We start from the raw sequence: 53,983 nt of genomic DNA, 5'->3' as shown, positions 1-53,983 counted from the left end.
AGCTGAAAGTCGAGGCTAGGTGTTATTTGCCACCGCGCTTGAAGAATTCACCTACAGAGGCCGGAGGCCTGATTTTTCCAGCGAAGATCACCAGTGCGGCAATGGATGCGACGTAAGGCAGCACCACGAACAGCTGATAGGGCACATCCGGATGACCAAATTGCAAACGCAGTTGCAGTGCATCGGCCAGGCCGAACAACAGACAGGCAGCTAGTGCGCCCACTGGATTCCATTTACCTAGAATCAATGCGGCCAAGGCAATGAAGCCTTTGCCCGCGCTCATGTGCTCGGTGAACATGAACACTTGTGACAGCACCAGATAGCAGCCGCCCAGTCCGGCGATCACGCAAGAGCCGACAATGCTTAAGAAACGAATCCGGAACACGTTCAGCCCGGCACTATCGGCAGCTCTTGGATACTCACCGGTGGCGCGCAGGTTCAGGCCCCATGAAGTGCGGAACAGAAGCCACCAGGCAAATGGCACCATGGCGTATAGCAGATAGACCAGAAGATTCTGCTTGAACAGAATATCGCCGACCACCGGGATCGACGCCAGCCCCGGAACAGGCAATGTCGTGAAGCCCGGCAACAATGCCGAAGCACCTTGTTCGCTGAACGCCATGCGTGCAAAGAATGAGGTAATGCCAATGACTAGCATATTAATGGCGATACCCGCGACCATTTGATTGATTGCCAGGCGCACGGTCATGGTTGCCAGAAGCAGTCCGATCAAACCCGCCGCAAGTACTCCACCCAGCAAACCTCCCCACACGCTGTGCATGAAAAAAGCAGCGACAGCCGCACCAAACGCGCCGCCCAAGATGCTGCCTTCCAGTGCCAGATTGAACACCCCGGCACGTTCACACCAGATGCCACCCAATGCCGCGAAAATCAACGGGACGGCGAGGCGCAGCCCGGTGGCAAGAATATCCAGATAACTAGCGTCCATCGGTCAAACCCTCCGCTGTGTTTTTCTGGCTCGGGATGCTGGCCGCTTTCGCCAACGGGTTGTTACGCTTTTGCAGGTTCAGTTTCCAGATCAACCCGGCGGCGACAAAGATCACGATCAGCCCGCGCAATGCTTCAATCGCTGTCACATCCAGGCCGATGGCGCGTTGCATGTACTGCGCACCAGTGCTCAGGCCTGCAAGGAAAAACGCCGAAAATGTCGCCAGCAAAGGATTCAGGCTGGTCATGAAGGCAACCACGATGCCGTCGTAGCCATAGCCGGGGCTGAACAGGTGATACAACCGGTATTTGACCCCGAGTACTTCTATCGCTCCCGCCAAGCCAGCGATGGCTCCATCTGCGATCATGCTGCCGATCAGGTTGCGGTTCACGGACATGCCAGCGTAGCGCGCGGCTTGCGGGCTTTTGCCTACCGCCGTCATGGAAAAGCCGATCGTGGTGTATTTGAAGACGACAAAGGTCAGCAGGCTTAACAGCGCTGCGAACAGCACGCCAATGTGGGTGTCGGTGTCCGACAGCAAAAGGGGCAGCCATAAGTCTTCGCTGATTTCTGCTGAGTAAGGGTAGGGCGCGCCTTCCTGCATCATTGGACCGCCTGCGAAATAGCTGACGATATTGATCGCAACGTAGTTCATCAGCAGCGTCACGATGACTTCATTGATGCCGCGTTTTGCCCTTAGATACCCCGGAATCGCACCCCACAGGCCACCGCCCAGCATGCCTGCCAGCAGGCACAGCAGGCACAGCAGCACATGCAGCATCGCAGGCATCTGTGGCAGATACAGCGCGACGGCTGCCGCTGCCAGGCCACCGATATAGATCTGCCCCTCGGCACCGACAATGAGCAGCCCGCAACGCATGGGAATGATCACCGCAAGCCCGGCGAGCAGCATCGGGCACATTTTGACCAGGGTATTGGCCAGGCCGTGATAGTCGAAAAAGGCTCCCTTAAACAACGCTTGATAAGCCGCCATGGGATTTTTGCCGGCCGCTAGGATGAGCAGCGAACCCAGGGCGAAGGCTGCAAGCACCGCCCAGACCATTCGCAGGCGATGCAGCCAGCGCCAGACTTCATTCATGACAAAACCTCTTGTGAAGCCGTGCTGGTCATCAGTGAACCAATCAGGTCCGCCGTGGCGTCGGCGCGATTCAGTACACCAGTCAGATGACCAGCGCACATCACGCCAATACGATCAGAAATCGCCATGACTTCTTCCAGCTCCGTCGATATGTAAAGCACCGCTTTGCCCGCTTGCCGTTGCTCGCGCACGACCCCTTGCACTGCTTCGATAGCTCCAACATCCAAGCCTTTGCATGGCTGCATGACGATCAGCAGGTCAGGGTCGCATTCGACTTCCCGGGCAAAAATCAGTTTTTGCTGGTTGCCTCCGGAGAGGAATCGCACTTGCTGGTCAACCTAATGCATGCGCACGTCGTATCGGGAGCACCAGTCTTGGGTAATCTCCCGCGCACGTTTTGATTTGAGCAGGGCGAAACGCGAAAACGGTGAGCGTCGGTGATCGCGCAGCATGGCGTTTTCCCACAGCGTGAAATCCAGGACCAGCCCGGTACTGTGGCGATCTTCGGGAACATAGCCGACCCTGAACCGTTTCCGGCGGCTGGCGACATCGTGGCCAAGCATCGACTGGCCGCGCATGCAGACTTCCCCGGACTGCGCATGGCGCATTCCGGCGATCGTATCCGCGAGCTCCGCCTGGCCGTTGCCGTCAACGCCGACGATACCCAGCACTTCCCCCGCTCGGATCTCGAAGCTGACAGCATTCAACGCCTGAATGCCGCGATCATTATTGGCTGACAAAGCCCGGACCTTGAGCACAACCGGACCCTGTACAACCTTGGGAAGCTCGACGGGCTGGGCCAGTTCGCGGCCGACCATCAGCCGGGAAATTTCCTGTGGCGTGCTCTCACTAACCTGCGCGTGTCCGACGACATTGCCCCGGCGCAGTACCGTCACCCGATCATAAACCCGAAACACCTCATCGAGCTTGTGCGTGATGAACAGCATGGTTTTGCCCATTGAGCGCAAGTTCTCCAGAATTTGCAGAAATGCGTCGATCTCGGTAGGGGCCAGAACGCTGGTGGGTTCATCCAGAATGAGCACTTCCACGTCCCGATACAGCGCCTTGAGGATTTCCACCCGCTGATGCATGCCTATCGGCAGTTGCCAGATCAGGCGGTCAGGAGCTACATCCAGGCCGACCTGAGCGCTGAGTTCGATCAGCTTGCGACGGTGATCAGCGAGTTTCAGGCGCAGGCGGCCCGGCAAGCCAAGGATGACATTCTCCAAAACGCTCAGATTATCCACGAGCATGAAATGCTGGTGGATCATGCCAATACCTTCAGACAGGGCCTGACGGGGCGAGTCGATTGACAGCTCCCGACCATCAAGGCGAATCACGCCCGTGTCCGGTTGGTAAAAGCCGTAGAGGATGTTCATCAGTGTGGTTTTACCCGCACCATTTTCACCTAACAGCGCATGGATACTGCCTTTGCTTACTCCCAGAGTGACGTCCTCCAGGGCCGTGAAGTCCCCGAATCGCTTGCCGATTCCCTCCAGTTGTAAATAGCTCATCAGGTTTTTACCGCCACCGCTGCGACTGCTGGCTGGCATTGCGCTGCTTGATGGTCTCGATCAATGCCGCGGCATCGGTCTTGGTCTGCTCAGATACTGCTTTGCCATAGCTACCGAGGCGGAAGGCCTTGGGCGTTTCAAAGCCGTAAACATAAGACTTACCGCCTAGTGACGAACTTTGCGCCTGAGTGAGCACCGTCAGCAGCGCCCCGCGCATATCCAGCACGGCTGATTGCAGCAGGTTATCCGGCCAGTCACTCAAAGCGTCGTAGTAAATGCCGAACCTCTGTTTGTTTTCCTGACGGACTGCTTGCAGGCTGCCAAGTACAGCGTTATCCATGGTCGGGAACACCACATCGGCTTTCTGCCCAATCAGATTCAAGGCCGCTTCTTTGCCTTTGGCCAGGTCATCCCAGTCGTTGGTCCATGCACTCAGGACCTGGCCCTGTGGTCGGGCGGCCTTGAAGCCTTCGACGAAACCGTCGTTGAGGTCGGAGTACGCTTTGATTTTTTGCGCACCGACAAAACCACCCACTCCGCTCAGTGACGTTTTGCCGCCGATATAGCCAATGACATAACCCATGTCCTTCATATCGAACGCCAGCGTCGAGACATTGCCGCCGCTTTTGGTGCCGTTTACAACCAGGAACTGGGTCTTGCTGTTGCGTTTGGCAACCCGGTCCACTGAATCCTGAAACTCGCCCCCATAACCAATCACCACGTCATAGCCGCGTCGGGCATAGTCTGCCAAGGCTTGAGTCTGGTCTGGTTGCGGGACCTTTTCGCTGTAGGCCACTTCGATCTTCAGTGCGTCGCGTGCCTGAATTACACCCTCATAACCGGACTGGTTGAAGGAACGGTCAGTGATGTTGCCGGCTAGCACAATGGCAACTTTCAACGGATCCGCAGCAACTGTCCCCGCGTAGACACACGAGAAGCAGATGGTAGTTATCGCTGCAATGCGAGCGAGCAAGGTGAAGGGAGTCGTGACTCTGGATTGGGTCATACGTTCCCCTGATTATAGTGGCTTACATTAAATTCAAGTTACTTTAATAACGTGAAAGCAATGTTCATGCCTAATTCGCAGACGCGATCTATTGCCATGTAGCACCACAAATCAAAGGTCTTTCGCCAACCTAAGTTGCGCTGGTTTGATGCGTTGGGACGGAGGTTGCACTAATAGAGGACGGGGCAGGATAAATATTCAAGGTGCTTGATTAATATTGCCAGTTATGACGTTGAAGGCACGTCGAGGGCGTTGTGGTCGGATGATTTCCATCTATGCTGACATCGCCTAGAGCACCGCAAATGCAACACCTGTATGAGCTAACGGCGTTGCGAGGCGGCGTGCTGACAATACTTTGCCAACAAGGCTGCGCTCCTGGTTTTCACAGCAGAAGATGCATTTCAGATCAGAGCGGTGCATGTTGTTGGATGTTGGGCGCCGCTGTCAGCGGCGGTGTCGACGAGGCGGACGTTGCCGTGTACCGACAGCAGTTTATTAGAACGTTGCGGGCGTGTTGATCCAAAGTATACGGACGACACTCTTGGTCGAATTGCGATAGCCATGGGGTACGTTGCTGGGGAAGTGAAAGGAATCGCCAGCATTCAGCGTGTAGGTGATCTCGCCGAGAGTCAGGTCGAGGCTGCCCTCGATCACATAACCCATCTCTTCACCCGCATGCTCGATCATGTCGCTGACCATGCCAGGAGAAACGATATGGATATCGCCTTGCAGCAGCCCGCCTTTTTGCAGATGAGTGATGCGTTCCAGATCGATATAGCCTTTCGCGGTGCCTTGTGCGAAACGACTCACTTGTCGACCGCCGGCGCGCAGCACGGGCTCTTCAGACTCCCAGTCTTCAGACGTCAGCTCCGACACGTTGCTGCCGAGCGCGAGTGCCAGGCGGTGCAGCATGGCCAGTGAAGGCGATGCTGCGTCGTTTTCCAGCTTGGAGATCAGGCTTTCGGAGCACTTGGCAGCCTGGGCAACTTGCTTGAGAGTCAGGCCTGCCACCTTGCGCGCATGGCGAAGACGAACGCTCAAGCTCGGCAGGCCATCGGAATGCTGGGATTTGGCTACTGGCGTTTTGCTGGGTGTGGACATGCATCCCTCGAAAAGTTTGTACGAAGTGAGCGACAGGCATCCTAGGGTTACGGAGGCCTGTCGTCTACTGGGATATTGACGATTAGCCGTGAACCGAGAAGGTAACTTCCACCGGGTTAAGGTCATTGATAGGCACGATGTCCTGAGGGCAGGCGGACATCACCACGATAACGTCCATGTCTGCACGGATTTCAACGTAGTCCCCTGCTTTGGATACCGGCGGCAACCATTCAACAGTGTAATCAGGCTTGACCGGAATATTCATCCACAGATTGAAAGGCTGCGGAACTTCATGGGAGCGCAGACCGATAGCCTGCAAGGCCAGACGCATGTTATCCGCGCAGCTGTCGTGATAACCCTCTACTCCCAGGTTGGTGTAGCGGTGCAGATCACACGCAGCCATCAAGGTGTCGTGAATGCCCGGTGAGGTGTCGGTCAGCAGGGTGCCGATCGTGCGGCGACGGTTACTGAACAGCGTGTCGCCAGCTTTGGGAATGATGCTGTTGCAATGCGCGCGAGCATGTTCCATCGACAGGAATTCGCTCATGTCTTCGCTGTTGAACAACCAGGTGTCACATACCTGGGTGCCGTGAGTGTTGACGATTTTGATGACCTGGCCAGCTTTCAGGCGGACGGCGCGGCCACAACGGGCAGGCACTGTGTAGCTTTCGCCCAGGACTGGAGTGCCATCGGCCGAGATCGGTTCTTTCAACGTGGCGTTGATGCCCAGCGAGGAGCCGTTGTCGGGCTGGCAGCAGGCTGGATAGTCATGGCTATGTGTGATGTTGGTCATATGAGTTCCTATGGGTTCAGGGTTGTTCTGCAAGTGCAACCAAGCTCCAGGCCAATGCCTGGGCGCCTGCTTTCAATTGCGCGGGATCTGTGAATTCCTTCGGGTTGTGGCTTATGCCGTCCCGGCTGGGTACAAAAAGCATTGCTGTAGGACAGTGCCCGGCCAAATACATGGCGTCGTGGAAAGCGCCAGAACGTATCGATTGCCAGGCCAGTCCTGTGGCGTCGCAGGCGTTCTCCAACACATTGATGACCTGATGATCGAACGCGGTCGGGCTGTGGCTGAACAGGCTGGTCAGTTCGGCGTCGGCAGGCAGGCAGGCACTCAGGGCGTTATCGAAGGAGTCGAGAACCGCTGGATCGGCGTGGCGGAAGTCGATGCTGAAGGTTGCTTCGCCGGCAATCGTATTGATTGCATTGGGCGAGACGCTCCAGCGGCCGAATGTCAGGCGCTTGTCGTCACCGGCGAGTTGTTCGGCCAGTGCGTCAATGCGGCCCAGGGATTCCATGGCGAGCAACAACGCATCGCGCCGCATGTGAGTCGGCGTGGTTCCTGCATGTGCCGAAGCACCTTTGCAGCGCACTTGATACCAGCGCACGCCCTGAATACCGGAAACCACTCCTAGCGGGACATTGGCTTGCTCCAATACCGGGCCTTGCTCAATGTGCAACTCGACAAAGGCGTGTGTGGCGATTTTTTCGCGCAGTGGCAGGTCGGCAAAGCGCAGGGCGTGAGCGTCCAGTGCCTCTCCGACCGAGATACCCGCAACGTCAAGGTTGTTTCGATAGGTCTGCAGCCGTGCCGGGTCCACGTAGGCGCTGGAGCCCATCGCTCCCGGACTGAAGCGGCTGCCTTCTTCGTTGGTCCAGACCACCACTTCGATTGGGCGGCGGGTGCTGACGTTGAGTTCTGCCAACGCATACAGGCATTCAAGCCCGGCCATTACCCCGTAACAGCCGTCAAGCTTGCCGCCTGTGGGTTGGGTGTCGACGTGGCTGCCGGTCATCACTGGCGGTAAGTCCTCACGGCCTTCGCGGCGGATGAACAGGTTGGCACCGGCGTCGGTCCACACTTTGCAGTCAAGTTTTCGGGCTTCGTCAATCAGCCAGGCGCGGGCCTGGAGGTCTTCTTCGGACAACGCCTGCCGGTTCATTCCGCCATCGATGCCGGGCCCGAAGGTTGCCAGGGTCTCCAACAAACGCTGCAATCGTTCCGATGAAACGGCTTGCATCACTTGATCGGCAATCATGGGGTCACCTGCACGCGTGGAGTGAGGCTGCGGTCAAACCAGGGGCTGAGAAACTGCTGTAAGCGTTCCGTCTTTGGTGCCTGGAACAGTGCCTGCGGAGTACCGGTTTCAATTATTTTTCCTGCTTCCATAAACACCACCTGACTGGAAATCTGTGCGGCGAAACTCATTTCATGGGTCACCATCACCATGGTCATGCCATCGTTCGCAAGGCTGCGAATGACTTGCAGCACTTCCTCGACGAGTTCCGGGTCCAGCGCCGAGGTCGGTTCGTCGAGTAGCATCAGCCGCGGTTTTACTGCCAGGGCCCGGGCAATGCCGACGCGTTGCTGTTGTCCGCCGGAGAGGCGAGCCGGGTACGCATCCGCCTTGGCGCTCAAGCCGACCCGTGCCAATGCCTGATCAGCCAGGCTGCGGGCCTGCTCCTTGGCGATTTTCTTGCCGAGTACCAGGGGCGCCATGACGTTCTCGCGCACGGTCATGTGGGGCCACAAATTGAATTGCTGGAACACCATGGACAGTGGGTTGCGCACCTCATCGATCTTGGCTTTGCTGTCGCGGTCGGTTTCACGCCTGCCCGAGCCGCTGTAGCCCAGCAGTTGACCATCGATCCAGATCTCACCTTCGTCATAGCGTTCAAGGAAGTTCATGCAGCGCAGGGCGGTGGTTTTTCCGGAGCCTGAAGGTCCGATCAGCGATACGATTTCTCCGGCCTGCACGCGCAGGTCAAACCCACTGAGCACGCGGTTCGAGCCATAGGATTTACCAACACCACGCAAGTTAAGAAGCGGTAGGGTAGTCATCTGTTCAGCCTCGTAGATGGCGTGTCATGCGCCGCCCCAGTGCGCTGGCGACAGCGGCGACCGTTGAGGTCAGCAGCCAGTAGCTCAACACCAGCAGGGCGTACGGCAATACGTAGGAAAAGGTGGTGGATACGATGCGTCCGGCTGTCATGGTCAGTTCTGGCACAGTAATAATCGAAGTGACGGCGCTTTCCTTGATGGTCAGGATCACCTGATTGCCCAGTAGCGGGAGGGCGAATGCCAGCGCTTGCGGCGCTTGTATGTGCCAGAACACACGGCTGCGTGAAATACCATGCACCCGCGCCGCTTCCACTTGACCGTTGGGCACGCTTGCCCAGGCAGAACGGAACAGTTCGGCAAAGTAAGCAGCACTGTATATGGCCAGCGACAGGATGCTTGCCTCAACGGCTTCCAGCCGCAGACCGATGACGGGCAGCCCGAAATAAATAATCGCGAGTTGGGCGAGAAAAGGTGTCCCGCGGATCAGCCACACGTAAACGCGATAGATCGCTAGAAATCCTGGGACCGCCATGCGCAAGGCGTTGAGCCCAAATCCCAGCAGTAAGCCCATCGCAGCGGCAGTAAGGCTAATACCTAGCGTGACCAGCAGTGCATTGGCAAAATCTGGCAGATAACTCAATAATTCTTGCATCACTTGAGCTCCTTCCAGCGACGTTCCAGCAGGCTGCCGAGCACGCTCAACAGGCTTGTCAGCGCGAGATAAAACAAGCCCGCCACCAGATACACCTCAAGCGGGCGGTAAGTCTGTGAAACCAGTTGCTGGCTGACGCGCATCAAATCAGTGATGGAGATGACCGAAACCACCGCTGAAACCTTGATCACATCGATCAACTCGGAGATCAGCGCGGGTGAGGTGAGGCGCAACACCTGTGGCAGTTGGATATGAAACAGCGTTTTGTATTTGCCGATGGCAAACACGGCCGCCGCTTCCATCTGTCCCTTGGGGATTGCGGCGAAACCGCTGCTCAATATCTGCGACTGATAAGCCGCCGTATTCAGTGCAAGTGCCGTAGCAGCAGCCACCATTGGTGGCACATCCAGACCCAGGGCCGATGGGAGATAAAACAGAAGCAGCAGCTGCGCCAGCATTGGCGTACCGCGAAAGAAACTGACATACACCCTGGTGAATGCTCTGCCGGCACGGCTGCGACCATTGGCAATTAGATGAATTACTACGCCGAGAATGAAACCCAGCAGCATGCCGATGGCGCACAACCACAATGTGGTTATTGCACCGTCGATCAAGGCAGGCCAATAGAGCGCGAGACGGCTGCTGAAATCATTCATCATCAGCGGCTCAGATGCTCGGTACTGGCATGGCATCGGCAGGCAAGTCCATGGTGAAACCGAACCACTTATCCTGCAGCGTCTTTAAGGTGCCATCTTTCGCTGCGCGGGCAATGCCCTCGCTAAATAGCTTCACCAGGCTTGCGCTGTCAGCATCCTTGCGACCGACCCAGCCGAAATACGTCACTGGACCCGCCATCTCCGGCAGCGTTGTGAAAAGCCCCGGACGGGCTTTCATCAACGGGCCTAAGTTGGAAAGCGACTGTGCCACGCCATCGAGACGACCATTGGCCAAATCCGCATAAGCCTCATCGAAGCTCACATACTCTTTGATCTGCTTGAGGCCCGGTTGGCCCTGAGCTTTGAGCTTGGTATCCAGTGCTTGTAGCACTGCCAACTGCCCGGAACCTACTTGAGAGCCAATCACCCGGCCGTTCAAGTCAGTCAACGCCTTGATATTGGTGTCGTCGGCGCGCTTGAGCAGTGCAACGGTGGACTCGGCAATAGGGGCGGTAAAAGCGAATTGCTCGAAACGCGCCTTATTGACTGTCACCGATGTCACAACGAAGTCGAATTTGCGGGTATCCAGGCCAGGCAAAATCCCTTGAAACGGTAGATCGAGCTGGCGCACCTTGACGCCGGGCAAGTCAGCATCCAGTACGTAATGCATCAGGTCTGCGCCATAGCCGACAATCTTGCCATTCTCGACCGATTCGAACGGCGCAAAACGCGCCTCGGTGGCAACGACTATCTCGTTTTTCTGCTTGATGCGCTGCAGCAAATCGTCTGCGTGCGCTAGAGAAATACTGCACAGCGTGACGAGCGACAGCGACAGCGCCTTTAGAGTGAAACGCGTCATTGGTATTCCCCTTGAAGTACTTAAATTTATATTCAAGTAGCTTGAATAATATTACAAAAGCATGATTCGTGCCAGGAGTTAGCTCGAGGGAATTGGGGCGTAGGACAGGATAGAAAGACGGGGAAGTGCGCTAATTGCGTGCGATAGCCGGTGGTGCGCATTGATGTGGTGCGTGGTGTGTGAATGGTATCTGTAGTGCTTGGATGTGCCGGCGCTGCTCGGTTGCTTGTTCGTGGGGCGGGGGGGGAGAAACGCAGTGCTTACATATGCCCTAACGAGTAACTATTCAGAGCTCGAAAGCAGTCGGTCACGAATGGCAGCTTTGGTCAGCTTGACCGCCTTGGCACGCTTTGCAGGGGTGGCGAGAGCCGGAAGTTTGAACTCTGAGACGGCAGGCTACGATTGCGAGGCATTCGATTGAAACCGAACGCATGATCATTGACCTACAATAATTAGCACGGAACGGCCGCAATTGGCCGATTTCTGGCTTTAGTCAACTGCTTTACGTAGAGCCGCTGCAACGGTAATGGGCAATGCTACATCTGGCTGGGATCAGTTGACCACTACATAGCGACTGGGTTCCGGCTCCGAGGTTTTGACGTTACCAAGACGTATCAGGTGCTCGCGAACGTCAAGCTGGTCCAAAGTAATCTAGTCGGGCCATTCAGAGAGTCGCTGAGCATCGTAATTCCCAACTTGAAATAATGAGTACATAATTAAGTCCATCAGCAGTATGCTGAGCTACAGAAAGCTGAAGCTTTCAATGATTTAGAGGATGAGTTATGATCCCGTCCGCTGCGCCATATCTGCATCAAGGCCCACTGAACGCCTTGAAGCACAAGGAAAGCCACTGGCTCACCTTGATCCGATAGCAAAGACCCTGGTCGAAAGACCGGGGTTTTTTGTGTCTGGGGTTTGAAAAAAAGCCTCATCTTCTTCGCTACCAACAGCGCTCATTATCGGCAAACGGCCGGCAGAACATTTCGATTCTGTCGGCCGTTTTGCGTTCTTGTGTCAAAAAATTTCAATGTGGTTATTTGCCGCAGGCGCAGAAACCTTTAAAGTTAACCCTTCGGTCAACTTTGCACTGTCATCATGGCCTTTTGATTCGTCGAGAAAGGTTTCTGCAAGTCTCCAGATTTGGTGTACTTAACCATAAGGGCGGATTTATAACCGCTCAGAGGATGATCCATGTCCAACCGTGAAATAACCCGGCGCTCGTTCCTCCAGGGCGGGCTGGTGGCGGGTGTGAGTGTCACGCTCACGCCGCTCAGCACCCAGGCGCTGGCTGCCTTGATGGAAAACAGCGTGACCGTGCCGTCTGAAAAGTGGCTTGGCCATAACGGCAAGGCGCGCCAGCGTAACGATGCCTTGTCGAAAGTCTGCGGCAGCAAGGTGTTTGCCCGCGACATCCGTTCCAAGGACATGCCTGGCTGGCCCCAGCAGCAAGGTCACGCCATGTTGCTCAAAACCATCAAGGCCGACCACATCTACGCGGGCTACGACCTGTCGTGGCTTGGCGCCGAGTTGCAGCCGGACCGCATTGTCACCGCTGCCGACCTGGACAAGGACGGTATCGTCTTCCCGGAAGAACATGCGCCGGACCCGTTGCTACCCGAGGGCAAAGTGCCGATGTTCATCGGTCACCCGGTGGCGATCCTGATCTGGAACGACTTCGAGCGTTTCCGTCAGGCCAAGAACAAACTCAAGTTCAATGACAAGGCGATTCGTTACGGCGCCAAAGTGCCGTATTACGAAGGTGACCCCTACGGTAGCTTCCGCTACGTGCGCGTGGGTGGCCCGACCTCGGCCGATGAAGACGAATTCGCCAGCCTCAAGGATTCGATCCTGTTCCCGATGCTGAAAAACCGTCGCCCAGTGTGGAATTCCCAGCCGAACCTGCACGGCAACCTGACCGAGCGCGGGCTGTTCTACGCCGAGCGCATGAAGAGCCAGATCAACACGCCACCGGACAACTGGCTAGTGTTTGACGAGCGCTACAAAACCCCATCGATCGAACCGGCCGCCATGGAGCCGGACAACGGCAACGGTTGGTACGATCCAGCGACCAAAACCCTGCACTTTGTGGTGGCCACCCAGTGCCCATTGGAAGTTGCGACCGAGACCGCCAAGATGATCTCGCCGTCGCGCTTCGGCCTGGCTCATCTGAACATGCACCCGGGTTACACCGTTGGTTACGGTTCCAAAGACCACAACATTTTCGTCTACTACGCCGCCCTCGCTGCGTTGTATGGCGCTGGTGTGCCGGTGCGCCTGGCCAACGACCGTTACGAGCAATTCCAGAGCGGCATCAAGCGTCACCCATTCGATATCCGCTATCAGTTGGCGGTCGACAAGAACGACCACAGCTTCAAAATCTTCCTCGCCGACATGAGCGTCGACGGCGGTGGCCGGATCAACTACAGCCCATCGGTGGCTGCGGTCGGCGCCACGGCGGCGCAGTCGATCTACTACATGCCGCAGAACGACCTGCAAGTCACCGCGTACCATTCCCGTGGCGTTGAAGCCGGTTCGATGCGGGGCTACGGCACCCTGCAAAGCATGGCGGCGACCGAAATGATGGTCGACGAAATCGCCGGTCGTCTCGGTGTGGATGCCATTGAGCTGCGGCGCAAGAACGCACTGCGTTCGGGCATGAAGAACACCCAGGGCGCGATCCCTGCCGGTGCGTTGCGGCTGCACGAAATTCTCGACAAGGCCGCTGTGCACGACGTGTGGAAAAACCGCGACGCGATCAAGCAACAGCGCGAAGCCGCAGACCCGGATAACTGGTATGGCGTCGGTTTTGCCATCTGCCAGAAAGACTTCGGCACCGGTTCCGAAGCGCCGATGGCCAGTGTTGAATTCAGCGCTGACGGCCGCATCAGCCTGCGCCACATCGGGATCGAAATCGGCACCGGCATGTCCACTTCGCAGTCGCTGGTGGTTGCCGACTTCCTCGGCAGCCCGGCTCATGAAGTAAAAACCGGCGAAACAGAGTGGCAGGAAATGCAGCTGGTCACCGGCGGCAACCCTTACACCATGAGCCAGGCCGAGCAGGACAACCTGCTGCGTAACCCGCGTTGGGTGGGCAAGCTCGCTTCGGCGTCGTCCGCGACCAACTCGGCGTACTACTTCAGCCACGCCACCCGCGAAGCGGCGCGTGTGCTGTTCAACCACGGCCTGTGGCCAGCGGCGCTAGAGATCTGGCGCCAGGGCCCGTTCGGCGGCCAGGCCAACCCCTATGTGGTACGCCGCGAAGACGCACATTGGGTGGACGGCAAGCTCACCGCCAACGGCATGCAGCCATTGAGCTTTGAAGAACTGGCCAGGCGCGCTCATGAGCGCGGCCTGGTCACCGCTGCCACGGTCCACGGGTTCAACCGCTGGAGCTGGGCCGAGGCTGAGTACAGCATCGACGGCGTGCGCGAGCGCCTGCCGCTCGACGGTCTGGCGGTGAAATACGGCGATGGCGCACCGAAAGCCAAGCACGCGCTGATGAGCACTGCCGGTTTCCACCTGCTCGATCGCCAGAACGTCAGCTATCCCGCCACCCAGTTGAATAACGCTGCGGTGACGTACTACAGCCCCGTCGCCACGTTGGTCGAGTTGAAGGTCAACAAGGGTTCAGCGCAGGTCGAAGTGCTCAATCACCATTCGTGGGTCGAGTGCGGGCGTGTGCTGGTTGAAGAGTTGGTCAAGGGCCAGCTCGAAGGTGGAGTGGCCATGGGCATCGGTCACGCCTTGATGGAGGAAATGCCGTTGTACGAAGGCGGGCCGGGGGAGGGCGACTGGAACTTCAACCGCTACCGTCTGCCGATGGCGCGTCACGTTGCCGTGTGGAAACAGACCTCGGAGATTCTGCCGGCGCTGTCGCCAAGCGACCCGTCCAAAGGTATCGCTGAAGTGGTGATGATCCCGATTGTCGGGGCCATCGGTAATGCGGTGGCACACGCCATCGGTAAACGTGTTCGCGACCTGCCAATCACGGCTGCACGCATCAAGGAGGCCCTCAATGGCTAACCGCCCGCTTCAACTGACCCTCAATGGTCAACCCGTCGGCCCGGTGGACATCCCTGATGACCTGCCGATGATCGACTACCTGCACGAATACAAAAACCTCACGGGCTCGCGGCTGGGCTGCGGCCAAGGCATTTGCCACGCCTGTGTGGTGATCGTCGACAACCCGGACGGCACCAGCGAAGAAGTGCGCACCTGCATCACCGGCGCGCATTACTTCGAAGGCAAGCAAGTGCGCACTATCGAAGGCCACGCCAAGCGCGATGAGTCGGGCCAGGTCACTGAGCTCAACCCGATCCAGCAGCGCTTCGTGGATGAGTTCGCCTTTCAGTGCAGCTATTGCGCGCCGGGCTTCGTCAACGCGGCGACCGTGTTGGTGGAGAAACTGCAACGCCAGCCGACCGTGTACAGCAAGCTGGAACAAATCATCGAGGACAGCCTCGGTCATCACGTCTGCCGTTGTACCGGGTACGTGCGCTATTACAACGCCACCCGCAACGTGCTGACCGATCTCGGCCTGGTCAAGGAGGGTTAAGCATGAAGCTTTTTCTGACCCGCCTGGCCTTGGCGGTCGGCCTGGCCGCGCCGGTATTGTTTGCCCACGCTGATGATCAAGCCAAGCGCGGCGAATACCTCGCCCGCGCCGCTGACTGCATGGCCTGCCACACTGCACCGGGCGGCGCGCCGTTTGCCGGCGGCCTGCCGATTGTCTCGCCGTTTGGCACCATCTATGGCACCAATATCACACCAAGCAAAGAACACGGCATTGGCTTGTACAGCGATGACGAGTTCTTCGCCGCGCTGACCGAAGGCAAGCGTCGCGACGGTGCGTACTTGTACCCGGCGATGCCCTACACCTCCTACCACCTGATGCCACGCGAAGACTCGGACGCCATTTATGCGTACCTCAAAACCATCGAGCCGATCGAGCGCGCAGCGCCGGTGACGAGCCTGAGCTTTCCCTTCAACGTGCGCCTGGGCCTGATGGGCTGGAACGTGCTGTACGGCAAAGCGCTGAAACTTGAACCGGCCGAAGGCAAGAGCGAAGCCTGGAAGCGCGGCCAGTACATGGTCGAAGTGCTCGGCCACTGCGGCGAATGCCACACGCCACGTGGCCTGCCCGGTGCGATGGAGCTGGACAAGCGCCTGACCGGCGGTATCCTCAATGGCTATCTGGCGCCCAGCCTGCTCGCCACCGACCTGGCCGCACGCGGCTGGAATGAGCAGGACCTGGCCACCTTCCTCAAGCACGGCATGAGCGCCCAAGGGACGATGTTCAACGAGATGTTCCCGGTGTTCCACAACAGCACCCAGGGCCTGAGCGATACGGACCTGGCCGCGATGGCGACCTTCCTGCTCGGTGATAAACCGCCCGCAGCCAAGGCGCTGGTCGAAGTGCCGGTGGAACACCTTGGCCCGAGCGCTCAGCGCGGCCGCCAGGAATACCTGAACGTCTGTGCCGGTTGCCATGCCGCCGATGGTGAAGGCAAGCCGCACATCGCGGTGGCGATGCGCGGCAACACCACGCTGCGTCTGGAAGACCCGCGCAACCTGGTGCGGGTGATCGAGGACGGGATTGGCGAGCAGAAGTTCTCCGGGTTCGAGCACATGCAACCGATGCCGGGCTTCGCGGGAAAACTCAGCCCGGAACAACTCACCGATCTGATCAATTACCTGCGCCAAGGCTGGGGCGGGCAATCGGCGGAGCTGGCGGTGAGCGATGTGCAGAAGCTGCAGGCTGAGGCGCCGTCCATCGAGCACAAGGCGCACTGACATGCAGCATCTGGATCTGCAGGTGATACGACGGGCGCTGGCGTGGTCGGTGGCGGGGCAGCGCATTTGGCTCTGTACGGTGCTGGCCACCTACGGCTCGGCGCCGCGGGCGCCGGGTTCGCTGCTGGCGGTGAACGCCGCTGGGCAGTGGATTGGGTCGTTGTCGGGTGGTTGCGTCGAGGAAGACTTTCTCGAACGCGTCGCCGAAGGTGCGTTTTTCGCTGCGGTCAACGTGGTGCGCTACGGCGCAGGGGACGATCCGCGCTCGCGGGTCAGCCTGCCCTGCGGCGGCATTCTCGATGTATTGGTTGAGAAGTTCGAGCCTGACTGCGAGGTGCAGGCGCACCTACGTGAAGTGGAGTCGGCGCTGCTCGGGCAGCGCCGCTTGATTCGCCAAGTCGACCTGGCCAGCGGGGCGCGCAGCCTGGTCGCTGATTGTGAGCAGGGCGTGCGCATCGAGCGTGACAGTGAGCGGGTGCGCATCCGCGTCGGTGCGGCTCAGCGTTTATTGCTGGCTGGGTACTCCAGCGTGGCGCAGGCGTGTGCCGAGTTTGCAGTCGGCCTTGGGTTTGAAGTGATTCTCTGCGACCCACGTGATGAAGTGCTCGAAGGCGTGGTGCTCAATGGCGTGGAGATTCGTCGCCAGTTGCCGTCGGTGTTTATTGCCGACGGCGGCTGTCACCGTGATACGGCGGTGGTTGCGCTGACGCATGACCCGCGTATCGACGATCTGGCGATGATGGAAGCGGTGCGTACCGACGCGTTCTACATTGGCGTGATGGGGTCGTTGCAGACCTCGCAGAAGCGCTTTGAGCGACTGCGCCGCATCGGTGGGTTGGGGGAGCCTGAACTGGCGCGGATACACGCGCCTATCGGGCTTAACCTGGGCAGCAGGACGCCGTCGGAAATTGCGTTGGCGGTATTGGCGGATATCGTACGGATTCGTAGCGGGATTGCTCGCGACCAGCTCTGAGCGCATCTTTGCTTGAAGGCTTGATGTAAATGTGGCGAGGGAGCTTGCTCCCGCTGGAGTGCGTAGCGCTCCCAGGCTTTTGGGGCCGCTTCGCAGCCCAGCGGGAGCAAGCTCCCTCGCCACAGTCTGCCTGTGTTTACATCCCGAATTTATCCCGCAACCCGTAGTACCAAGCCCCCAGCGCCGCAAACGGCGTGCGCAACATTTGCCCACCCGGGAACGGGTAATGCGGCAAGCCCGCAAACGCATCAAAACGCTCAGCCTGACCTCGCAAGGCCTCCGCCAGTACTTTGCCTGCCAAGTGCGTGTACGTCACGCCATGACCGCTACAGCCCTGGGAGTAATAGATGTTGTCACCCAGGCGGCCGACCTGCGGCAAACGCGACAGGGTGAGGAGGAAATTGCCGGTCCAGGCGTAGTCGATCTTCACGTTCTTCAGTTGCGGAAAGGCCTTGAGCATTTTCGGTCGGATGATCGCTTCGATATTCGCCGGGTCCCGCGCGCCATAGACCACGCCGCCGCCGAAGATCAGGCGCTTGTCGCTGGTGAGGCGGTAGTAGTCGAGCAGGTAGTTGCAGTCCTCGACACAGTAATCCTGTGGCAATAAAGTCTTGGCTACTTCATCGCCCAGTGGCGCCGTGGTGATCACTTGGGTGCCGCACGGCATCGACTTGGCCGCTAGCTCCGGCACCAGATTGCCCAGGTAAGCGTTCCCCGCGACGATAATGAATTTGGCCCTGACCCTGCCTTCGGCGGTGTGTACCACCGGATTGGCACCGCGCTCAATGCGCACCGCTGCCGATTGCTCATAGATCGTGCCGCCCAGGGATTCCACAGCCGCGGCTTCACCGAGCGCCAGGTTGAGCGGGTGGATATGGCCACCGCTCATGTCCAGCAAACCCCCCACATAGTTGTCACAGGCCACCACCTCGCGGATGCGGCGCTCGTCCAGCAACTCCAGTTGCGTATGGCCGTAGCGCTCCCACAGGCGCTTTTGCGACTCCAGGTGGCCCATGTGCTTGCTGTTGAGGGCGGCGAACACGCCACCGTCCTTCAAATCGCACTGGATCTGATACTTGGCCACGCGCTCACGGATGATCCTGCCGCCTTCAAAGGCCATCTGCCCCAACAACTGCGCCTGGTGAGGCCCGACGCTGCGCTCGATCACGTCGATATCGCGGCTGTAGCTGTTGACGATCTGCCCACCGTTGCGACCCGAAGCACCAAAACCCACCTTGGCGGCTTCCAGCACCGTGACGCGAAAGCCGTTCTCCAGCAAAAACAGCGCACTGGAAAGCCCGGTATAGCCGGCCCCGATCACGCACACATCGGTCTCGACTTCACCTTGCAACACAGGACGGGGCGGAACTGCATTCGCGGAAGCGGCGTAATACGACTGGGGGTAGGGGGTGTTCGCCATCCTGGAACCTCTGTTTTATATTTTTTACGAGTGCGCCGATCCTACCTGAGTTGAAAATCGCCTGCCAGCCACCCGAAAATCGCGGGTGTACCCGGCGCAAATAAAAAATTCGCATATTCATAGGGTTAGCTGCAAAAAAGATGTTGACACCCCTTCGGAATTCCGTAGAATGCCGCCTCACAGCAGGCACGTAGCTCAGTTGGTTAGAGCACCACCTTGACATGGTGGGGGTCGTTGGTTCGAGTCCAATCGCGCCTACCAAACAAAATCCGCTCTGCTGGGCGGTCTAGAAGGGCCCACCGAAAGGTGGGCCCTTTTTTGTTGCTTGAAATTTGGGCAAAGGAAAGCCAAGACGCCGAGCGGCGTCCTTTCAGGGCTTGAATGTTCGATCAGGCGAACAGCGTCGCCACCGCCAGCAGGCAAATTACCTGGGCGAACAGCTGGCAGCGTATTTCGCCAAGCGTGGTCGCCATACTACTCATTTGTCCGGCATACATAGCGGGAACCCTCATTGTCGGCACGACGCCGTGGATGAACTCCAAGTACACACAGCTGCATCGTGGAGTATAGGCGCTGATCAGGAATTTTCCCTGCCGACGCCATAGCGAGTTCATCCTCGCGATATTTCCAAAAAAACTGCGCTGAATCTCTGCATGGCACCGTACCGCCCGAAGCCATCCCCCCACAAAAATTATTGGTTTGCAGCAACAATTTTTCTTGTTGGACACCCCCGGCCCCAGGCAGCAAAGTTGCGCCACTGACGCTCGACCTTCCAGGTCAACAATAAAAAACCGAGCCGACTGCACGCCACTTTCACGCTGTGAGCCCTTTGCCCACATCCTGCTGTAATGGCGCCGCAGCGCGCACTAAAGGACCTCCCCGCCATGCAAACTGTTGTGAACTTATGGCCGTTGATCGGCGTACTTGTCATCGTGGTCGGCTTTGTATTGCGCTTCAATCCGCTGTTGGTGGTCACCGCGGCCGCCATCGCCACCGGGCTTGCCGCCCAGTTCCCGCTGGAAAAAATTCTTGCCACCATGGGTGATGGCTTCCTTCAGACCCGTGCCTTGCAACTGATTCTGTTATTACCGCTGGCGGTGATTGGCCTGCTGGAACGCCATGGCCTGCGCCTGCATGCGCAGAACTGGATTGCACGCTTCGAACGCGCCACGGTCGGGCGCTTGCTGATCATTTATCTGTTTGTGCGTGAGTCCACGGCTGCCATGGGGTTGACGAGCCTGGGTGGGCATCCGCAGATGGTGCGGCCGCTGCTGGCGCCGATGGCCGAGGGCGCCGCAGAAAAACGTTATGGCAAGCTGCCTGACAAGCTGCGCCACAAGGTACTGGCCATGTGCGCTGCCACCGACAACGTCGGGTTGTTCTTTGGTGAGGACATCTTCGTGGCCTTTGGTGCGATTGCGTTGATGCACACCTTCCTGCTTGGCTCGGGGATTGATGTGGAGCCGCTGCACATTGCGGTGTGGGGCATCCCGACGGCGATCTGTGCCTTCATCATTCACGCGATCCGGTTGCATCGTTTCGACCGGCGCTTGACCCACGAAATGAGCTCGGCCACCGCTCCGGTGGAGGCGGCTCAATGATTATTTCCATTCAATACCTGTACTGGCTGGCGGGCGTGCTGTTGCTGATCACCGCCGGCATGATCCTGCTCGACCGTTCCCACCCCAAGCGCTGGTCCAGTGCGCTGTTCTGGTTGTTGTTCGCCGTACCGTTCCTTATAGGCGAGCGCCTGCCTTCGGTGGTCATCGGAGTGGGTGTGGTGGTGATGGCATTGATTGCGGGCTTGGGCGGCGTTGGTCGTGGCCAGCATGCCGAATTGCACGACAAGGCGTCCCGCGCCAGTGCCGGGCGCCTGGGCCACAAACTGTTCATCCCGGCGTTGGCGATTCCGCTGACCACGGTGATTGGCTCAGTGTTGCTCAAACACACCGAAATCGGTGGTGTACCGCTGCTGGACCCGAAGAACACCACCTTTGTCTCCCTCGGCATCGGTTGCCTGATCGCCCTTGGCCTGGCCTGCTGGCTGACCCGGGATACGCCGGTACAAGCGTTACGCGAATCTCGTCGCCTGACCGAAGCCCTGGGCTGGGCCATGGTGCTTCCGCAAATGCTGGCGATGCTCGGGCTGTTGTTCAATGAGGCCGGGGTGGGCACGGCGGTCGCCCATGTCACCACCACCTACATCAACCTGGACTACAAGTTGGTGGCGGTGATGGTCTATGTGTTGGGCATGGCCTTGTTTACCGTGATCATGGGCAATGGTTTTGCGGCCTTTCCGGTGATGACCGGTGGCGTCGGCGTGCCGGTGCTGGTGGGGATTTACGGCGGCAACCCTGCGGTGATGGCGGCGATTGGTATGTTCTCTGGCTATTGCGGTACGTTGATGACGCCGATGGCGGCCAACTTCAATATCGTCCCGGCGGCGCTACTGGAGCTGCCGGATAAAAATGCGGTGATCAAAGCCCAACTACCCACGGCGCTGATGATGCTGGTGGTCAATATCGTGCTGCTCTATCTGTTGATGTGAGGCCATTGTGCAAAACGTATTGCTGACGGGCTTCGAGCCCTTTGATAAGGCGGCGGTAAACCCTTCTTGGGAGGCCGTGCGCCAGTTGGACGGTGTGCAGTTGTGCGAGGGGGTGCAAATGGTTTCGCGTTGCTTGCCCTGCGCATTTGCCACCGCTGCCGAAACCTTGCTGCAGTTGATCAACGAACTGCGGCCGGCAATGGTCATCGCCACGGGCCTGGGGCCTGGGCGCAGTGATATTTCCGTCGAGCGCGTTGCGATCAACGTTAACGATGCGCGTATTCCCGACAATCTGGGGGCGCAGCCGATTGATATTGCGGTAGTGGATGGCGGCCCGGCGGCGTACTTCTCGACGTTGCCGATCAAGGGCATGGTCAAGGCGGTGCGTGAGGCGGGCATTGCGGCCTCGGTATCGCAGACGGCGGGGACGTTTGTGTGTAATCAGGTGTTTTATCGTTTACAGCATGCCTTGGTGGGGACTGGGGTGCGCAGTGGGTTTATTCACGTACCTGGTTTGCCTGACGCGGGCGAGCATTCGATGTCGCTATCGACAATAGTCGAGGGGTTGCGTGTGGCGGCATTGGCAGCCTGGCAAACCCAGGTAGATATCGCCTTGAGTGGTGGTCAGGTGAGCTGACGGCAGGCGCTGTTGTTTGTGTACGCTGTGTTGCGATTTCAACTACAGTTCAAGCACATATTTGCCTTGGGAAGTCACCATGTTAAAGCGTACGAAGTTCGTGTCGGTTGCGTTGTCCCTTGCACTGTCCGTGACCAGTGGCCTTGCCTTTGCAGATCCAGGCAATGGCAAAGGCCAGGGTAACAATAAAGGTGATGTCTACGGTGGGCAGGGCAAAGGCCAAGGCAATAGCAAGGGTGATGCCTATGGTGGGCAGGACAAGGGTAAAGGCCAGGGTAATAACAAAGGTAATGCCCAGGGTGGGCAAGGTAGGGGCAAGGACAATGGTGGGCCCTCCAGGAATGACTTCAGCGTTGATCGCGGTCTTGTACTGAACGTGCTGGGCGGTCACCGCGATTATTGGAGCCCAGGGCCAGCCTTACCGCCTGGCATTCAGAAAAACCTGGCACGCGGCAAGCCCCTGCCGCCGGGTATTGCCAAGAAGCTGGACGGCCGCTTGCTGGGGCAGTTGCCTCGCTACGACGGTTACGAGTGGCAGCAAGCGGGGACCGACTTGATATTGGTGGCCATCGCGACCGGTATCATCTACGAAGTTCTGAACGGCGCGTTTGATTGAGTCGCAGCGCCCTCAGGCTTCACGGCCGGGGAAAAACAACTCAAAACAGGTCACGCCATCTTCACTGCTTACACGGTACCGCCCGTTATGCAGCTGCATGATGGTCGCCACGATCGAGAGTCCCAGGCCGTTGGACTGGGCTGACCGCTCGCGGGATTCATCCACCCGGTAGAACCGTTCGAACAGCCGCGGCAGGTGCTCGGCCGGGATCGTCTGGCCGTGGTTGCTGACCCTCAGGTTGATGCCCGCGCCATCCGGCACTGCCTGGATACTCAGTTCCGAGCCCGGCGCGCCATATTTGATGGCGTTGGCGCACAGGTTGGCCAAGGCACGGCGCAGCAACATCGGCTCAGCCCAGATCACCCCTTCGCCCAAGGCGGTGATGTGCATGTCCACATCACCGGCCAGCCCCTCGAAGTAATCCGCGATGCGTTCCACTTCATCCGCTGCGTCCAGCGCCTGGCGTTGGCGCAGTGCGCTGGCGGGGTCGGTGCGGGCCAGGAACAGCATGTTGTCGAGCATTCGCGCCAGGCGTTCCAGCTCTTCGACATTGGAGGCCAGCAGTTGCTGGTAGCTCTCGATGCTGCGCTGCTGCTGCAGGGCAACCTGGGTTTCGCCGAGCAGGTTGTTGATCGGGGTACGCAGTTCGTGGGCCATATCGGTGGATACTTGGCCCAGTTGTACAAAGCCTTTGGCCAGGCGCTCAAGCATGGTGTTGAACGAGTCGATCATGGGCAGCAATTCTTTCGGCGCGCCTTGGCTGTCGAGGCGTTCGGCCAGGTTGCTGACGCCGATCCCTTGGGCATGCCGGGCCAGGCGGCGCAACGGCAGCAAGCCGCGATGAACCAGCAGGTAACCCACCAGCGCCAGGATGATCGCGGCGATACTCGCCAGGATGTAGACGCTGAGTCGATAACTGGCGAGCACCGCGGTGCGCTCGGTCATCAGGCGGCCGCTGGTGATTTGCAAGCTGCCCAGGTCGCCGGAGTCGATGGCCACGGCCACCAGCGAGAAGGGAATGCCGTTCAGGCCTGGTAAATGTTGCACGTCGCTCAATATGAGCCGGTGATCCTTGGGCAGCGGCTGGATCGACGGCAACTCAATATTCCCCGGGTTTACCAGCAGCAGTGCCTGTTTGCCGGGGGCGGTAATGCTCAGCACCGATTCGCGGTTGCCCAACATGTTCTGGAACAGCTCTGGCTTGGTCTTGATCAGGTCCAGGGTATTGCTGTCGTTGAGCAGGTTGCGTAACTGGTCCACCCGGGATATCAGCGCGGCGTCATCGCGGCGGATCAGTTCGCGCTCCAGTTCCCGGTACAGCGCCACGCCCAGGGTGGCCAGCAAGGCGAAGGCGAGCAGGGCGAAGATCAACGCCAGGCGCAGGGTCAGGGAGTAAGGGTGTTGACGGTTCATGGCTGGGTATCGAAGCGGTAGCCAATGCCCCGCACGCTGTGGATCAGCTTGAGCTGGAACGGGTCGTCGATTTTCAGGCGCAGGCGGCGCACGGCGACATCCACCACATTGGTGTCGCTGTCGAAGTTCATGTCCCACACCCGCGAAGCAATCAGCGAGCGGGACAGCACCTGGTCCTGGTGCGTCGCGAACAGATGCAGCAGGGCGAACTCTTTGTTGGTCAGGGTAATGCGCGTGCCGGCGCGGGTCACCCGACGTTTGAGTACGTCAATGTGCAGGTCGGCGATTTGCAGTTGTTCTTCATCCCGGCTCGGGCCACGACGGTTGAGGGTACGCAGGCGCGCCACCAGTTCGGCGAACGAAAAGGGCTTGATCAGGTAGTCATCGGCACCCAGCTCAAGGCCTTTGATGCGGTCGGCGATGTCATCGCGGGCGGTGAGGAACAGCACTGGCGTATCGGCTTCTTTGCGCAGTCGGCGCAGCACTTCCCAGCCATCCATTTTCGGCATCATCACGTCCAGTACGATCACGTCGAACGGCGTTTCAAGGGCCTGGTGCAAGCCGTCCACTCCATCGCGGGCCAGGCTTACGCAATGCCCCAGCTCCTGCAGCCCATTGAGCAGATAATTACCGGCCTTGGGTTCGTCTTCGACTACGAGGATATTCATGGAAGGTGCTCTGCTTCAATAAGTTGCGCCAGTGTAGCCCGATCAATTGTCATTGGCGCAACCGGTGCCCTGGACTTGGTAATCGAGAACATGTTCGCGGTCTTGGTGGTCCAGATAGCGCAGTTGCGCCGGCACAACCCCGCATTGGCCGTAGGTGTCGGTGCTCGACAGCACCCTGGCGACATCCAGGTGCACGAAGAAGCCGGTTTTGTCGTGGATCACGTTGGTAGCGGGGGCGGTATCGGCAGCGAATGCCGAGCCAGTGGCGAGCAAAGCGGCAAAGCCCAGGGCAATCAGTTTCATGGTGGTGTCTCACGTTCCGGGTGGGTAGTGAGCTCACGGTAACCAGGCGACCCCAACAGCCAACCAACAGGATCATGACAAGTTCGTCATTTTTTACTTGGAGGTGACGGGCCAGGACTCGGCGTTTACAAGCGTCGAGGTGATCCGTAGATTGCAGGGCCCAGCCCATGAGGAAGCCGCGCAGTGTCCAGCCCAACTCCAAATGTATTTACCCGGCGTTACCGCGCCTTTCTGTTCGATATGGACGGGACCCTGCTCAACTCCATTGCCGCTGCGGAGCGCGTCTGGGGCATCTGGGCTGCACGGCATGGCTTGGATGTGGAAGCCTTTCTGCACACCATTCATGGCGCCCGCGCGATTGATACGATCACCCGCCAGGCATTGCCGGGCGTCGATCCACAGGTAGAAGCCCAATGGATCACCGAGGCTGAGCTGGACGATGTCGAAGGCATCGTGGCGATTCCCGGCGCGGTGGCGTTTTTGGCGAGCCTGCCCGTCGATCAATGGGCGTTGGTCACCTCAGCGCCAAAGGCATTGGCCGTGCGCCGGCTGCAAGCAGCGGGCATCCCCGTGCCGGCGGTACTGGTGACAGCCGAAGATGTGAAGACGGGCAAGCCCGATCCGGCCTGTTATGTGCTGGGTGCTCGGCGCCTGGGCGTGCCGGTGCAGGACTGCCTGGTGTTCGAGGACGCCACAGTGGGTATTCAGGCTGGGGAAGCGGCGGGGGCGGATATCATGGTGGTGACCTCGACACACGTGGCGCCGATGGTGACCGCCCATGCTTGCATCGAGCAATACGGTGCGTTGAAAGCCGAGCGTGGGGCTGATGGCTTGCTGTCCTTAAGTTCGTTGGCGCCATGATACGTGGAAGGCCGAGCCCGTTACCGGTCTCGGCCTTCCATGCAGTCGATGGGATCGGACAGTGCCTGCAGTCGGCTGTTTTTCATCCCCTGGCGCGACACCACCATTTCCCTGAGTATCTCGGTGGCGAGCCGGTTGATGGCTTCTGTACCGTGATAATGCGCGCGCACGATGCCGGTAATCGCGAAGTGATCGGTTCCCGGGCCGCTGAGAACGGCTGAGAGAGTACCGTCGGCATGCAGCGTGCACTCAACGGTATAGCTGGGCAGGCGCGCTGCCAGTGCTGACTCGATCTGGGCTTTACTGAGGGTATCCATCTGTATCTGCACCTTTGACTGACTGCGCAAGCCCAATGATAGGTGGTGCGGCGGCGCTGTAAATACCGGCGATCCGATAACAGGTAAACGCCCTCAACGTGCGGTTTTTCCATGGGTGCGATGAGCGGCGCGCTGACGCAGCTTGCGCAAGATCACCTTCTGGATGGGCTTGAGGCAGAACGCAAGCAGGTAGCCACAGAGCAGAAGCGCAAGATCCAATCAGGAATGGGCGTCGGGATCGGCCCCTTCCACTTCCATTCTCAAGCAGCACCCGAGTGCCACGAAGACCAGCCCTATCAGCAGGGCGATCATCCAGGATCTTGAAACAAGCGGTTGCGACGCGGCTGGCCTCATCGACGTGTTCCCGAAATGCACTCGGACGGCAGGATAAAGTGTCAGAAGTTGGGCTGCCAATAGCGCGACAAGTTCCGGATGCCCTGACAGTTTCATCTTGCAGCGAAGGAAGGGCTCAACGTGCGCTGGTCACCCGGGAAGCGCGAACAGGCCAATTGGGTTTTCGCCAGCCGTTACAGTGAACGAAAAGGCTGGCTACTGGAGGCGTTTCAAGGCGTCTGGTTTTTGTCAGGTGCAGTCAGGCCGGCCTGGATACGCTGGTAAATCTCCTCGCGATGCACGGCAACATCCTTAGGTGCGTTGATGCCGATTCGTACTTGCTGGCCGCTAACGCCCAGGATGGTGATCGTAATGTCATCACCGATGTTTATGCTTTCACCGACTTTGCGGGTGAGTATAAGCATGGACTTCTCCTTGAATTACTTTTAAGGACACATGTTTCAGACAGGGTAGGTGTCGGATGTGTGTAGCTTACTGCGAAGCGCTTCCCTGTGACTGCCTCTTTCTAGGACGCATAGAGGCGACATTAATTCCCATGGCGGTATCATACAGGTCGCGATACATGATTCGCATTGTTTAAGCCAACGTTTATGACGGCCAGAATAGACAGTGAATGGTAAAGTTGCCTCTTTGATCCTCAAAGGAGCAGGGCAGTGCGTAAAGTAGCGATGGCAATTGTGGTGTTGGCGTTGGCCGGATGCGGTGAAGGTAAGTCGGTCGACGCCCCCAAGGCCAAGCCTGCCGTGACCGAAAGCCTGCCGCAAACCGGTGCGATTGCCGCTCAGGAATGGGATATACGGGTCGGCCCGCCGGACCATAAGCTGCAGGCGATCACCGACCTGACCGCCTGGTTGCTGGAGCACGGGTTCAATTTCTACATTGTGAAAGTCGACGGCAAGGATGAGGTGCTATTGGGGCCGTTCGCGACCAAAGCCGAGGCCGAAGCCAAGCAGGCGCTGCTAAACGAAAAAATGGCGCGGGCCAAGAAAAACGACACCGTGTCGGAGATTATCGAACACCAGGCTGCGCAGTAGCAGGTGAAGTGGGCGGGCACCCCGCCCACAGTCAGCCGCAGGCCTTGAGGTTGACCGGGCCGACGAATTCATTACCACGTCCCATCACGCACGCCACTGTCTGGTTGCGCTGGCGCTCCCAGGTTTGCACCGGATAGGTCTTGTTCCAGGCTTCATACAATTGCCGGTCCTGCTTCGACAGGCGCAGGCCATACTGCTTGCTCATATAAAAATACGTGCGTGCGATCATCCCGCGAATGGACGGGCGCGGCATGACTTTCTTCGCCTTGAAGTCCACCTGGGTCAGGCATGAGCCGTACTGCCCGCTTTGCACCGGCAGCCAGCCAAAACTGAAGTTGTTACGGTCACCATTCACTTCGCCGATGCTCGGCACCAGGTTGTGCAGGTCTGCCTCGGCGCGCTTGAACACCTCATCATGGCGCGTGCAGTTTTTTCGCCCGCCATTTTGCCAGCATTGGCGCTGATGTCCGATTTGCCAAGCCGGCACGATGTGTTCCCACTCAATGCGTGCAGCGCGGTTGGCGTTTTTGCGGGGGATGTAACCGCAGGCTTTCAGGTTCACCCGGTTACCGGTGTATTTGCAGCCGCAATAAAATTCGGTGGATTGCGGCGCGTAGAGCTTCCAGGCGATCTTCTTGGCTTCGCTGAAGGTGCGAGGGGCTTGGGCGTTGGCGGTGAAGGTTAAAAACAGACAGCACACAGCAATAAAACGGGCACTCACAATCAATCTTCCTTCGGCACAACCCAAAAAATCTGCACGCCACCGTCGTCCCGATAGGCGAGGGTGACGTTGTCATTTTCTGCAATCTCTTCCAGTAAACGTTGCCAATCGTTCTCCGGTTCCTCGGGTAAACGGAAGATCAACGCCGCCTTGGTTTTCTGCGCGTTGGTCGAATTGATGATTTTTTGCACGCGGATAGCCAGGCGCTGATAGGCGTCAGGCGCTGCAGGTGCTGCGGAAGAGGGCTTTGCCACAGAGCATTCCTTAATTGGCTGTACGCACATACAGTATTTAACTGTAGGCAATTTCGCAACTGCTTAAATTTCAAGAAGTTCGTCTGACAGCGAATCAGGGAGTTTGTTGAAGTTCGGGGGGAGAGGGGCTGAATGTGGCGAGGGAGCTTGCTCCCGCTCGGGTGCGTAGCGCCCGCAAGTATTTTGGGCGCTTCGCAGCCCAGCGGGAGCAAGCTCCCTCGCCACAAAAGCATCTTTCTACAGATGAATCAGCAGGGATTAGTATTCCCAGAAGATCCGTTGCAGTTCCTTGCTGTCCTGGGTCTTGGTCAGGGCGACCATGGCCAGGATGCGGGCTTTCTGCGGGTTCAGGTCAAGGGCGGCGACCCAGTCGTATTTGTCGTCTGGCTGTTCGGCGTTACGCAGAACCATGCCACCGGCGTTGACGTGGGAAGAGCGAATGATCTGCACGCCTTGTTTACGCAATTCCACCAGCGCTGGAACGACCTTGGACGATACTGACCCATTACCGGTACCGGCGTGAATGATCGCTTTGGCGCCCGCTTGGGCCAATGCCTTGTAGGCAGTGTCGCTCACGTTGCCATAGCCGTAGGCAATTTCAACGTCAGGCAGGCTTTTGATGGTCTTGATGTCGAACTCAGAATCCATGGTGTGACGCTTGGCCGGCAGGCGGAACCAGTAGGATTTACCCTCGACGACCATGCCCAGCGGGCCCCATGGGCTCTTGAACGCTTCGGTCTTGATGTTGATCATCTTGCTGACGTCGCGGCCAGATTGGATCTCGTCGTTCATTGTCACCAGCACGCCTTTGCCCCGTGCATCCTTGCTCCCCGCGACCGCAACGGCGTTGTACAGGTTGAGCATGCCGTCCGCCGACATCGCGGTGCCTGGGCGCATGGAACCGACCACCACGATAGGCTTGTCGGTTTTTTCCACCAGGTTCAGGAAGTAGGCGGTTTCTTCAAGGGTGTCGGTGCCGTGGGTGATCACGATGCCGTCGACGTCCTTGCTGTCGGCCAATTCGGCGACACGGCGACCCAGTTGCAGAAGGTTTTCGTTATTGATGCTTTCCGACGCAATTTGCATCACTTGTTCGCCGCGAACATTGGCGATCTGGCTAAGCTCAGGAACGCCGGCGATCAGTTGTTCGATGCCGACCTTGGCCGCCTGGTAGGTGGCACTGTTGGCAGCACTGGCGCCGGCGCCAGCGATGGTACCGCCGGTGGCGAGGATGACTACGTTGGACAGTTTGGTCTTGCTTTCGACTTCCTTTGCCTGGGCGGCAACGGGGAACAGCAGCAGAAGGGCCAGGGCGCCCGGAATGACGTTCTTCAATGCAGATTTCATTATTTTTCTCTCTGGTTTTTGATGAGTGCTGTAGCAGGTTCATCTAGAACACCCGGGCGGTTCTGAACGCCGCGAGGTGCTGAGAAAGAGCAGGATTTGTACCAGACTGAGCATGTTGGTTTTTATAAATTAACTTATTGATTTAAAACAACTTAACCTAAGATTTTAGTTTCATGAGGCTTGGCGCTGTCCGGCTTTCCGAACGCGAAGGGTTGTGGTGTTCGGTTGTCCGAAAGCGATCACGATATGTCCGAGCGCTGTGGTCGATCATTCGCAGTGCACTCTGTCGTTTCAGCGAGCGGCAGAAACGGCGAGCTGGCTTAAACGTATCAGCGGTCGGTGGCTCAAGGGAGAGCTTGGAGGGCGCCAATGAAAGGCTTGCTGCTACCGTTGACAAATCTCGACAAGGTTCTCATAGTTTGCTCAACGCAAACGTTTGCGAGATGTTTCACTGCGCCCTTGGCGCATCGTGACAGCTCGTATCAGCCGCCCAGGTGGGAGGGCTGCCGAAGGGCTCTTCGGTGCAAGCGTTGCTCACAATAATCATAAGATCGGAGTGAACCCATGAAGCTGCCATTTGCTGGACGTCTTCTTGCTGTTGCTGTGCTTGCTGCCGCATCCGCCGCTTTGCCTCTCTCTTCTGCATTTGCCGATGACGCTGCCAAAACGCCTACCGTGGGTTTGGTCATGAAGTCCCTTGCCAATGAGTTTTTCGTCACCATGACCGACGGTGCGAAGGATTACCAGAAAGCGCACCCAACAGAATTCAAGTTGATCTCCAACGGCATCAAGAACGAAACCGATACCAGCGCGCAGATCGCCATTGTCAACGAAATGATCAACGCCAAGGTTGATGCGCTTGTCATTGCTCCCGCCGACTCCAAGGCACTCGCCAGTGTGCTGAAAAAGGCTTCCGATGCCGGTATCAAGGTGGTCAACATCGACAATCGCCTGGACCCGGAAGTACTCAAAAGCAAAAACCTCGATATTCCGTTTGTAGGCCCGGATAACCGCAAAGGCTCCAAGCTGGTGGGCGACTACCTGGCCAAGCAACTGGCCGCCGGTGACAAGGTCGGCATCATCGAGGGCGTACCCACTACCACCAATGCCCAGCAGCGCACCGCAGGCTTCAAGGATGCGATGGACGCCGCAGGCATGAAGATTGTTTCCACCCAGTCCGGTAACTGGGAAATCGACCAGGGCAACAAAATCGCCGCAGCGATGCTGAGCGAAACGCCGGATATCAAGGCGCTGTTGGCCGGTAACGACAACATGGCTCTGGGCGCTGTTTCCGCCGTGCGTGCGGCAGGCAAGGCCGGCAAGGTGTTGGTGGTAGGTTACGACAACATTGACGCGATCAAGCCAATGCTCAAGGACGGCCGCGTGTTGGCCACCGCTGACCAGGCCGCCGCCCAGCAAGCCGTGTTCGGTATCCAGAACGCGCTGAAGCTGGTCAAGGGTGAGAAAGTCGATGCCAAAGATGGCGTGATCGAAACCCCGGTCGAACTCGTCATCAAGCAGTAATCCTGGCAGTACCCAACAGCGCCCGCTCGTCCTGAGCGGGCGCCTGGAGATTTTCCTATGTCATCTTCCGCCCCGAACGCTGTCCTCTCGGTCAGCGGTATCGGTAAGACCTATGCCCAACCGGTTCTGTCCGACATCACCCTGACGCTCAATCGCGGGGAAGTGTTGGCGCTGACCGGTGAGAACGGCGCAGGCAAAAGTACCTTGTCGAAGATCATCGGCGGCCTGGTCACGCCCACCACCGGGCACATGCAATTCAACGGTCAGGATTATCGCCCCGCCAGCCGCACCCAGGCCGAAGCCTTGGGCGTGCGCATGGTCATGCAGGAACTCAACCTGCTGCCGACGCTGACCGTGGCTGAAAACCTGTTCCTGGATAACCTGCCGAGCCGCTGTGGTTGGATCAGCCGCAAACAATTGCGCAAAGCCGCGATCGAAGCCATGGCCCAAGTCGGCCTGGACGCGATCGACCCGGACACACTGGTAGGCAGCCTGGGCATTGGTCACCAGCAAATGGTCGAGATCGCTCGTAACCTGATCGGCGACTGCCATGTATTGATCCTCGACGAGCCCACGGCGATGCTTACTGCTCGTGAAGTCGAGATGCTGTTTGAACAAATCACGCGCCTGCAGGCTCGAGGCGTGGCGATCATTTATATTTCGCACCGGCTCGAAGAGTTGGCCCGTGTCGCCCAGCGCATTGCGGTATTGCGCGACGGCAAGCTGGTCTGCGTCGAGCCGATGGCCAATTACAACAGTGAGCAGTTAGTGACCTTGATGGTCGGTCGCGAACTGGGTGAACACATCGATTTGGGCCCGCGTACCATCGGAGGTCCGGCCTTGACCGTGACGGGCCTGACCCGTTCGGACAAGGTCCGCGATGTGTCCTTTGAAGTGCGCGCCGGTGAAATCTTTGGCATTTCCGGCCTGATCGGCGCCGGTCGCACCGAATTGCTGCGCCTGATTTTCGGCGCCGACCCGGCCGATAGCGGCACCGTGGCCTTGGGTTCGCCGGCCAAGGTGGTGAGCATTCGCTCGCCGGTCGACGCGGTCGGTCATGGTATTGCCCTGATCACCGAAGACCGCAAGGGCGAAGGCCTGCTGCTGACCCAGTCCATCAGCGCCAACATCGCCTTGGGCAACATGCCGGAAATTTCCGGCGGGGGCGTCGTCAACAGCCGTAACGAAACCGCTCTGGCCAAGCGCCAGATCGACGCCATGCGAATCCGCAGTTCCAGCCCGACGCAACTGGTGTCCGAGCTGTCGGGTGGTAACCAGCAGAAGGTGGTGATTGGCCGCTGGCTGGAGCGCGACTGCGCAGTAATGCTGTTCGATGAGCCTACCCGCGGCATCGACGTCGGTGCCAAGTTCGATATCTATGCCTTGCTCGGTGAATTGACCCGCCAGGGCAAAGCGCTGGTGGTGGTGTCCAGTGACCTGCGTGAGCTGATGCTGATCTGTGACCGCATCGGTGTGCTGTCCGCCGGGCGCCTGATCGAGACCTTCGAGCGTGATAGCTGGACCCAGGACGAATTGCTCGCCGCCGCCTTTGCCGGCTATCAGAAACGTGATGCGCTGCTCAACGAAGCAGCGCCTAGGAATACCCCATGAAAACAAACATTTCCCCCGGTAAAACTGGCGGCAACTTCTATGGCCTGGGTACCTACCTCGGGCTGGCAGGTGCCTTGCTGGCGATGATTGCGCTGTTCTCGATGCTCAGCGATCACTTTCTGTCCTATGACACCTTCAGCACCCTGGCCAACCAGATTCCCGACCTGATGGTGCTGGCGGTGGGCATGACCTTCATCCTGATCATTGGCGGCATCGACCTGTCTGTGGGATCGGTACTGGCATTGGCGGCCTCGGCAGTCAGCGTGGCGATCCTGGGCTGGGGCTGGAGCGTGTTGCCTGCCGCCCTGTTGGGCATGGGTTGCGCGGCGTTGGCCGGCACCATCACCGGTTCCATCACGGTGGCCTGGCGCATTCCGTCATTTATCGTATCCCTCGGCGTGCTGGAGATGGCCCGCGGCGTGGCCTACCAGATGACGGGCTCGCGCACCGCTTATATCGGTGACTCGTTTGCCTGGCTGTCCAACCCGATTGCCTTCGGTATTTCTCCGTCGTTCATCATCGCCTTGCTGGTGATCATCGCGGCCCAGTTGGTACTGACCCGTACGGTCTTCGGTCGCTACCTGATCGGCATCGGCACCAACGAAGAAGCGGTGCGCCTGGCGGGTATCAATCCCAAGCCTTACAAGGTCCTGGTGTTCAGCCTGATGGGCCTGTTGGCTGGTGTGGCGGCGCTGTTCCAGATCTCGCGCCTGGAAGCGGCGGACCCGAATGCCGGTTCGGGCCTGGAGCTGCAAGTGATCGCCGCCGTAGTGATCGGTGGCACCAGCCTGATGGGCGGGCGTGGCTCGGTCATCAGTACGTTCTTCGGGGTGTTGATTATTTCGGTCCTGGCCGCCGGGCTGGCGCAGATCGGCGCGACGGAACCGACTAAACGCATCATTACCGGTGCCGTGATCGTGATCGCTGTGGTCCTTGATACTTATCGCAGCCAGCGCGCCAGTCGGCGGGGCTGAACCATGGCAACGATCAAGGATGTGGCAGCGCTTGCAGGTATTTCCTACACCACCGTGTCCCATGTGGTGAACAAGACGCGCCCAGTCAGCGAGCCGGTACGCATCAAGGTCGAGGCGGCGATCAAGCAGTTGGACTACGTGCCCAGTGCCGTCGCACGCTCGCTCAAGGCCAAGACTACGGCCACCATCGGGCTGCTGGTGCCCAACAGCCTCAACCCGTATTTTGCCGAGCTGGCTCGGGGTATCGAGGATTACTGCGAGCGTAATGGCTATTGCGTGATCCTCTGCAACTCGGATGACGACGCAGAGAAACAGCGCAGTTATTTGCGCGTGTTGCTGGAAAAACGCGTCGACGGCTTGATCGTGACATCCGTGGGCGGTGATGACAGTGGCCTTGCCGCAGGCTTGAGCGCAGTGCGCACGCCGATGGTGATTGTCGACCGGGCGCTGGATGGGATTGATGTGGACCTGGTGCGCATCGATCACGAAGAGGGCGCTTACCTGGCGACCCGGCACTTGCTGGAATTGGGGCACCGGGACATCGCCTGTATCGGCGGCCCTGGGCATACCCGCGTGGCGCAGATGCGCCTGGCGGGTTACCAGCGTGCATTGCGCGAGGCGGGCATCGAGGTGTTGGCCAGTCGTACCCTGGAAAGCGATTTCACCAGCACGGGCGGGTATGCCGCAGCTGTACAGTTATTATCGCAACACCCGCCCAGCGCGATTTTCGCCAGCAACGATATGATTGGTTTTGGCGTGCTGCGCGCCGCCGCCGAGCGCAATGTGCGGGTGCCGGGCGAGCTGTCGGTCATCGGTTTCGATGACATCCAGATGGGGCGCTACGTCTATCCGGCGCTGACGACGGTCGGCCAGTCGATCCTGCAGTTGGGTGAGACTGCGGCCGAATTATTACTGCAACGAATCGCAACACCCCAACTGCCGATCGATCAACGTATCGTGACGCCCAGTATTGTTTTGCGTGAGTCGACCGCGCCATTGGCTGATGTGTTCGCCCAATACCGCTGAACCGAATTGATGAGTACTGATGTATGCCAGCAAAAGTAGTGGTAATAGGCAGCTTGAACATGGACCTGGTCACCCGCGCCAGTCGCTTGCCGCGTGCCGGTGAAACCCTGATCGGCCAGACGTTCTCCACTGTGCCCGGCGGCAAGGGCGCCAACCAGGCTGTCGCCTCGGCACGTCTGGGAGCGAGTGTCGCAATGGTGGGATGCATCGGTACCGACGCCTATGGCAGCCAATTGCGCGATGCGCTGTTGTTGGAAGGGATCGATTGCCAGGCAGTCAGCACGGTGGACGGCTCCAGCGGTGTGGCGTTGATCGTGGTCGATGACAGCAGCCAGAACGCCATTGTCATTGTGGCCGGCAGCAACGGTGAGCTGACGCCTGCGTCGCTGCGAACGTGTGACGCTGTGCTGCAGGCGGCAGACGTGATCATCTGCCAGCTTGAGGTGCCGATGGAGGCCGTTGGGTATGCGCTCAAGCGGGGTCGCGAGCTGGGCAAGACCGTCATCCTCAACCCGGCCCCGGCAAGCGGACCGTTGCCCGCTGACTGGTATGCCTCGATCGATTATCTGATCCCCAATGAAAGCGAGGCCAGCGCTCTCAGCGGCGTAGCGGTCGACTCCCTCGACAGTGCCAAGGTCGCCGCGACCGCGCTGATCCAGGCGGGTGCTGGCAAGGTCATCATCACCCTGGGCGCCCAGGGCGCGCTGTTTGCCGACGGCAAGAGCTTTGAGCACCTGGTGGCGCCGAAGGTCAAGGCGGTGGATACCACCGCTGCTGGCGATACCTTTGTCGGTGGCTTTGCCGCCGCGCTGGCCGCGGGCCAGAGCGAAGCCGAGGCGATCCGTTTTGGCCAAGTGGCGGCGGCGTTGTCAGTGACCCGCGCCGGCGCTCAGCCTTCCATTCCTACGCTGCACGACGTACAAGGTTTTGTGCCCGCATGAAAAAGACACCTTTGCTGAATATCGCCCTGTCGCGCGTGATCGCGTCCCTGGGCCACGGTGACATTCTGGTCATCGGCGATGCCGGCCTGCCGGTACCTCCCGGCGTCGAATTGATCGACCTGGCACTGACCCAGGGCATCCCGGACTTCATCAGCACCTTGCGCATCGTGCTTAGCGAAATGCAGGTGGAAAGCCATGTTCTGGCAGAAGAGATCCTGCTGAAGCAACCGCCCGCGCTGACCGCGCTAAATACGCTCACAGAGCAGGCTGCACTGGGCGAGCGACGCCTGCTCAGCCATGACCAATTCAAGCAATTGAGCCGCAATGCCCGCGCTGTGGTGCGCACTGGCGAGTGCCAGCCGTACTGCAATATCGCGCTGGTGTCCGGCGTAACGTTCTAGCGTCCCCCCTATGACAAGGAGTGCTTTATGCAACGTGGTCTACCTACCCTGAAAAACCTGTTCCGGAGTGTTCTGCTTTTGTCCGCGCTCACTGCTGCAAGCGCCCAAGCGGCGGAAAAAATCGACCTGATCATCGATACCGACCCGGGTGCCGATGACGTGGTGGCCTTGCTGTTCGCCATGGCCTCGCCGGAGGAGTTGAGCATTCGTGCGCTGACCACCGTCGCCGGCAATGTGCGCCTGGACAAGACCTCCCGCAACGCGCGCCTGGCGCGCGAATGGGCAGGTCGCGAGGACATCCCGGTGTACGCAGGTGCGCCAGCGCCGTTGTTGCGCAAACCGATCTACGCCGAGAATATCCATGGCAAGGAAGGCATCTCGGGCGTCACGGTGCATGAACCGAAAACAGGCCTGGCCGAAGGCAATGCAGTCGACTACCTGATCAAGACCCTGAGCAGCGCCAAGCCGCACAGCATCACCATCGCCATGCTCGGCCCGCAGACCAACCTGGCACTGGCGCTGACTCAAGCGCCCGAAATCACCCAGGGCATCAAGGAAGTGGTCGTGATGGGCGGCGCCCACTTCAACGGCGGCAATATCACCCCAGTGGCCGAGTTCAACCTGTTCGCCGATCCGGTGGCGGCGGAGATCGTGCTCAAAAGCGGTGTGAAGTTGACCTACCTGCCGTTGGACGTGACCCATAAAGTCCTCACCAGCGACGCCCGCCTGAAGAAGATTGCGGACCTGAACAACAATGCGAGCAAGGTCGTCAGCAGTATTCTGAATGAGTACGTCAAAGGCGATATGGAGCACTACGGCATTCCGGGTGGCCCGGTCCATGACGCTACCGTGGTGGCGTACCTGCTCAAGCCTTCGCTGTTCAGCGGTCGTGAGGCCAATATGGTGGTCGACAGCCGCGAAGGCCCGACCTTCGGCCAGACCATTGTCGATTGGTATGACGGCCTCAAGCAGCCGAAGAATGTGTTCTGGGTTGAGAATGGCGACGCCCAGGGCTTCTTCGATCTGCTGACCGAGCGCCTGGCGCGTCTGAAGTAAGTTAGCGGGGCGGCGCTCGTCGCCCTGTTCTATTCGCGCTCTTGGGCGCCCATGTAGTCGGCCGGGTATTTCTCGAATATCTGGCCGATGAATGCTTGCGCCGCCTGGGTGCCCAGTTCCTTGACCAACAGGTCGATACCAATGATCGCCAGTTCTTCCGGGCTTCCGGGGCTGTAGGAACTTTGCCCTTGGGGCCACTTGGCTTTGATGTCGGCTTGAAGCGTTACGGTGGTCATGGAAATCTCACGGGCTAAAAATGCGGGGGCAATGCACTGGAACGCCGTTCCAGAGGGGCGCAGTTAAGCATTTTGTACGGCATTTGGCACTGCTACTTAGGCATGAAGCGGCGGCTGTGCGACACTGTTGGCCTGTTAAATGGCCGGGAAACACCGCGTGCAAATCGATTTGAGCAAGCCCGACAACCTGACGCTGGACGCCGTGCGCCAATTGCTTGGCAGCGCCAGTGACGACGAACATACCCAGTTGCGGGTAACCAAAGAAGGCATCGCCTACATTTCTTCCGGCGTAGTCGGTGGGGCTGATATCGCTGGCCTGGTGTTTCGCCTGGAGACCTGGGCCAAAGGTTCCGGCTATGTCGGCAACGTGGCGGCCAGCGATGAAGTCTGGGTCATGCAGATTTTCAACGCGCTGAAGCAGAATTGGCCTACTCCTTCGTCGGACTACATCGATATCTACTGAATACGTTCATATCTAGTCACGATTCACCAAGCGATTGCAGGCCGTGACTCAGGCAGACTTGCCCACAGGCGGTTAACGTCTTGAAACCAATCGCTTTGAATGCTGTCGCACGATCTCTGTCCACTTTTTATCATAGGAGGCTTCATGCCTTGGAAGCTCGCATCATTCGGTACTTTGTTGGCTGCGCTCGCGTTGGCGGGTTGCAGTACCCCGGGTGCCTCTGAGCCAGGCAAAGCTGCCACTGTGACCGATGCCGGTCATAGCCGCTGTGAGTCGAAGGCCGCAGAGTTCGCCATCGGCCAGAAAGCCTCGCCCCAGTTGCTGGAGCAAGCACGTACGCGTGCTGGCGCGCAGAATGCACGCATCCTCAAGCCCAACGACATGGTCACGCTGGAGTATCGCTCTGACCGCCTGAACCTGAACACCGACGACAATCTGGTGATCAACCGGGTTAACTGCGGCTGATACGGCTTTTGCATCGCCCATAAAAAACCCCGTCACATGGACGGGGTTTTTTTAGCTCAGCGGAGAATTACTCGCCGCGAACCTGTGCAGCTTGCATACCCTTTTGGCCTTTCTCAGCCACGAAGGAAACGGTTTGGCCTTCTTTCAGGCTTTTGAAACCGTCGCTTTCGATAGCTTTGAAGTGTACGAACAGGTCGTCACCGCCACCTTGAGGAGTGATGAAGCCGAAGCCTTTTTCATCGTTGAACCATTTAACGGTGCCGGTTTGGCGATTAGACATGGTGTATCTCCAAGAAACATATATTTTCAGTAGTGCTGTGCTGCTCAGGCCAACTGGGCACACAGGGCTATCATAGTCGAAATGTTCGGCTTGGGAGCCCCCCCAAGGCACTGTTTGCTAATCAATCGCTTTGCGTTTGATCCGTTGTTCGGCTGAAAGCCCCGATTTACGGGGCTTCGCGACGAAATATCAGCTGTTAAAAAAAGCCGTAAAACCTGCATAATTTGTGTGAAATGGCAGTTTTCAGGCTGTTTTTTCAGTGAAATGACCGTCGAATCGTCAGCCAATCTTACTTTTTCTTCACCACTTTGCAGGACGAAATAGCCGCGACTGCTTTGTTTTTAAGCTCCGGGCTGGCGTTCTGGTTGGTCATCAATTCCTTGATCTCGGCAGTGCTCAATTCGGCATTGATCTTGTCAGCGCCACATTCACAGTGGGCTTTGGCAGTTTTGACGTCCACGTTCTGGCTGGCTGCGGCACTGCAGTCGTTGACGAAGGCGTCACGGGCGCCAGCTGGCCAGTTGGAAGGGGCTGCAGCCTGCGCGCCGAGGGAAAGGAGGCTCAGGGTAGCGGCGACAGCGAGGGTAGAGGTAAAACGCATCATGGGATGCTCCTTTGGGTCGAGGACGAACGGCGATTCTCAGTGGCTTTGAGGCCCTGCGTACAGCTCAAGTTCACTTTTGCAACTGTAAAGCCATGAATTGCTCTTTACCCAGCGCTTGACCAACGCGATGACCGTTCATCTGTGCTAGCATCCTTGCCTGGCTATTTCCGGGCGCGCCATTTGCCGCCTTGCCAGGTTCTTTTTGTTCACTCCAGTCACTCTGGTTCGATTATCGGTTGGCCGAAAGGCTCCTGCCGCTGTAAGGCAGGCGTTCATTATTGAGCGGCCTGGTGTTGGATCTTGTACTGGCTCATCCCAACCCACGTGACCTTTGGTAGGGGTCACCACTAGGAGAGGAGGCGCCATGCCAACTATTACTCTTCCCGACGGCAGTCAGCGTTCATTCGATCATCCGGTTTCCGTAGCCGAGGTCGCCGCATCCATTGGTGCTGGCCTGGCCAAGGCCACCGTGGCCGGCAAGGTCGACGGCAAGCTGGTTGATGCCAGCGACCTGATCACCAGCGACGCCAGCCTGCAAATCATCACGCCCAAGGATCAAGAGGGGCTGGAGATCATTCGCCACTCTTGCGCGCACTTGATTGGCCATGCGGTCAAGCAACTGTATCCAACCGCCAAGATGGTGATCGGCCCGGTCATTGAAGAAGGCTTCTATTACGACATCGCCTATGAGCGTCCTTTTACGCCGGACGACCTGGCGGCCATCGAGCAGCGCATGCACGCGCTGATCGAAAAAGATTACGACGTCATCAAAAAAGTCACCCCGCGTGCCGAAGTGATCGACGTGTTTACTGCACGTGGCGAGGACTACAAGCTGCGTCTGGTAGAAGACATGCCGGACGAGCAGGCCATGGGGCTGTACTACCACGAAGAATACGTGGATATGTGCCGTGGCCCGCACGTGCCAAACACGCGCTTCCTCAAATCGTTCAAGCTGACCAAGCTGTCCGGTGCCTACTGGCGCGGTGACGCCAAGAACGAACAGCTGCAACGGATCTACGGCACGGCCTGGGCTGACAAGAAGCAATTGGCCGCCTATATCCAGCGCATCGAAGAAGCTGAAAAACGCGACCACCGCAAGATCGGCAAGCGCCTGAACCTGTTCCACCTTCAGGAAGAAGCGCCGGGCATGGTGTTCTGGCACCCGAATGGCTGGACTCTGTACCAGGTGCTTGAGCAGTACATGCGCAAGGTGCAGCGCGAAAACGGTTACCTGGAGATCAAGACTCCCCAGGTGGTTGATCGCAGCCTGTGGGAGAAATCCGGGCACTGGGCCAACTACGCCGACAACATGTTCACCACCCAGTCGGAAAACCGCGACTACGCCATCAAGCCGATGAACTGCCCGTGCCACGTGCAGGTATTCAATCAGGGCCTGAAGAGCTACCGCGAGTTGCCGATGCGCCTGGCCGAGTTCGGTGCCTGCCACCGTAACGAACCATCGGGTGCGCTGCACGGCATCATGCGGGTGCGTGGCTTCACCCAGGACGACGCCCACATCTTCTGCACCGAAGAGCAGATGCAGGCCGAGTCCGCAGCGTTCATCAAGCTGACCATGGACGTTTATCGCGATTTCGGCTTTACCGAAGTCGAGATGAAGCTGTCCACTCGTCCGGAAAAACGCGTCGGTTCCGACGAGCTATGGGATCGCGCCGAAGCGGCACTGGCCGCTGCGCTCGACAGTGCGGGCCTTGCGTACGATCTGCAGCCGGGTGAGGGCGCGTTCTACGGTCCGAAGATCGAGTTCTCGCTCAAAGATTGCCTTGGCCGTGTCTGGCAGTGTGGTACCCTGCAGCTCGATTTTAACCTGCCGATCCGTCTGGGAGCCGAATACGTCTCCGAAGACAACAGCCGTAAACACCCGGTTATGCTGCACCGGGCGATCCTCGGTTCGTTCGAACGGTTCGTCGGTATCCTGATCGAGCACTACGAGGGCGCGTTCCCTGCGTGGCTGGCTCCGACCCAGGCAGTGATCATGAATATCACTGATAAACAGGCAGATTTTGCCGCTGAAGTTGAAAAAACTCTCAACGAAAGCGGATTTCGTGCCAAGTCCGACTTGAGAAATGAAAAGATCGGCTTTAAAATCCGCGAGCATACTTTGCTCAAGGTTCCCTATCTTTTGGTTATCGGAGATCGGGAAGTCGAGATGCAGACTGTCGCTGTGCGTACTCGTGAAGGTGCTGACCTGGGCTCGATGCCCGTCGCCCAGTTCGCTGAGTTCCTCGCGCAAGCGGTTTCCCGGCGTGGTCGCCCAGATTCGGAGTAATTATTATTAAGCGTGAAATGAGACAAGATAAACGAGCTGCACCGAAAGCCCCGATCAACGAGAATATCTCGGCACGCGAGGTTCGGTTAATTGGCGCTGATGGCGAGCAGATTGGCATCGTCTCGATTGATGAAGCGCTTCGTATTGCAGAAGAGTCCAAGCTGGACCTGGTGGAAATCTCCGCCGATGCAATCCCACCTGTTTGTCGGGTGATGGACTACGGCAAATCTATCTTCGAAAAGAAGAAGCAGGTTGCCGCAGCGAAGAAGAACCAGAAGCAGATTCAAGTAAAAGAAATCAAGTTTCGTCCAGGGACGGAGGAAGGGGATTACCAGGTAAAACTGCGCAACCTGGTACGTTTCCTGAGTGATGGGGACAGGGCCAAGGTATCCTTGCGATTCCGCGGCCGTGAGATGGCCCACCAGGAGCTGGGGATGGAACTCCTCAAGCGGGTTGAAGCTGACCTGCTGGAGTACGGTTCGGTCGAACAGCATCCTAAGATGGAAGGACGCCAGCTTATTATGGTCATCGCCCCGAAAAAGAAGAAGTAATCAACAGGGCACGGCAGGCCTTCTGATTATGTTTATCAACTGAATGCGGAGTACCGAACATGCCAAAGATGAAAACTAAAAGTGGTGCTGCTAAGCGGTTTCTGAAAACTGCTAACGGCATCAAGCACAAGCACGCTTTCAAGAGCCACATCCTGACCAAAATGTCGACCAAGCGTAAGCGTCAACTGCGCGGTAGCAGCTTGCTGCATCCGTCTGACGTGGCAAAAGTCGAGCGCATGCTGCGCCTTCGTTAATTTTGGTTCAAGAATAGAGGAAGTAACTCATGGCTCGTGTAAAGCGTGGCGTCATGGCCCGTAAGCGTCACAAAAAAATTCTGAAACTTGCTAAAGGCTACTACGGCGCGCGTTCACGCGTATTCCGTGTTGCCAAGCAAGCGGTAATCAAGGCAGGCCAATACGCCTACCGTGACCGTCGTCAGAAAAAACGTCAGTTCCGCGCTCTGTGGATCGCTCGTATCAACGCCGGTGCACGTGTTAACGGTCTGTCCTACAGCCGTTTCATCGCTGGCCTGAAAAAAGCGTCCATCGAAATCGACCGTAAGGTTCTGGCTGAACTGGCCGTGAACGAAAAAGCGGTGTTTGCTGCGATTGTCGAGAAAGCTAAAGCCTCCTTGGCTTAAGTACCCCCGACAGTCACCCTGGGCTACTCCTGTGGCCCAAGGTGGTAAACGTCATAAATAGGGGAAGAGCCTTCAAGCTCTTCCCCTATTTTGTATCTGGAGTCTGTACATGGAAAACCTGGACGCGCTCGTCGCCCAAGCCCTTGAGGCTGTGCAAAGCGCTGAAGATGTAAATGCCCTGGAGCAAATCCGGGTTCACTACCTTGGCAAGAAAGGTGAATTGACTCAGGTGATGAAGACCCTGGGAAATCTGCCCGCTGAAGAGCGTCCGCAAGTCGGTGCGCTGATCAACGTCGCCAAGGAGCGTGTCACAGAGGTTCTCAATGCGCGCAAGGCGTCGCTCGAGAAGGCCGATCTTGCGGCCAAGCTCGCCGCCGAGTCCATTGACGTGACCTTGCCTGGTCGTGGCCAGGCGTCGGGCGGTCTGCATCCGATCACCCGGACTCTGGAACGTATCGAACAGTTCTTCACCCACATCGGCTACGGCATTGCCGAAGGCCCTGAGGTCGAAGACGACTACCACAACTTCGAGGCGCTCAACATCCCAGGCCATCACCCGGCCCGGTCGATGCACGACACCTTCTATTTCAACGCCAACATGCTGCTGCGCACCCATACCTCGCCGGTACAGGTCCGCACCATGGAAGCGAACAAGCCGCCGATCCGCATTGTCTGCCCAGGCCGTGTGTACCGTAGCGACTCGGATATCACCCATTCGCCGATGTTCCACCAGGTCGAAGGCCTGCTGGTTGATCGCGATATCAATTTCGCCGACCTCAAAGGCACCATCGAAGAGTTCCTGCGGGTGTTCTTCGAAAAAGAGTTGGCGGTACGTTTCCGTCCTTCGTTCTTCCCGTTCACCGAGCCATCCGCTGAAGTCGACATGGAATGCGTGATGTGCAGCGGTAAAGGCTGCCGTGTGTGCAAGCAGACCGGCTGGCTGGAAGTGATGGGCTGCGGCATGGTTCACCCCAACGTGCTGCGCATGTCCGGGATCGATCCAGAAGAGTTCTCGGGCTTTGCCTTCGGCATGGGCGTTGAGCGTCTGGCCATGCTGCGTTACGGCGTGAACGACTTGCGTCTGTTCTTCGACAACGACTTGCGGTTCCTCGCGCAATTTCGCTAGTCGTAACGAATCTTTAGGAGAGCAGGATGAAATTCAGTGAACAATGGCTGCGTGGCTGGGTAAGCCCGCAGGTAGATCGCGACGAGCTGGTTGCTCGCCTGTCGATGGCCGGTCTTGAGGTCGATAGCGTTACGCCGGCCGCCGGTGTTTTCAGTGGTGTGGTGGTGGGCGAGGTGTTGAGCACCGAGCAGCACCCTGATGCCGACAAATTGCGTGTGTGCCAGGTCAGCAACGGCTCGGAAACCTTTCAGGTCGTGTGCGGAGCGCCTAATGTGCGCCCGGGCCTGAAGATCCCGTTCGCTATGATCGGTGCCCAGTTGCCGGGCGACTTCAAGATCAAGAAGGCCAAGCTGCGTGGCGTTGAATCCAACGGCATGCTGTGCTCCCAGGCCGAACTGCAAGTGGGTGAGGGCAATGATGGCCTGATGGAGCTGCCGGCCGACGCGCCAGTGGGTCAGGACATCCGTGTTTACCTGGAACTGGAAGACGCCAGCATTGAGGTCGACCTGACCCCCAACCGTGGCGACTGCCTGTCCCTGGCTGGCCTGGCCCGTGAAGTGGGCGCGCTCTACAACGCACCTGTCACTCGTCCAGTGGTCGCTGCCGTACCGGCGGTACACGACGAAGTACGCTCGATTGAGGTACTGGCACCAAACGCCTGCCCGCGTTACCTGGGACGTGTGATCCGCAACGTGGACCTGTCCAAGCCAACCCCGCTGTGGATGGTCGAGCGCCTGCGTCGTGCCGATGTACGCAGCATCGACGCTGCCGTCGACATCACCAACTACGTGATGCTGGAACTCGGCCAGCCGTTGCACGCGTTTGATCTTGCCGAAATCAATGGCGGCATCCGCGTGCGTATGGCCGAGGAAGGCGAGAAACTGGTGCTGCTCGATGGCCAGGAAGTCAGCCTGCGTGCCGACACTCTGGTCATCGCCGACCACACACGTGCCCTGGCAATTGCCGGCGTGATGGGTGGCGAGCACAGCGGTGTATCCGCGACCACCCGTGACGTATTCCTTGAAAGCGCGTTCTTCGACCAGATCGCGATCGCTGGCAAGGCTCGTTCCTACGGCCTGCACACCGATGCGTCGCACCGCTACGAGCGTGGCGTGGACTGGAAACTCGCCCGTGAAGCCATGGAGCGCGCTACCGGCCTGCTGCTGGAAATCACCGGTGGTGAAGCCGGCCCGATTACCGAAACTGTCAACGAACAGTACCTGCCGTCGATTGCACCGATTACCTTGCGTGCCAAAAGCGTTGAGCAAATGCTCGGCCTGGTCATCGAGCCGGCTGAAATCGAGCAACTGCTGTCTGCGCTCGGCCTGGGTATTTCTGCGGGTGGGGAAGGGCAGTGGCAGGTTGCAGTACCTAGCCATCGCTTCGACATCAGCCTGGAAGTCGACCTGATCGAAGAGCTGGCGCGCCTGTACGGCTACAACCGCCTGCCGGTTCGCTATCCGCAAGCACGCCTGGCACCGCAACCCAAGGCCGAAGCGCGTGCGCACCTGCCTGAACTGCGCCGCCTGCTGGTTGCCCGTGGTTATCAGGAAGCCGTGACCTATAGCTTCATTGATCCAAAGCAGTTCGAGTTGTTCAACCCTGGTGTTGAACCGCTGTTGTTGGCCAACCCGATCTCCAACGACATGGCCGCCATGCGTTCGTCGCTGTGGCCGGGCCTGGTGAAGGCTCTTTCTCACAACCTGAACCGCCAGCAAGACCGCGTGCGTCTGTTCGAAAGCGGCTTGCGTTTCGTCGGCCAGCTTGATGGCTTGAAGCAAGAGCCGATGCTGGCGGGCGTCGTCTGCGGCAGCCGTCTGCCGGAAGGCTGGGCGCAAGGCCGTGAGGTCGTGGACTTCTTCGACGTCAAGGCAGACGTGGAAGCGGTGCTCGGCTTTGCCGGTGCGTTGGACGCCTTTACGTTCGTGCCGGGTAGCCACCCAGCGTTGCATCCAGGCCAGACTGCACGTATAGAGCGTGAAGGTCGCCTGGTAGGCTTTGTGGGCGCCATTCACCCAGAACTGTCGAAAACCTTGGGGCTGGACCGTCCAGTCTTCGTGTTTGAGCTAGTCTTGGCTGAAGTTGCGTCGGGCAAGATGCCTAAATTCAGCGAGTTGTCGCGCTTCCCTGAAGTGCGTCGCGACCTGGCCCTGATTGCCGACCGTGAAGTCGCTGCCACTGCAGTTCTGGATGTAATCCGTGAAAATGCAGGGGAATGGCTGACAGACCTCAGGCTATTTGACGTCTATCAGGGTAAAGGCATTGATCCGCATAGAAAAAGCCTTGCAGTTGGCTTGACCTGGCAGCATCCATCGCGCACTCTTAATGACGATGAGGTGAATACCACGACGCAAAATATCCTCACCTCGCTCGAACAAAGGTTGAACGCCACGTTAAGGAAGTGACGTATGGGGGCTTTGACGAAAGCTGAGATGGCGGAACGTCTGTACGAAGAGTTGGGTCTGAACAAGCGCGAGGCCAAGGAATTGGTTGAGCTGTTTTTTGAAGAGATCAGACACGCTCTGGAAGACAACGAACAGGTCAAATTGTCCGGTTTCGGCAATTTTGACCTGCGAGACAAACGCCAGCGGCCTGGCCGCAATCCAAAAACGGGAGAAGAAATCCCGATCACGGCTCGCCGTGTGGTCACCTTTCGTCCAGGGCAGAAGTTGAAGGCCCGAGTTGAGGCTTATGCTGGAACCAAGTCATAACGACGAGCTACCCGTCATCCCAGGCAAGCGCTACTTCACCATCGGTGAAGTCAGCGAGCTGTGTGCGGTAAAACCACACGTGCTGCGCTATTGGGAGCAGGAGTTTCCTCAACTCAACCCCGTCAAACGCACCGGGAACCGTCGGTATTATCAGCGCCAGGACGTGCTGATGATCCGACAGATCCGCGCGTTGCTGTACGACCAGGGGTTCACCATCAGCGGCGCACGCCAGCGTATGTCCGGTGATGAAGCCAAAGACGACACCACCCAATACAAGCAACTGATCCGCCAGATGATCTCCGAATTGGAAGATGTACTGGTGGTGCTGAAAAAATGATTCAAGCTTTAAAAATACTTCCACATTTCAAAAGCTTGCGGTATATTCCGGTTCGCTTCGTTAAGAAGCGAACCCAGTAACACGCCTAGTCGGGGCGTAGCGCAGTCCGGTAGCGCACTAGCATGGGGTGCTAGGGGTCGAGTGTTCGAATCACTCCGTCCCGACCATATTATTCAATGACTTAGGCCAATGTTCACAGCATTGGCCTTTTTCATGTGCGTGACATTTGCGTGACTTCTCGTTTTTTCAAGCCTGCTTCCTCTTCAAGATTGTCAGTATCGGTCCGCGAGAATCGGTTGCTGATACCATGTTCGCAGCTTCAATCAGATGCCCGAGCTCAGCGCCCGAGTAGTGACTGGTGATACTGCCGTTCTTGTGCCCCAAAAGGGCCTTACGGTCTTCCTCGGTTACGCCTGCGGCGCGCAGCCGACGGCCAAACGTGTGTTTAAGGTCATGGATCCTGATGGATGCATACCCAGGGTGAGCGGGGCGAAGGTTTTCCTCCTGCCAGAGTTTCGCCGCTCTCACCCGCGCCTTCTTCCAGGCCGAGTCGTTCATGCGGTGCATCGCGGTGCCGTTGTAAGGGAAGACCCATTCCTTGCTGATACCGCGCTGCTTCTCGATGATCGACCTGGCCACGCTGTTCAGCACCACCAGCCTCTCGTCACCGTTCTTCACGCCAGAGCGCTCATGCCTGCCACCAAAGTCGGCCGGTATCAGAAAAACGCTGGTGCCCAGTTCCGGTACCGCAATCTCCCAATCCCATCTCAGCTTGCAGACCTCCTGTTCCCGCGTGCCGGTGTTCACCTTGAACAGCGCCATCGTTTGCAGGTGAGCCGGCAACTCGCCAAAAAGAATCGACTGCTCCGGCCATGACATCGGGTACGGCTTGCGGCTCGACTTCTTCTCTTCCAGTTTCGTGAGCATCGGCACGCTATCCAGCCACGGCCTGCGCTCATCGTCTCGCCACTTCCTGGCACACAACGACAAAACCCGAACCACACGCTCGATCGAGATATTCACCGTTCTGTTGCTGACACCTTTCTTTACCTTCCCACCTTCAAGCTTTTTGGTCGCCAACCTGTCCTCGATGAAAGGCACCAGAGCCTGGTCATCGATGTGGGTCAGCGGCATGTCGCCAATGAATGGGTCGAGCTGAGAAAGGTGATGGGCCGAAAGCTTGATTGAAGGCTGATCCTTGAATTCCAGCAGGAAGCGAGTCGCCGCCTCCCGCCAGGTCCTGACCTTCTTCACGCCGTACACCTTCTGCTGCCGGATCTGCTCCAGCCTGAAGATCAGGTAGCGCTCCGCTTCTTCCCGGTCACCAGTTCCAGTGCTTTCGTAAAGTCGTTCTCCGTTGATTTTCTTGTCGATATGCCAGATGCCTTTCCTTTGGGAGAGGCCTGTGATCGATTTTCGCGCCATGATTTATCTCCTTTCTGGCGCTCGCTGCGGGGCGATTGTTGCTCCGTTGCGCCTTTTTTATCAATCGCCTTTGCCTCGACGTACGCCGTGGCCCAGTCGTCCAGCTCCTGTCGATCAAAGCCAACGCCGCGCCCGCCGATGGGGAACTCGCTGACGAAGGGCCTGACGGTCTCGTCGAAAATTGCCCGGCACATGCCCAGGTACCCAGGCGCTTCCTTTGCTCGGATGAATCGCGGTATCAGTTGTTGCGCGCCCATACCTACCTCCCGCCCACCGTGGGCCGCGCTGTCTTGATGACGTGGATTGACAGGCCGAAGCTGACAAGCAGCCAGGCGCAGGTGCCGGCGAATGCGTATAGCAGCGCCTCGGTGGTGCCGGTGTCCAGCAGGTCGAGCCAGATCCAGCCGTACCAGCCGATGGTTCCTACCAGGTACAGCAAAGCGCCCAGCAGTATCAGGGTGAGTTTCATAGCGAACATCGGGTGTCCTTGCCGCGCTCGGCGGCATATAGGGGAATGGAGTAATGGCGTTTTGCCGATATTTAAAGTGCGCGGAATGTTGTGTACAAAAGGGTTCAACCAAGTTCGTGACGAGGCATGGACGTGTCACATAACTTCGATTCTCCGATAGCGCACGCTTACCGGGGCCACGTGATGTTTCTCAAGTTCGATTGGCGCCGCCCGAACGACGAGAGCCCTGTTGCCGCAAAGATCATTGAACCAGCGCCCATCAATGGTTTGGGTGAGGTTGCAGCAGAGTTGGAAGGCCCCTGGCCTGACTATCCGGCAGCGCTTGATGACGCGATGGCGGCAGCTGAACGATGGATCGATAGTCAGCTTCCGTGATCCCGCTCACCGGCAGGCATGTAGGGGGATTGGGGTTAGGAGTTTTTGCGTTCTGTAGGGGAGGGCGGAAAGCTGAAGTAATGCCGGCTCTTGCCGGTGTAGCCACATTCGCTGCAGCCCGCGGATGGGCCACAGCTGCAGCCGCCTTCGCACCCGCAGCTGCACCCAGAGCAATCCAGGGTGCACCAGCTTTCCTGCTCAACCTCTCCTTTCTGAGTGATCAGGTAGTTGATGCGCCGATCCAGGCGAAAGCCGGTGATTTTCTCGGCGTCCTCATAGGTGGCTGGTACAGAGCGGAATCCGAACCTAGCCGCGGGGTCGTCGATGAAGCGGCTCACCTTTCTCATGACCTGTCCACCTCGTAGATGAAGACGCAGGCGAACCAGAGGGGGGGGCGATCATGGCGTCACCTCGGTTTTCAGGTTCAGTTCCATGGCGAGGTCGGCAGCCAGGCCAATCGGCCACCAGTAGCGCGGCCGCTGATATTCTGGGTAACCGCTCTCGCGAATCACCAAGCCTTTGCGCTCAAGCGCCTTGAAGATGCTGAGCACGGCCCCGGCCTTGACCTTAAGGCGGTATGCAACCTGGTAGCTCAGTCCACCCATGCCGAAGACGCACGTTTGATCTCCGCGCACGAGCTTCGCACAATCGCTCTGATGCAGATGAGGTGTTGAGTCGCGATAGAGGAAGGCATTCTTCCGCCCGATCTTGCGCAGCTCATCGAGGACGAGTTGCTGTTTCTCTGTGAGCTTCATGGCGTCACCCGCTTGAAATCAACCACCCAGACCCACGGATTGGCGTTCCAGTCGCCGCCAGTGGACTCCCACAACTCCCGCCATGCGGCCGGGTACCAGTCTCGGTAATTCGGTGATACGTCATCGCTTGCGAGTTCCGGCGGACACTGCAGGCCTTCCGCCCGGATATCGGCGCGGCTGATGTCCTGCAACCGCTCGACGCGCACGTCGGTAACCTCCAGCAGGATGCGGCAGGCGGCGCGTGGCATATGAATGCTGGGCTTGTACTTCAAGCCGAAGTCTTTCCTTGCCTCGTCGCTGTGCGATCCGGGGCGGCAGTCTGCAGCGTAGGCGTAGCGCTGAAGCGGGCCGTTCGGGTCTGGTCGATGCTCGACGCCGGTGCCGCGCAGATCGATGAATGTCTCTCGCACCCACAGCCGGTCGCCGGGCCGTCCGTAGGGACACTCAGGGTTAGGCTTCGTCACGTCAGCGTTGCGAATGAAGGGCTGGCCACGGCCATAGCTGCCGATGTCGGCTCTCGAGCTGGGCTGAGCCTTTACCGCCCGGCGCGTGACCGTCTTCCGGCCTTCCAGGATGGCGCGCACCATAGGCGCCGAGAAAAGGATGGGGCGTTCTTTGATTTCGCTCACGGGATCACCTTTTCGAAGTAGAAAACCACCGGCGCGCCAGTCTCGGCAATCAGGCCATATGCCTTGGCCAGTCGGTAGATTGGGGTGTAGTTGTTCAGCGACTCGACGTGTCTTGCGATCCAGCTGCGCCAGCCTTCCAGGGTTTGGCCGCCCTTGCTGATGTTGCAGGGTGCGCAGGCCGGCATCATGTTCTCCAGCACGTCATGCTCGGGTCGCAGTGGCTTGCCCGATACCAGCTTCCAGGTGCCGGCGGCGGTCTGCTTGGACAGCAGTTCACGCACCACTGGGGCTAGATGGTCGGCGTGCCACCGGTCACCCAGCAGCACGCCGCAATAGGCGCAGTGCCCGCCGTACTTCAAGCGCACTTGCTCTCGCTCAGCTTTCTTCAGGCGCATAGGTATCCTTGCCGCTATAGCGGCTGACTTTGAAGGGGGAGGGGTTACAGAGGTTTCAGCAAATAAGTTGTGCCAGTGCCAGCAGGCACCAGCAGTAGGCGGGGAGTTGGGTTGTGTTAGCCTTCCTCGCTGCAGCAGTCGGGACAGTCCATCACATAGCCTTCCGCCAGGTTGCTCGGTACGGTCTTCTTGTCCAAGCACCGTAGGCAATTCGGCTCATTGCGACCCTCTGCTGGTTTGAGTGCGGCTTCAGTAACCTGAGCAATATTGGCCATGTCGGTTTTCAGCCGCCAAAGACTTTGGCTGATGTGCGACTTTGATGCCTTAGCGTTAATCGTTTGTAACAACCCCTCCAGCACATCCGCCCGCTCATCCGCTGCGGTCAGCAGGGCTTGCAGGGCCTGCTCTCTGGCCAACGAGTTGTTCAGCTGCAATTGAAGGTCAGCCACCTGCTCGGCTGTCATGCTTCCACAGAGCTTCAGGTAGGCCTGGTGCTCTCTTTCGTATCGCTGCGGCAGGGTTTCGTCGTGATGAGTAGGCATGGGGATTCCTTCCGGGCCATGCCCGGGCGGTGGAGTGGGGGAGTTATCGCGAAAGCTCTTTGGCGCGCTTCTTCGACCAAGCCAGCACATCCAGCACAACGCTTTTGCTGAACATGCTTCGCTGGCGGTAGTAGTCCACGGCATCACGCGAAACTGAGAAGCACACGCCAGCCTTGAAGCCCTGCTTGCGTAGCTCGTCGTGTACGTTCTTTTCTATGAACTCATGAGGGGTCATAGGGCCACCCATTCGTTCTTGGCGTTGTAGTGTCCGCGCCATTCGCCGAGCGAGAACACCATGGTTCCCGGCGTAGTCAGCCATGCCGACTCAATTGGCCCGCCTTTCAGTCGAAAGCTCGACTTGAAGGCCCGCAGGACGCGCTTACGGATGCGCCTGCGCGACAGATCGTTACGCTTGATGCGTTGGGGGGGGGGTAGACATATCGCACCTCCAGGCACGCGCCTGCCGCGCAGGCTGGCGTGATTCGTTGATATGGGGTATTACGGGTGACCGGCATGGAGCCGGATTAGGCGGGTTCGATGATCTCGTCGCCCGGGTCTTTCTGGATGGCCATCAGGCTTTTATTGCGAAATTCCCGCGCCACGTTTTGCGATATCTCAATCTCGTGGCGCGGTGGTTTTAGCAGCGGCTGGCACTTCGCGGAGCCCATCGCGTGCAGGTGATGAATCATCAGCGTCATCGCCTCGCCTTGCTCAGTAATGCCTGACCACTCCATCAGGTCGTCCAGCGCCTGGCGGGTGCCGGGGCGAACCCTGAGCCTCAATTCCTCTTCGGCAAGTGCCACGCGCTTCCTGGCAGTTTTTGCCGAGCGTTCCTGCACAGTCTTGGCCATGGCCTACCTCTTCTATTCCGCTGGCCGGCAGTGCGAGCCAGGTTTGACGTTTGCGTTGCTGAACTCGTTTATTCATCGGAACGCAGGCTTCAGCTTGGGATAGTCGATTTCATAGTCCTTGATCAGCCGGTAGAGCAGGGTTGAGCTGATCTTGAGGTTGATGCAGCACTGTTGACGACTGACGCCCGCGGCGATGCACTCACCGATTCGAATGACCAGGAATGCATCCCTGATTGAATCCACTTTGTTCGGCGGGCTTGGCTGCTTCGGCCTGATCGGAAACGTGATCCCGTACCGACCTGCTATGCCCTTAAGCACACCAAGGGTGATCCCCTCCTTGTCGCAGATGTCGCGGCGGCTGGTGGTAGGGGCCATTTCGCGGATCCTTGCCACCTGCAACTCAACCTCACTCTTTACCGCTGGCCGGTAGAAGGTAGGAGGCTGTTTTAGGCTGGAGAGAACTTCAGGCCGAGGCTTAGACGTGCCTGAATCATCGATCTTGCCGCCCGCTGCCAGGAACACTGCAGTCCTGGCAGCGATATCTTCGGATGCCGGCCGAAGGCGTTCTACTTCGTTCTGTAGGATGCTGATCATGCTGCTATCCCCAATACTTGGTTCATGCGGTCTTCGAGGATCTCGTAGAATGTCTTAACCCGCTCGGACAGCTTGCGGATCATCGCCTCGTCGCGGTAAGCGCGCTTGATGAACAGCGGCATACCTGGCCAGTAGCAAACGAAATCAATCCACTCGCGCTCCGATACCCAAAGGCCGCCCTGGCACTGGGCGACGTGTTCCTTGGGGATCTCGCCGGAGAGGATCACCTCAACCTGGAACTTCGGGAGTTTGGTTTTGATTTCGGTAAGGCCCTTAGGTCCCACCAGCGAGTCAGGCGAGTATCCGGCGCCGTGGTTAAGGATGATCGCCACCTGGTTGGTTTCGACTTCCTCTCGCTGCTCGTAGAGCTTGCGGGCGACACCTTCCAGTTCGTGGCCGCGCTCGGTGTGGCGGTTGCCCATGAACGGGTCGGCAGCTTCGCCGGTGATGCGCTCGCCGATCAGGGTGTTCATGTAGGTGAAGGCGCCGACACCGAAACCGGCCTCGCCCTTGCCGTTAGTAAGCAAGCACTCTAGTTCCGAGCAAGTGACGATACCCAAGCGCAGAGCCAGCCATTCCGGCGAACCCTGCTCAACTTCAGTGATTATTTGCATGGCTTACTCCTGCGGCCGACTGGCGGACTTGCTGATTCGAGCAGAGACGGCATCGAATTCGGATTTGAAGACGTTGGCGGCACAGCCGTACTTGGCTTTGAAGTTCTCCTGAAGTACTGGGCTGCACTTCTGCAACAGTGCGTCGAGCTGGGCGGCCTGGC

General features: G+C 58.4%; 63 protein-coding genes, 2 tRNA genes and 1 pseudogene. 30 read left to right on the top strand and 36 right to left on the bottom strand.

Annotated features, from left to right (window positions below):
• Positions 1–22: 22 nt before the first annotated feature.
• From JFT58_RS24200 to JFT58_RS24145, 12 genes are all read right to left on the bottom strand, one after another.
• Positions 23–949: an ABC transporter permease gene (locus JFT58_RS24200; RefSeq protein ID WP_010565170.1), complete on the bottom strand. Its 927-nt coding sequence runs from the start codon at positions 947–949 to the stop codon at positions 23–25.
• Complete coding sequence (locus JFT58_RS24195; protein ID WP_010565171.1) at positions 939–2,048, bottom strand: ABC transporter permease; 1,110 nt, start codon at positions 2,046–2,048, stop codon at positions 939–941. The genes JFT58_RS24200 and JFT58_RS24195 overlap by 11 nt, the downstream gene beginning before the upstream one ends.
• Positions 2,045–2,374 carry an ABC transporter-like protein gene (locus JFT58_RS24190; RefSeq protein ID WP_010565172.1) on the bottom strand — a complete coding sequence of 110 codons (330 nt, stop codon included), beginning with the start codon at positions 2,372–2,374 and terminating at the stop codon, positions 2,045–2,047. The genes JFT58_RS24195 and JFT58_RS24190 overlap by 4 nt, the downstream gene beginning before the upstream one ends.
• Positions 2,375–2,386: 12 nt before the next feature.
• On the bottom strand, positions 2,387–3,562 hold the full coding sequence (locus tag JFT58_RS24185) for an ABC transporter ATP-binding protein (RefSeq protein ID WP_158000186.1): 1,176 nt from the start codon (positions 3,560–3,562) through the stop codon (positions 2,387–2,389).
• Positions 3,563–3,569: 7 nt separating this feature from the next.
• Positions 3,570–4,568, bottom strand: a complete 999-nt coding sequence (locus JFT58_RS24180; RefSeq protein ID WP_161793219.1) for a BMP family protein — start codon at positions 4,566–4,568, stop codon at positions 3,570–3,572.
• 495 nt (positions 4,569–5,063) lie between these two features.
• Positions 5,064–5,669, bottom strand: coding sequence for a cupin domain-containing protein (locus tag JFT58_RS24175; RefSeq protein WP_010565175.1), 606 nt, complete (start codon positions 5,667–5,669; stop codon positions 5,064–5,066).
• Positions 5,670–5,751: 82 nt separating this feature from the next.
• A complete protein-coding gene (locus JFT58_RS24170) occupies positions 5,752–6,462 on the bottom strand; it encodes a DUF1989 domain-containing protein (protein WP_010565176.1) in 711 nt (236 codons plus the stop codon).
• A gap of 16 nt (positions 6,463–6,478) precedes the next feature.
• On the bottom strand, positions 6,479–7,711 hold the full coding sequence (locus JFT58_RS24165; RefSeq protein WP_010565177.1) for a M20 family metallo-hydrolase: 1,233 nt from the start codon (positions 7,709–7,711) through the stop codon (positions 6,479–6,481).
• Complete coding sequence (locus JFT58_RS24160; protein ID WP_373419542.1) at positions 7,708–8,532, bottom strand: amino acid ABC transporter ATP-binding protein; 825 nt, start codon at positions 8,530–8,532, stop codon at positions 7,708–7,710. The genes JFT58_RS24165 and JFT58_RS24160 overlap by 4 nt, the downstream gene beginning before the upstream one ends.
• Positions 8,519–9,166 (bottom strand): amino acid ABC transporter permease, encoded by a 648-nt coding sequence (locus JFT58_RS24155; RefSeq protein WP_010565179.1) that lies wholly within the window; start codon positions 9,164–9,166, stop codon positions 8,519–8,521. Before JFT58_RS24155 ends, JFT58_RS24160 begins: the two co-directional genes overlap by 14 nt.
• Positions 9,166–9,825: an amino acid ABC transporter permease gene (locus tag JFT58_RS24150; protein WP_010565180.1), complete on the bottom strand. Its 660-nt coding sequence runs from the start codon at positions 9,823–9,825 to the stop codon at positions 9,166–9,168. Before JFT58_RS24150 ends, JFT58_RS24155 begins: the two co-directional genes overlap by 1 nt.
• A gap of 7 nt (positions 9,826–9,832) precedes the next feature.
• Positions 9,833–10,681 (bottom strand): transporter substrate-binding domain-containing protein, encoded by an 849-nt coding sequence (locus tag JFT58_RS24145; protein ID WP_034128257.1) that lies wholly within the window; start codon positions 10,679–10,681, stop codon positions 9,833–9,835.
• A 1,191-nt stretch (positions 10,682–11,872) separates the two neighbouring features.
• Here JFT58_RS24145 and JFT58_RS24140 point away from each other — a divergent pair.
• Genes JFT58_RS24140 through JFT58_RS24125 form a run of 4 tightly spaced genes read left to right on the top strand, consistent with a single transcriptional unit; the run spans position 11,873 to position 17,447 of the window.
• On the top strand, positions 11,873–14,704 hold the full coding sequence (locus tag JFT58_RS24140; protein WP_054898768.1) for a xanthine dehydrogenase family protein molybdopterin-binding subunit: 2,832 nt from the start codon (positions 11,873–11,875) through the stop codon (positions 14,702–14,704).
• Positions 14,697–15,236 carry a (2Fe-2S)-binding protein gene (locus tag JFT58_RS24135; RefSeq protein ID WP_014719147.1) on the top strand — a complete coding sequence of 180 codons (540 nt, stop codon included), beginning with the start codon at positions 14,697–14,699 and terminating at the stop codon, positions 15,234–15,236. The genes JFT58_RS24140 and JFT58_RS24135 overlap by 8 nt, the downstream gene beginning before the upstream one ends.
• Before the next feature lie 2 nt (positions 15,237–15,238).
• The gene (locus JFT58_RS24130; protein ID WP_198834676.1) at positions 15,239–16,474 is read left to right on the top strand and encodes a c-type cytochrome; all 1,236 of its coding nucleotides are present in this window, start codon (positions 15,239–15,241) and stop codon (positions 16,472–16,474) included.
• A 1-nt stretch (position 16,475) separates the two neighbouring features.
• The gene (locus JFT58_RS24125; RefSeq protein ID WP_054898769.1) at positions 16,476–17,447 is read left to right on the top strand and encodes an XdhC family protein; all 972 of its coding nucleotides are present in this window, start codon (positions 16,476–16,478) and stop codon (positions 17,445–17,447) included.
• Between the two features lie 136 nt (positions 17,448–17,583).
• Here the strand turns inward: JFT58_RS24125 and JFT58_RS24120 are convergent, their stop codons facing one another.
• Complete coding sequence (locus tag JFT58_RS24120; protein WP_054898770.1) at positions 17,584–18,867, bottom strand: NAD(P)/FAD-dependent oxidoreductase; 1,284 nt, start codon at positions 18,865–18,867, stop codon at positions 17,584–17,586.
• 184 nt (positions 18,868–19,051) lie between these two features.
• Between JFT58_RS24120 and JFT58_RS24115 the strand changes: the two genes are divergently transcribed.
• From JFT58_RS24115 to JFT58_RS24095, 5 genes are all read left to right on the top strand, one after another.
• Positions 19,052–19,128: transfer RNA gene (locus JFT58_RS24115), tRNA-Val, on the top strand.
• 623 nt (positions 19,129–19,751) lie between these two features.
• Positions 19,752–20,468, top strand: a complete 717-nt coding sequence (locus JFT58_RS24110) for a DUF969 domain-containing protein (RefSeq protein ID WP_054898332.1) — start codon at positions 19,752–19,754, stop codon at positions 20,466–20,468.
• Positions 20,465–21,415: a DUF979 domain-containing protein gene (locus JFT58_RS24105; RefSeq protein ID WP_034128251.1), complete on the top strand. Its 951-nt coding sequence runs from the start codon at positions 20,465–20,467 to the stop codon at positions 21,413–21,415. Before JFT58_RS24110 ends, JFT58_RS24105 begins: the two co-directional genes overlap by 4 nt.
• Before the next feature lie 7 nt (positions 21,416–21,422).
• Positions 21,423–22,052, top strand: coding sequence for a pyroglutamyl-peptidase I (pcp, locus tag JFT58_RS24100; protein WP_054898331.1), 630 nt, complete (start codon positions 21,423–21,425; stop codon positions 22,050–22,052).
• A gap of 79 nt (positions 22,053–22,131) precedes the next feature.
• Positions 22,132–22,668, top strand: coding sequence for an anti-virulence regulator CigR family protein (locus JFT58_RS24095; RefSeq protein ID WP_054898330.1), 537 nt, complete (start codon positions 22,132–22,134; stop codon positions 22,666–22,668).
• Between the two features lie 12 nt (positions 22,669–22,680).
• Here JFT58_RS24095 and JFT58_RS24090 read toward each other — a convergent pair whose 3' ends face one another.
• The 3 genes from JFT58_RS24090 to JFT58_RS24080 are packed head-to-tail and all read right to left on the bottom strand — an operon-like array spanning position 22,681 to position 25,052.
• Positions 22,681–24,081 carry a heavy metal sensor histidine kinase gene (locus JFT58_RS24090; RefSeq protein WP_054898329.1) on the bottom strand — a complete coding sequence of 467 codons (1,401 nt, stop codon included), beginning with the start codon at positions 24,079–24,081 and terminating at the stop codon, positions 22,681–22,683.
• Positions 24,078–24,749: a heavy metal response regulator transcription factor gene (locus tag JFT58_RS24085; protein WP_032896183.1), complete on the bottom strand. Its 672-nt coding sequence runs from the start codon at positions 24,747–24,749 to the stop codon at positions 24,078–24,080. The genes JFT58_RS24090 and JFT58_RS24085 overlap by 4 nt, the downstream gene beginning before the upstream one ends.
• Before the next feature lie 42 nt (positions 24,750–24,791).
• Entirely contained in the window at positions 24,792–25,052 is a 261-nt protein-coding gene (locus JFT58_RS24080; RefSeq protein WP_054898328.1) for a DUF2790 domain-containing protein, read from the bottom strand.
• Between the two features lie 183 nt (positions 25,053–25,235).
• Here JFT58_RS24080 and JFT58_RS24075 point away from each other — a divergent pair, with 183 nt between their 5' ends.
• Positions 25,236–25,913, top strand: a complete 678-nt coding sequence (locus tag JFT58_RS24075) for an HAD family hydrolase (RefSeq protein ID WP_054898327.1) — start codon at positions 25,236–25,238, stop codon at positions 25,911–25,913.
• 20 nt (positions 25,914–25,933) lie between these two features.
• Here the strand turns inward: JFT58_RS24075 and JFT58_RS24070 are convergent, their stop codons facing one another.
• The 3 genes and pseudogenes from JFT58_RS24070 to csrA form a co-directional block, all read right to left on the bottom strand.
• Positions 25,934–26,230, bottom strand: a complete 297-nt coding sequence (locus JFT58_RS24070; protein ID WP_054898326.1) for a hypothetical protein — start codon at positions 26,228–26,230, stop codon at positions 25,934–25,936.
• A gap of 93 nt (positions 26,231–26,323) precedes the next feature.
• Positions 26,324–26,584 (bottom strand): annotated as a pseudogene (locus JFT58_RS30460) (hypothetical protein).
• Between the two features lie 209 nt (positions 26,585–26,793).
• Entirely contained in the window at positions 26,794–26,988 is a 195-nt protein-coding gene (gene csrA, locus JFT58_RS24060) for a carbon storage regulator CsrA (protein ID WP_003192511.1), read from the bottom strand.
• 264 nt (positions 26,989–27,252) lie between these two features.
• On the opposite strand from csrA, the gene JFT58_RS24055 reads away from it, so the two are divergent.
• Complete coding sequence (locus JFT58_RS24055) at positions 27,253–27,618, top strand: SPOR domain-containing protein (protein WP_034128243.1); 366 nt, start codon at positions 27,253–27,255, stop codon at positions 27,616–27,618.
• Positions 27,619–27,649: 31 nt separating this feature from the next.
• On the opposite strand, the gene JFT58_RS24050 is transcribed toward JFT58_RS24055, so the two are convergent.
• The 3 genes from JFT58_RS24050 to JFT58_RS24040 form a co-directional block, all read right to left on the bottom strand.
• Positions 27,650–28,339, bottom strand: a complete 690-nt coding sequence (locus JFT58_RS24050; RefSeq protein WP_052199994.1) for an endonuclease — start codon at positions 28,337–28,339, stop codon at positions 27,650–27,652.
• Positions 28,340–28,341: 2 nt separating this feature from the next.
• Positions 28,342–28,593: a DUF1654 domain-containing protein gene (locus JFT58_RS24045; protein WP_082423443.1), complete on the bottom strand. Its 252-nt coding sequence runs from the start codon at positions 28,591–28,593 to the stop codon at positions 28,342–28,344.
• A gap of 258 nt (positions 28,594–28,851) precedes the next feature.
• The gene (locus tag JFT58_RS24040; protein ID WP_034128241.1) at positions 28,852–29,940 is read right to left on the bottom strand and encodes an asparaginase; all 1,089 of its coding nucleotides are present in this window, start codon (positions 29,938–29,940) and stop codon (positions 28,852–28,854) included.
• 564 nt (positions 29,941–30,504) lie between these two features.
• On the opposite strand from JFT58_RS24040, the gene JFT58_RS24035 reads away from it, so the two are divergent.
• The 7 genes from JFT58_RS24035 to JFT58_RS24005 are packed head-to-tail and all read left to right on the top strand — an operon-like array spanning position 30,505 to position 37,473.
• A complete protein-coding gene (locus tag JFT58_RS24035) occupies positions 30,505–31,464 on the top strand; it encodes a sugar ABC transporter substrate-binding protein (RefSeq protein ID WP_003192504.1) in 960 nt (319 codons plus the stop codon).
• Between the two features lie 57 nt (positions 31,465–31,521).
• A complete protein-coding gene (locus tag JFT58_RS24030) occupies positions 31,522–33,075 on the top strand; it encodes a sugar ABC transporter ATP-binding protein (RefSeq protein ID WP_054898322.1) in 1,554 nt (517 codons plus the stop codon).
• Entirely contained in the window at positions 33,072–34,049 is a 978-nt protein-coding gene (locus JFT58_RS24025; protein ID WP_054898321.1) for an ABC transporter permease, read from the top strand. The genes JFT58_RS24030 and JFT58_RS24025 overlap by 4 nt, the downstream gene beginning before the upstream one ends.
• A gap of 3 nt (positions 34,050–34,052) precedes the next feature.
• Positions 34,053–35,075, top strand: coding sequence for a LacI family DNA-binding transcriptional regulator (locus tag JFT58_RS24020; protein WP_003192500.1), 1,023 nt, complete (start codon positions 34,053–34,055; stop codon positions 35,073–35,075).
• Between the two features lie 23 nt (positions 35,076–35,098).
• Positions 35,099–36,016, top strand: a complete 918-nt coding sequence (rbsK, locus tag JFT58_RS24015) for a ribokinase (protein ID WP_054898320.1) — start codon at positions 35,099–35,101, stop codon at positions 36,014–36,016.
• Complete coding sequence (rbsD, locus tag JFT58_RS24010; protein WP_034128236.1) at positions 36,013–36,417, top strand: D-ribose pyranase; 405 nt, start codon at positions 36,013–36,015, stop codon at positions 36,415–36,417. The genes rbsK and rbsD overlap by 4 nt, the downstream gene beginning before the upstream one ends.
• A 27-nt stretch (positions 36,418–36,444) precedes the next feature.
• Positions 36,445–37,473 carry a nucleoside hydrolase gene (locus JFT58_RS24005; protein WP_054898319.1) on the top strand — a complete coding sequence of 343 codons (1,029 nt, stop codon included), beginning with the start codon at positions 36,445–36,447 and terminating at the stop codon, positions 37,471–37,473.
• A gap of 29 nt (positions 37,474–37,502) precedes the next feature.
• Here JFT58_RS24005 and JFT58_RS24000 read toward each other — a convergent pair whose 3' ends face one another.
• Entirely contained in the window at positions 37,503–37,709 is a 207-nt protein-coding gene (locus JFT58_RS24000; protein ID WP_003192496.1) for a hypothetical protein, read from the bottom strand.
• Positions 37,710–37,866: 157 nt separating this feature from the next.
• Here JFT58_RS24000 and JFT58_RS23995 point away from each other — a divergent pair, with 157 nt between their 5' ends.
• Together JFT58_RS23995 and JFT58_RS23990 are read left to right on the top strand one after the other, a co-directional pair.
• Positions 37,867–38,172, top strand: coding sequence for a hypothetical protein (locus JFT58_RS23995; RefSeq protein ID WP_034128280.1), 306 nt, complete (start codon positions 37,867–37,869; stop codon positions 38,170–38,172).
• A 144-nt stretch (positions 38,173–38,316) separates the two neighbouring features.
• Positions 38,317–38,637 (top strand): I78 family peptidase inhibitor, encoded by a 321-nt coding sequence (locus JFT58_RS23990; protein WP_054898318.1) that lies wholly within the window; start codon positions 38,317–38,319, stop codon positions 38,635–38,637.
• A 67-nt stretch (positions 38,638–38,704) separates the two neighbouring features.
• Here JFT58_RS23990 and JFT58_RS23985 read toward each other — a convergent pair whose 3' ends face one another.
• Both JFT58_RS23985 and JFT58_RS23980 read right to left on the bottom strand, forming a co-directional pair.
• Positions 38,705–38,917 carry a cold-shock protein gene (locus tag JFT58_RS23985; RefSeq protein WP_003234260.1) on the bottom strand — a complete coding sequence of 71 codons (213 nt, stop codon included), beginning with the start codon at positions 38,915–38,917 and terminating at the stop codon, positions 38,705–38,707.
• 289 nt (positions 38,918–39,206) lie between these two features.
• Entirely contained in the window at positions 39,207–39,521 is a 315-nt protein-coding gene (locus tag JFT58_RS23980; RefSeq protein ID WP_019820908.1) for a hypothetical protein, read from the bottom strand.
• 364 nt (positions 39,522–39,885) lie between these two features.
• Between JFT58_RS23980 and thrS the strand changes: the two genes are divergently transcribed.
• The 9 genes from thrS to JFT58_RS23935 all read left to right on the top strand — a co-directional run bounded on the left by thrS (position 39,886) and on the right by JFT58_RS23935 (position 47,340).
• Positions 39,886–41,808: a threonine--tRNA ligase gene (gene thrS / locus JFT58_RS23975; RefSeq protein WP_003192490.1), complete on the top strand. Its 1,923-nt coding sequence runs from the start codon at positions 39,886–39,888 to the stop codon at positions 41,806–41,808.
• Entirely contained in the window at positions 41,808–42,359 is a 552-nt protein-coding gene (gene infC, locus JFT58_RS23970) for a translation initiation factor IF-3 (protein ID WP_015884933.1), read from the top strand. The genes thrS and infC overlap by 1 nt, the downstream gene beginning before the upstream one ends.
• A 59-nt stretch (positions 42,360–42,418) precedes the next feature.
• Positions 42,419–42,613, top strand: a complete 195-nt coding sequence (gene rpmI, locus JFT58_RS23965) for a 50S ribosomal protein L35 (RefSeq protein ID WP_002553160.1) — start codon at positions 42,419–42,421, stop codon at positions 42,611–42,613.
• 29 nt (positions 42,614–42,642) lie between these two features.
• Complete coding sequence (gene rplT / locus JFT58_RS23960) at positions 42,643–42,999, top strand: 50S ribosomal protein L20 (RefSeq protein WP_003192488.1); 357 nt, start codon at positions 42,643–42,645, stop codon at positions 42,997–42,999.
• A gap of 109 nt (positions 43,000–43,108) precedes the next feature.
• On the top strand, positions 43,109–44,125 hold the full coding sequence (gene pheS, locus JFT58_RS23955; RefSeq protein WP_054898316.1) for a phenylalanine--tRNA ligase subunit alpha: 1,017 nt from the start codon (positions 43,109–43,111) through the stop codon (positions 44,123–44,125).
• A 26-nt stretch (positions 44,126–44,151) separates the two neighbouring features.
• Positions 44,152–46,530: a phenylalanine--tRNA ligase subunit beta gene (gene pheT, locus JFT58_RS23950; RefSeq protein WP_054898315.1), complete on the top strand. Its 2,379-nt coding sequence runs from the start codon at positions 44,152–44,154 to the stop codon at positions 46,528–46,530.
• Positions 46,531–46,533: 3 nt separating this feature from the next.
• Positions 46,534–46,836 (top strand): integration host factor subunit alpha, encoded by a 303-nt coding sequence (ihfA, locus tag JFT58_RS23945; protein WP_002553164.1) that lies wholly within the window; start codon positions 46,534–46,536, stop codon positions 46,834–46,836.
• Positions 46,817–47,173 carry a MerR family transcriptional regulator gene (locus JFT58_RS23940; RefSeq protein WP_003174972.1) on the top strand — a complete coding sequence of 119 codons (357 nt, stop codon included), beginning with the start codon at positions 46,817–46,819 and terminating at the stop codon, positions 47,171–47,173. The genes ihfA and JFT58_RS23940 overlap by 20 nt, the downstream gene beginning before the upstream one ends.
• A gap of 90 nt (positions 47,174–47,263) precedes the next feature.
• A tRNA-Pro gene (locus tag JFT58_RS23935) sits at positions 47,264–47,340 on the top strand.
• Between the two features lie 79 nt (positions 47,341–47,419).
• Here the strand turns inward: JFT58_RS23935 and JFT58_RS23930 are convergent.
• From JFT58_RS23930 to JFT58_RS23925, 3 genes are read right to left on the bottom strand one after another with little or no spacing between them, the layout of a single operon-like run.
• Positions 47,420–48,583 carry a tyrosine-type recombinase/integrase gene (locus tag JFT58_RS23930; RefSeq protein ID WP_232458785.1) on the bottom strand — a complete coding sequence of 388 codons (1,164 nt, stop codon included), beginning with the start codon at positions 48,581–48,583 and terminating at the stop codon, positions 47,420–47,422.
• Complete coding sequence (locus tag JFT58_RS30690) at positions 48,469–48,855, bottom strand: hypothetical protein (RefSeq protein ID WP_232458773.1); 387 nt, start codon at positions 48,853–48,855, stop codon at positions 48,469–48,471. The genes JFT58_RS23930 and JFT58_RS30690 overlap by 115 nt, the downstream gene beginning before the upstream one ends.
• A 2-nt stretch (positions 48,856–48,857) precedes the next feature.
• Positions 48,858–49,076: a hypothetical protein gene (locus JFT58_RS23925; RefSeq protein WP_198834674.1), complete on the bottom strand. Its 219-nt coding sequence runs from the start codon at positions 49,074–49,076 to the stop codon at positions 48,858–48,860.
• A 174-nt stretch (positions 49,077–49,250) separates the two neighbouring features.
• Here JFT58_RS23925 and JFT58_RS23920 point away from each other — a divergent pair, with 174 nt between their 5' ends.
• Positions 49,251–49,442, top strand: a complete 192-nt coding sequence (locus JFT58_RS23920; protein ID WP_232458774.1) for a hypothetical protein — start codon at positions 49,251–49,253, stop codon at positions 49,440–49,442.
• 398 nt (positions 49,443–49,840) lie between these two features.
• Here the strand turns inward: JFT58_RS23920 and JFT58_RS23915 are convergent, their stop codons facing one another.
• From JFT58_RS23915 to JFT58_RS23880, 8 genes are all read right to left on the bottom strand, one after another.
• Positions 49,841–50,197, bottom strand: a complete 357-nt coding sequence (locus JFT58_RS23915; protein WP_198834673.1) for a hypothetical protein — start codon at positions 50,195–50,197, stop codon at positions 49,841–49,843.
• Positions 50,194–50,826, bottom strand: a complete 633-nt coding sequence (locus tag JFT58_RS23910) for a hypothetical protein (RefSeq protein WP_198834672.1) — start codon at positions 50,824–50,826, stop codon at positions 50,194–50,196. Before JFT58_RS23910 ends, JFT58_RS23915 begins: the two co-directional genes overlap by 4 nt.
• Positions 50,823–51,221 (bottom strand): HNH endonuclease, encoded by a 399-nt coding sequence (locus JFT58_RS23905; protein ID WP_198834671.1) that lies wholly within the window; start codon positions 51,219–51,221, stop codon positions 50,823–50,825. Before JFT58_RS23905 ends, JFT58_RS23910 begins: the two co-directional genes overlap by 4 nt.
• A gap of 116 nt (positions 51,222–51,337) precedes the next feature.
• On the bottom strand, positions 51,338–51,763 hold the full coding sequence (locus tag JFT58_RS23900) for a hypothetical protein (protein ID WP_198834670.1): 426 nt from the start codon (positions 51,761–51,763) through the stop codon (positions 51,338–51,340).
• A 43-nt stretch (positions 51,764–51,806) separates the two neighbouring features.
• Positions 51,807–52,082 carry a hypothetical protein gene (locus JFT58_RS23895; RefSeq protein WP_057975980.1) on the bottom strand — a complete coding sequence of 92 codons (276 nt, stop codon included), beginning with the start codon at positions 52,080–52,082 and terminating at the stop codon, positions 51,807–51,809.
• 205 nt (positions 52,083–52,287) lie between these two features.
• The gene (locus JFT58_RS23890; protein WP_198834669.1) at positions 52,288–52,614 is read right to left on the bottom strand and encodes a hypothetical protein; all 327 of its coding nucleotides are present in this window, start codon (positions 52,612–52,614) and stop codon (positions 52,288–52,290) included.
• Between the two features lie 72 nt (positions 52,615–52,686).
• Complete coding sequence (locus JFT58_RS23885) at positions 52,687–53,208, bottom strand: hypothetical protein (protein WP_198834668.1); 522 nt, start codon at positions 53,206–53,208, stop codon at positions 52,687–52,689.
• Positions 53,205–53,822: a lambda exonuclease family protein gene (locus JFT58_RS23880; RefSeq protein ID WP_057975971.1), complete on the bottom strand. Its 618-nt coding sequence runs from the start codon at positions 53,820–53,822 to the stop codon at positions 53,205–53,207. The genes JFT58_RS23885 and JFT58_RS23880 overlap by 4 nt, the downstream gene beginning before the upstream one ends.
• Positions 53,823–53,983 lie beyond the last annotated feature (161 nt).

Origin of the sequence: Pseudomonas sp. MF6767, assembly GCF_016405475.1 — a bacterium.
In the GTDB taxonomy this organism is placed as follows: domain Bacteria; phylum Pseudomonadota; class Gammaproteobacteria; order Pseudomonadales; family Pseudomonadaceae; genus Aquipseudomonas; species Aquipseudomonas paracarnis.
This window is presented reverse-complemented; position numbering and strand designations above follow the sequence as displayed.

Bases quoted from the DNA above. Each gene is read 5' to 3' on its own strand.
- JFT58_RS24200 (WP_010565170.1), bottom strand. From the start codon at position 949: ATGGACGCTAGTTATCTGGATATTCTTGCCACCGGGCTGCGCCTCGCC.
- JFT58_RS24195 (WP_010565171.1), bottom strand. From the start codon at position 2,048: ATGAATGAAGTCTGGCGCTGGCTGCATCGCCTGCGAATGGTCTGGGCG.
- JFT58_RS24185 (WP_158000186.1), bottom strand. From the start codon at position 3,562: ATGAGCTATTTACAACTGGAGGGAATCGGCAAGCGATTCGGGGACTTC.
- JFT58_RS24180 (WP_161793219.1), bottom strand. From the start codon at position 4,568: ATGACCCAATCCAGAGTCACGACTCCCTTCACCTTGCTCGCTCGCATT.
- JFT58_RS24175 (WP_010565175.1), bottom strand. From the start codon at position 5,669: ATGTCCACACCCAGCAAAACGCCAGTAGCCAAATCCCAGCATTCCGAT.
- JFT58_RS24170 (WP_010565176.1), bottom strand. From the start codon at position 6,462: ATGACCAACATCACACATAGCCATGACTATCCAGCCTGCTGCCAGCCC.
- JFT58_RS24165 (WP_010565177.1), bottom strand. From the start codon at position 7,711: ATGATTGCCGATCAAGTGATGCAAGCCGTTTCATCGGAACGATTGCAG.
- JFT58_RS24155 (WP_010565179.1), bottom strand. From the start codon at position 9,166: ATGCAAGAATTATTGAGTTATCTGCCAGATTTTGCCAATGCACTGCTG.
- JFT58_RS24150 (WP_010565180.1), bottom strand. From the start codon at position 9,825: ATGATGAATGATTTCAGCAGCCGTCTCGCGCTCTATTGGCCTGCCTTG.
- JFT58_RS24145 (WP_034128257.1), bottom strand. From the start codon at position 10,681: ATGACGCGTTTCACTCTAAAGGCGCTGTCGCTGTCGCTCGTCACGCTG.
- JFT58_RS24140 (WP_054898768.1), top strand. From the start codon at position 11,873: ATGTCCAACCGTGAAATAACCCGGCGCTCGTTCCTCCAGGGCGGGCTG.
- JFT58_RS24135 (WP_014719147.1), top strand. From the start codon at position 14,697: ATGGCTAACCGCCCGCTTCAACTGACCCTCAATGGTCAACCCGTCGGC.
- JFT58_RS24130 (WP_198834676.1), top strand. From the start codon at position 15,239: ATGAAGCTTTTTCTGACCCGCCTGGCCTTGGCGGTCGGCCTGGCCGCG.
- JFT58_RS24125 (WP_054898769.1), top strand. From the start codon at position 16,476: ATGCAGCATCTGGATCTGCAGGTGATACGACGGGCGCTGGCGTGGTCG.
- JFT58_RS24120 (WP_054898770.1), bottom strand. From the start codon at position 18,867: ATGGCGAACACCCCCTACCCCCAGTCGTATTACGCCGCTTCCGCGAAT.
- JFT58_RS24110 (WP_054898332.1), top strand. From the start codon at position 19,752: ATGCAAACTGTTGTGAACTTATGGCCGTTGATCGGCGTACTTGTCATC.
- JFT58_RS24105 (WP_034128251.1), top strand. From the start codon at position 20,465: ATGATTATTTCCATTCAATACCTGTACTGGCTGGCGGGCGTGCTGTTG.
- JFT58_RS24095 (WP_054898330.1), top strand. From the start codon at position 22,132: ATGTTAAAGCGTACGAAGTTCGTGTCGGTTGCGTTGTCCCTTGCACTG.
- JFT58_RS24090 (WP_054898329.1), bottom strand. From the start codon at position 24,081: ATGAACCGTCAACACCCTTACTCCCTGACCCTGCGCCTGGCGTTGATC.
- JFT58_RS24085 (WP_032896183.1), bottom strand. From the start codon at position 24,749: ATGAATATCCTCGTAGTCGAAGACGAACCCAAGGCCGGTAATTATCTG.
- JFT58_RS24080 (WP_054898328.1), bottom strand. From the start codon at position 25,052: ATGAAACTGATTGCCCTGGGCTTTGCCGCTTTGCTCGCCACTGGCTCG.
- JFT58_RS24070 (WP_054898326.1), bottom strand. From the start codon at position 26,230: ATGGATACCCTCAGTAAAGCCCAGATCGAGTCAGCACTGGCAGCGCGC.
- csrA (WP_003192511.1), bottom strand. From the start codon at position 26,988: ATGCTTATACTCACCCGCAAAGTCGGTGAAAGCATAAACATCGGTGAT.
- JFT58_RS24055 (WP_034128243.1), top strand. From the start codon at position 27,253: ATGGCAATTGTGGTGTTGGCGTTGGCCGGATGCGGTGAAGGTAAGTCG.
- JFT58_RS24040 (WP_034128241.1), bottom strand. From the start codon at position 29,940: ATGAAATCTGCATTGAAGAACGTCATTCCGGGCGCCCTGGCCCTTCTG.
- JFT58_RS24035 (WP_003192504.1), top strand. From the start codon at position 30,505: ATGAAGCTGCCATTTGCTGGACGTCTTCTTGCTGTTGCTGTGCTTGCT.
- JFT58_RS24030 (WP_054898322.1), top strand. From the start codon at position 31,522: ATGTCATCTTCCGCCCCGAACGCTGTCCTCTCGGTCAGCGGTATCGGT.
- JFT58_RS24025 (WP_054898321.1), top strand. From the start codon at position 33,072: ATGAAAACAAACATTTCCCCCGGTAAAACTGGCGGCAACTTCTATGGC.
- JFT58_RS24020 (WP_003192500.1), top strand. From the start codon at position 34,053: ATGGCAACGATCAAGGATGTGGCAGCGCTTGCAGGTATTTCCTACACC.
- rbsK (WP_054898320.1), top strand. From the start codon at position 35,099: ATGCCAGCAAAAGTAGTGGTAATAGGCAGCTTGAACATGGACCTGGTC.
- rbsD (WP_034128236.1), top strand. From the start codon at position 36,013: ATGAAAAAGACACCTTTGCTGAATATCGCCCTGTCGCGCGTGATCGCG.
- JFT58_RS24005 (WP_054898319.1), top strand. From the start codon at position 36,445: ATGCAACGTGGTCTACCTACCCTGAAAAACCTGTTCCGGAGTGTTCTG.
- JFT58_RS24000 (WP_003192496.1), bottom strand. From the start codon at position 37,709: ATGACCACCGTAACGCTTCAAGCCGACATCAAAGCCAAGTGGCCCCAA.
- JFT58_RS23990 (WP_054898318.1), top strand. From the start codon at position 38,317: ATGCCTTGGAAGCTCGCATCATTCGGTACTTTGTTGGCTGCGCTCGCG.
- JFT58_RS23985 (WP_003234260.1), bottom strand. From the start codon at position 38,917: ATGTCTAATCGCCAAACCGGCACCGTTAAATGGTTCAACGATGAAAAA.
- JFT58_RS23980 (WP_019820908.1), bottom strand. From the start codon at position 39,521: ATGATGCGTTTTACCTCTACCCTCGCTGTCGCCGCTACCCTGAGCCTC.
- thrS (WP_003192490.1), top strand. From the start codon at position 39,886: ATGCCAACTATTACTCTTCCCGACGGCAGTCAGCGTTCATTCGATCAT.
- rpmI (WP_002553160.1), top strand. From the start codon at position 42,419: ATGCCAAAGATGAAAACTAAAAGTGGTGCTGCTAAGCGGTTTCTGAAA.
- rplT (WP_003192488.1), top strand. From the start codon at position 42,643: ATGGCTCGTGTAAAGCGTGGCGTCATGGCCCGTAAGCGTCACAAAAAA.
- pheS (WP_054898316.1), top strand. From the start codon at position 43,109: ATGGAAAACCTGGACGCGCTCGTCGCCCAAGCCCTTGAGGCTGTGCAA.
- pheT (WP_054898315.1), top strand. From the start codon at position 44,152: ATGAAATTCAGTGAACAATGGCTGCGTGGCTGGGTAAGCCCGCAGGTA.
- ihfA (WP_002553164.1), top strand. From the start codon at position 46,534: ATGGGGGCTTTGACGAAAGCTGAGATGGCGGAACGTCTGTACGAAGAG.
- JFT58_RS23940 (WP_003174972.1), top strand. From the start codon at position 46,817: ATGCTGGAACCAAGTCATAACGACGAGCTACCCGTCATCCCAGGCAAG.
- JFT58_RS30690 (WP_232458773.1), bottom strand. From the start codon at position 48,855: ATGGGCGCGCAACAACTGATACCGCGATTCATCCGAGCAAAGGAAGCG.
- JFT58_RS23925 (WP_198834674.1), bottom strand. From the start codon at position 49,076: ATGTTCGCTATGAAACTCACCCTGATACTGCTGGGCGCTTTGCTGTAC.
- JFT58_RS23920 (WP_232458774.1), top strand. From the start codon at position 49,251: ATGTTTCTCAAGTTCGATTGGCGCCGCCCGAACGACGAGAGCCCTGTT.
- JFT58_RS23915 (WP_198834673.1), bottom strand. From the start codon at position 50,197: ATGAAGCTCACAGAGAAACAGCAACTCGTCCTCGATGAGCTGCGCAAG.
- JFT58_RS23905 (WP_198834671.1), bottom strand. From the start codon at position 51,221: ATGCGCCTGAAGAAAGCTGAGCGAGAGCAAGTGCGCTTGAAGTACGGC.
- JFT58_RS23900 (WP_198834670.1), bottom strand. From the start codon at position 51,763: ATGCCTACTCATCACGACGAAACCCTGCCGCAGCGATACGAAAGAGAG.
- JFT58_RS23895 (WP_057975980.1), bottom strand. From the start codon at position 52,082: ATGGCTGACTACGCCGGGAACCATGGTGTTCTCGCTCGGCGAATGGCG.
- JFT58_RS23890 (WP_198834669.1), bottom strand. From the start codon at position 52,614: ATGGCCAAGACTGTGCAGGAACGCTCGGCAAAAACTGCCAGGAAGCGC.
- JFT58_RS23885 (WP_198834668.1), bottom strand. From the start codon at position 53,208: ATGATCAGCATCCTACAGAACGAAGTAGAACGCCTTCGGCCGGCATCC.
- JFT58_RS23880 (WP_057975971.1), bottom strand. From the start codon at position 53,822: ATGCAAATAATCACTGAAGTTGAGCAGGGTTCGCCGGAATGGCTGGCT.